Origin of the sequence: Cupriavidus sp. WS, from assembly GCF_000395345.1 — a bacterium.
In the GTDB taxonomy this organism is placed as follows: Bacteria; Pseudomonadota; Gammaproteobacteria; order Burkholderiales; family Burkholderiaceae; genus Cupriavidus; species Cupriavidus basilensis_B.
Window position 1 is genome coordinate 1 of record NZ_AQPL01000090.1, and the last position, 40,589, is coordinate 40,589.

The window sequence follows — 40,589 nt, forward strand, 5'->3', positions numbered from 1 at the left end:
GCGCGCCGGCGGCGGCCGGCCTCAGCGGTTCGCCGGCGGCGCCGGCAGCGCGGCGAGGCCGTCGAGCAGCGCCTTGTGGAAGGCCTGCGGGTCCTGCATCTGCGGCGCGTGGCCCATCTCGGGGAATTCCACCAGCTTCGCGTTGGGCAGCGCCGCGAGCGTCTGCCGGGCCAGCTCGGGGTAGTTGCCGACCCTGGCGCGCACGTCGGGCGGCGCGACGTCCTTGGCGATGGCGGTGGTGTCCTTGTCGCCGATCAGCAGCAGCGTCGGCGTCTTCAGCGCGCCCAGCTCGTAGACCACCGGCTGGGTGAAGATCATGTCGTAGATCAGCGCCGAATTCCACGCCACCTGCTGCTTGCCCGGGCCGCGGTTCAGGCCGGCCAGCATCTGCACCCACGGCTCGTAGTCCTGGCGCCACGTGCCCGAGTAATAGGTGGCCTGCTCGTAGCTGCGGATCTTGTCGGCGCTGGTGGCCAGCTCGCGCGCATACCACTGGTCGACCGACAGCGAGGGCACGCCCTTGGCCTTCCAGTCTTCCAGCCCGATCGGGTTGACCAGCGCGAGCTGCGCGGTCTGCTGCGGATACATCAGCGCGTAGCGTATCGCCAGCATGCCGCCGGTGGAGTGTCCGATCACCACCGCCTCCTTGACGCCGATCGATTCCAGCAGCGCGTGCGTGTTGCGCGCCAGCTGCTGGAACGTGTACTGGTAGCGCGCCGGCTTGCTGGACTTGCAGAAGCCGATCTGGTCCGGCGCCACCACGCGGTAGCCCGCGGCGCCGAGCGCCTTGATGCTGCCCTCCCAGGTCGCCGCGCAGAAGTTCTTGCCGTGCAGCAGCACCGCGGTGCGCCCGTTGGGATGCGCCGGCCGGATGTCCATGTAGGCCATGTGCATGGCCTCGCCCTGCGAGGTGAAGTCGTATTGCCGGACCGGCGCGGGGTAGTCGAAGCCCTGCAGCTCGGGGCCGTAGGCCGGGCCTTCGTCGGCGGCGAGCGCGGGCGCGGCGGCGGCGATAGCCGCCGTGCCCAGCAGGGGAAGCAGGAATTGGCGTGACAGACGCATGACAGGAAATCCTGGCGAAGAAAGGGGGAAAAAACGGGCAGGCAGCGGACGGGCGGTGCGGCTACCGGATCGGGCCGCGCCGCCGCGGCAACGGCATCGTAGCGGAAAGCCGCCGCGGCTGCAGCGCGGCCGGTGGCGGCTCCGCCACCTTGGAGCCGCTACTGCCCGCGGGGTTCCCGAGCGCCCGCGCGCGCGCATGGCGCGGCATTCCCCGCTGCGGTGCTTCGCGGCGGCCGTCAGCCGCGCCCGGGACGGGCCTCGCCGCGCGCGTCGGGCGGCGGCGCCGGGAACCAGCTGCGCACGGTGTCGTAGGGATAGCGCGTGAGGCCGGCGTGGCGCGCCTGCGGCGCCAGCAGGTGCACCGACAGCGGCTCGGCCCAGCCCCAGAAATCGGCGCGCAGCGCGGGCGGGAAACCGGCATCGTCGAAGGCGTGCCAGAGCTGCACCAGCCACAGCTCGCGCCCTTCCTCGTCGAGCAGCAGCGGCAGGCCGGCGCCGGCCTGCAGGTGCGCGTGGTGCTGGCTGTAGTACAGCGGCCCGCCGCACGACTCGACCACGAAGTCGGCCACGCGCGAGGCCACGCACTCGAAGCAGTTGCCGGCGCGCGCGAACAGCGGCGTGAGCCGCAGCCGCCGCATGTGATGCATCACCAGCTCGCGCAGGCCGCTTTCCTCGCAGATCGCCAGCAGGCGGTGCGGCGGCTGCGGCAGGACCGGCAGGCAGCCCGCCGGCGCCTCGCGCCGGCCCGGCTGCGCCTCGGAGACCGGCCAGTGCAGCGTCAGGTAGCAGGCCCGCGTGCACGGCACCCAGCGGGCGCCGGACGGCGATGATGTCGATGACGGCAATGTCGGCGATGTCGGCGATGTCGGGGAAGGCGATGCGGGCGCGGCGCGGTGGTGCGGATCCATGAGCGTGTCGGGATTGTGGTCCGGTTTGTCGGCTATGGTGCTGGCTCTTGTGTCGGTTATGGCTGGTTATATATTGCCGTATATAACGGTAGACATGCCAACGCAATTTCCATGCCGTGGCCAGAAAAACGACGGCCTGCGCGCGCGCAAGCGTCGCCATCGCGGCGTGACAGGTCGGGTGAGCCGCGTCCGCTACTCGGCTCCGAAGCACATGGCGTAATCGGAACACACGCCGCAGCTCGGCGCCTTGCACAGGAAGATCTCCTCCTGCTCGCACAATTGCTTGTAGAAGAACTTCTTCCACTTCATGTCGTGCGTGTTCTTCGCCGCGAGCCGCGGGAACCAGCGGCCGATCAGCGCGGACAGCTCGCGCCGCGACGGCAGCAGCAGGTCCTGCCACAGGTGGTTATCGCCGAGGCTGGCGCAGGCCAGCGCATGGGCCACCTGGTTGGCTTCCTCGGCGGGCCCGGCGGCGGGATCGGCGTGCGCGTTGAGCAGCGCCACCAGGTCGTCGAACTCGTCCAGGCGCGCCCCGGCGCGGCTGGCGCCGGCCAGCGCGTCCCAGGCCAGCCCCAGCGCCAGGTCCGCGCCCGGAAACCAGCGCGCCAGCAGCCGGCGCGTCTGGCCGGCATCGAGCCCCGGCAGCGGCAGCAGGCCGGTGCCGCCGCGCGCGAAGCCGGCCGACAGCACGCCGGCCAGCGCCAGCGCGGTGGGATCGTCCCGGTCCGCCGCGCATGCCATCAACACCGCCCGATAGTCCATGACCGGCTCCTCGCTCACAACGCGGCGGCGGCGGCGTGCGTGTAGCACTTCTTCGGGCAGATCTTCGCGCACGCCGTGCAGCCGATGCACAGCTCCTTGTGCGCGATGGTCATGACTTTCTTCTCGTACTCGTCGTCCTCGTCGTCGTCGCCGGCCAGCGCGATGTGCTCGCCGTCCTCGTCCAGGCCGACCAGCTCGAGCACGCCGCGCGGACAGACCCGGAAGCAGCGGCCGCAGCCGATGCATTTTTCCTCGTCGAGCGCGGCGACGAAGGTCGGCGTCCAGATGGCGCCGCTGGGCAGGGTGACGCTGAACATGTCGCTCATGGCGGTTCTCCGTTCTCCGTTCTCCGTGGGCGGGCGCGTGGCTCAGGCCGCCGCCGCCGCGGCCTTGCGCGCCGCCATCAGCGCGGCGTGGGCGTCGTGGCAGCGCTGCGCCACGGCGAGGATCTGCTCCCAGTTGGTGGGCAGCTCCTCGGACAGGTCGTGCAGGTCCATCTTGGCCTGCGTGGCCTGCGCGTTGAGTTTCTTCAGGCGCGCCTTGAGTTCGTCGGCTTCGGTGCTCATGGTGGTCTCGTTCCTCTCGTTCCTTTCGTTCCGCCTTCAGGCGCCGTAGCGGGCCACGGCCGGATAGGCCTCGATCATGCCGATCGCCTCGTCGAGGAACCTGCCGCCGGCGTCGGCCAGCTTCTCCAGCGACGGGAAACCGAAGCGGTGCACGTCGCGCAACTGCTTGTTGACCACCACCAGCCGGCCAGCCAGCAGCACCAGGCGGCCGAAGCCCTCGTGGCTCATCTTCATCATCGGCGAGACCATCTGGCCGGTCTGGCGCTCGATGGCCACGGCGATGGCGCTGTAGAAGATTTCCAGCCGCCACAGCGTCTCGGGGTCGGGGTCGCCCATCAGCGGAATCGCGCGGCGCTCCTCGGGGGTCAGGATGTAGGGCTTGAGCAACTGCATGTCGCTCTTGCCGTCCCACGCGCCGTGGGTGTCCTGCGCGCGCAGCTGCTTGACCAGCTGCTGCACGAACGGCGTGGCGAGCAGCGCCGCGTCGGCGGTGGCGGCAGGATTGGCGGTGGGCGCTTCGATGCTGGCGTCAGCCATGAGATACCTCGTCGTCTTCGAAATCGTGGGCACGCTCGCCGTCCTTGGCCAGCGCCTTGCGCAGCCACGGCGGCGGCGTGCCCTTGAGCACCTGCTGCAGCCGGCCGAGGATGTCCTCGATGCCCTCGGGCTGCGGCACCTTGATCGGGTGGATCTTCAGCGCCACCACGCGCGCCGCGCCGGAGCCGCCGATGGCGGCCACGTAGAGGATGGCGCAGTCCTTGATGGCGTCCAGCTTTGGCGCGAGCTTGTCCTCGTCGCCGTCTTCCTCCAGCTTGCCGCCGAAGTCGAACGACTCGACGAAGCGGTAGCCGTGCGGCGTGACGTCGTAGGTGACGATGCTCTTGGCCCAGCCGAAGTGCGCATCGACGTACTGCTTGTCCTGGGTGGCGAACGCTATCTTCATGCTCAGTGCTCCTTGGTGTGGATCGGGTAGCCGTTCAGGGATCCGCTCGGGTATCCACTCACGCGCCGGCGGCGACGACCGGAATGTCCACCGCGCGCGCCGGGTCGCGCGCGGCGAGGTCGAGCGCCGCCTGCGGCAGCGGCCAGTCGCCCGGGTGATGGTGCGCGATCTGCTCGATCATCAGGTTGGCGACCTCGAAGATCAGGTTCATGGTGCCGCGGTAGCCGACCTGGCGGCGATGCGCGTTGCCGACGCGGTCGAACAGCGGAAAGCCCGCGCGCAGCAGCGGCTTGCCCAGGCGCGCGGCCATCTGCCGGCCGTGCGAATGCGTGATGAGCAGGTCGCAGCCGGCGGCGGCGCGCTCCATGTCCTCCAGGTCGCCGAGCACCACCTGCTGCGCCGGCAGCAGCGCGTGCGCCGCCGACTGCGTGGTGCTGACGCAGCAGCACAGCTCGGCGCCCATCTCGTGCAGCAGGCCGCCGAGCGCCAGCAGCAGGTCGGGCTCGGCGCCGATGGCGACCTTGATGCCGCCGGTGTAGAAATGGCCGTCGAGCATGGCGTCGAGCAACTGGCTGCGCTGGCGCCGGTACCTGGCCGGCACCGGCCGCCCCGAGAGTTGCGCGAGCCGCTCCAGCAGGCGGTCGTTGGCCTCCAGCCCGGTCAGCCGCGGGAAGATCTCGAACCCGGTGCCCGCGATCGATTGCAGCGCCTCGGCCGCCTCGCGGGTCTGCTCGCCCACGCCGATGGTGAAGGCCGAGGCGCCGGCCGCGCGGATCTGCGCGAGCGTGGTGCCGCCCAGCGTGGTGCCGCGCCAGTCGGGCGCGATGTGCCCGTCCAGCGAGCCGGAGATGTCGGGCAGCACGATGGCCTCCAGGCCGAACGCCTCGACGATCTCGCGCAGCTCGTCGATGTCGCCCGGCGACAAATGGCTGCCCGGCAGCAGCGTGACCTGCCCGGCCGCGACCGGCAGCGGCCTGACCAGCGCGCGCACCACCGCGGTGACGGCGTGCTTGTAGCCATCCTCGAACGCGCCCACGTAGTCGGGCGTGGAGACGTAGACGATCTCGGTGTCGGCCAGCTCCGGCTTGCGCTGGCGCGCCGTGACCAGGTAGCCCTCCACATCGTCGCCCTTGGTCTCGGTCAGGCCCGTGGAGCAGATGGCGATGATGCGCGGCGCGGCGCGCTTGCGGATGTTGAGCAGCGCCGCCTCGATGTTCTCGTAGCCGCCCAGGATGGTGGTGACTTCGTTCATCGCCGTGGTCTGCAGCGGGATCGCCTCCTTGAAATGGCGCACCAGCAGCACCAGCCCGAACGAGGTGCAGCCCTGCGAGCCGTGCATCACCGGCATGCAGGCATCGAGCCCGAGGAAGGCGAAGCTCGCCCCGAGCGGCTGGCTCATCTTGAGCGGATTGACCGCGCAGGCTTTGCGGGATTCGACGACTTGGGCCATGCTGGCTCCTGGCGGTGGCGGCGCGGCCTTCAGGCCGGCACGGCGGCGGGTTGTGGAGCAAATTGCGGGGCAGATTGCGGGACCGGTCGAGCGCCGGGCAGCGCGCCCAGGGTCTCGCCGTCGTCGCCCCACGGCGCCGGGATGCGCACCTGCTGCCACACCGGGTTGTGGATCGCGCGGTCGATCTCGTGCACCAGCTCGACGATGCCCTCGTAGCCGGCGTACGGATGGTGGCGCTCCTGGTTGATGTCCAGCCACGGCATGCGCGCCTTGAGCGCGACGAACTGCGAGCGCCCGCCCGAGAGCATGATGTCGGCGCGCGCCTCGCGGAGCATGTTGTACATCTCGCGCGGCGTCATGTCGTCGATCATGTGCGCGTCGTCGCCCATGATCTCCTTGATCTTCTGCTTGTCCTCGGCGGTGCTCTTCTTGATGCTGGTGCCGACGATCTCCAGCCCCGCCTCCTGCAGCGCCGCCACCACCGACCACGACTTCACGCCGCCGGTGATGAGCAGCACGCGCTTGCCGGCCAGGCGCTCCCGGTACCGCGCGATGCGCTGCCAGGCGCGCGCCTCCTCCGACGCGATCAGCCGCTCGGTGCGCGCCAGCAGGTCGTCGGGCGCGCCCTGGCGCACCAGCAGCGCGGCGATCTGCCGCAGCGTGTCGCTCATGTCGCCGATGCCGTAGAACGAGCCCTCGAAGTAAGGGATGCCGTAGCGCTGCTGCATCTTGGTGGCGATGTTGATCATCGACTTCGAGCACACCATCATGTTGACCCTGGCGCGGTGCGCGCCGGCGATCTCGCTGTAGCGGCCGTCACCCGAGATGCACGACAGGATGCGGATGCCCAGCGCGTCGAGCAGCGGCTTGGTCTGCCACAGCTCGCCGGACAGGTTGTACTCGCCGATGATGTTGATGTCGTAGGGCGTGGTGTAGTCGGGCTCGCGCGTGCCGATCACGTAGTCCAGGATGGCCTCGCCGCCAAGCTTGTTGCCGAGGTTCTTGGGCCCGGCGAAGCCCGGCGCGTTGACCGGGATCACCGGCTTGCCGAACTTCTCGCTGGCGCGCTTGCACACCGCCTCGATGTCGTCGCCGATCAGCGCGGTGACGCAGGTCTGGTAGACGAACACCGCCGGCGGGTCGTATTTCTCGATGATCTCGCGCACGCTGCGGAACAGGCGCTTCTCGCCGCCGTAGATCACGTCGAGCTCGTTGATGTCGGTGGTGAAGCCGGTGCGGTAGAGCTGCGAGCCGGACGACGCCGCGTGGCGGTTGTCCCAGGCGTTGCCCTCGCAGGCGATCGGCCCGTGCACGAGGTGGGCCACGTCCACCACCGGCTGCAGCGCGATCTTGGCGCCGTCGAACGCGCAGCCGCCCGCGGCCGCGCCGGGCGAGAGCTGCTTGGTGCAGCCCTTCTTGCGCTCTTTCTCGCTCTTGCCCTGGTTCTTGTCGCAACCGGGCTCGTCGAACACTTCGGCGATCTTGGCTTTCAGCGAAACTGACATGACGGGCTCCTTGCCGGTACGTACCCTTGCACTGGCAATTTCCGTACCACGCGCAAAGCGCCACAAAACCGACGCAGCGGCCACATGACAGTCAGGAAGACACGCGCCGGCACTGGTGTCTTGGCGCGTTTGAATGGATTGCGACAAAGCATTCGCGACACAGCGCCGGCGGCGCGCGCTCAGCGCCGGTCCGCGTTTTCGGCGCCAGTGCCCGTGCCGACCCCGGCACCAATCCCCGCCTGCGCGATGGCCCGCGCGCGCGCTTCCAGCAGCGCGTCCGGCTGTGCGGGCTCGCGCACGGCGAGATAGGCGGCCAGCGCGCGGCGCAGGCTCGGCGCGCGCTGGTAGACGGCTTCGGCGTGGCCCGGGTAGGCGGCGTAGTCGCAGCAGCACACGGCCAGCAGCTGCTCGAAGCGCTCGGGCCGCGCCTCGGCCTCCACGCGCTCGAGCAGCGCGGCGATGGCGCCGGCGCGCAGGTCGCACGCGCGATGCACGCGGTCGCACTCGGCCACCGCCAGCAGCGTCAGGTCGAGCGCGTCGGCGGGCAGCGCGATGCGCCGCGCCAGCGCGGCCAGCAGGATCATGCCGCGCGCGCCGTGCCCGGGATGGCTCGGCCACACCGCCGGCGGCGTGCGGCCCATGCCGATCTTGTGCAGCAGCGCCGCCAGGCGCACCGCCAGCGGCGCGTTGCGGCGCGCGGCCTGGGCCAGCGCGCGCAACTGGTGCTCGCCGACGTCGAGCGGCTCCGGCCCGTCGGCGCCGTGCGGCACGCCGAACAGCGCGTCGAGCTCGGGCAGCAGGCGCTTGAGCCCGGCGCAGCCGCGCATGGCCGCGAAGAAGCCCAGCGGATACGGCGCCATCAGCGCGCGCGCGAGCACCTGGCCGCGCTGCGCGGGCGTGAGCCGCTCGATGGCGTCCATCTGCACCGCGCTCACCATCAGCGCCTGCTCCGCCACGCCGAGCGTGGCGGCCTCGCTCTGCGCCGCCAGCAGCGCCAGCCGGATCAGGTCCTGCGCGGTGATGGTGGCCACGGCGCGCGCTCAGTTGTCGTCGGCCAGCACGTCGAGCGCCACCAGTTGCGCGTGCAGCGCGCGCCGCGCGCGCCAGTTCGGCGCGCCGGCCAGGCGCGGGTCGGCGCCCTCGAAGGCGCCGACCGCGTCGCGCTCGTTCCAGTAGATGCAGGCGCCGCCGCGCGCGTCCAGCGCCGCCGCCAGCGCCGCGCGCTCGCTCACCGGCTCGCGCCGGAACACGCCGCGCCCGAGCAGGTGGTCGGCGCGATAGAGCGGCGTGTCCCAGCCATGCTCGGCGCCGAGCGCGCTGATCGCCGGGTATTGCGCGCGCGCCGGCTCGCCGGGCTGGTGGCCCAGCAGCGCGAGCAGCGCGCGCGCCGTGGTCTGGTCATGGATTTCCCGGCGCGACAACGGATCGGACGCCGCCACCTTGCGGGCGAAGTCCTCGTCGTCGTAGGCAAACCAGGCCCGCGGCACGCCGCCGGCCGGCAGTTCGACCACATAGATCACGGCACGCTCCCAATGCTGTTTACCCTGCCCCGCCCTACTCCACCCCTTCGGCCGCGGTCTTGGTCCAGATCGCGCGGCGGATGCGCTGCGCGATGCCGGACGGGCTGGCGTCGAACGCGCGCTGCGCGGCCGCCAGCGCGCCCTGCGCGATGGCGGCTTCCGCGTGCGTCAGCGGCACGCGGCCGGCCATGTGCGTGGCGCCCGGCACCGCGCGGGCGATGCCCTGCCGGTTCGGGTGCTCGAGCACCGGCACCAGGCGGTCGGCCTCGCGCGCGCCGGCCAGGCAGACCCAGCCGTCGATCACCTCGACCTTGCGGCCGTCCTGCGTGAGCTTGACCAGCACCGTGTCTGCCATGACGGCCTCCCTGCCTCAGCGAATGATGTCGTAGCTGTAGTCGGTCTGCGCGGCGACGATGGTGTTGGCATCGAGCGTCTCGAAGAACTCGTCGAGCAGCGTGACCAGGATCCGCAGCGCGCCGTCGTAGCCCCAGGTGGGGTAGCGGTGGTAGTGGTGGCGGTCGAAGATCGGGAACACCATGCGCACCAGCGGCGTCTTGGTGTCGCGCTCGAGGTACTTGCCGTAGGTGTTGCCGATCAGGAAATCCACCGGCTCGGTAAACAGCAGCGAGCGCAGGTGCCACAGGTCGCGCTTGGGGTAGGCCTTGCAGCCGGCGCCATAGGGCGAGGCGTCGAACAGCGCCTGCACCTTGGCGGCCCAGGCCTCGTTGCCGTTGGTCGCCAGCACGTGGGCCGGCTCGGCGCCGAGCTCCAGCAGGAACTGCGTGTAGCCCAGCATCTGGTCGGGGTCGCCGTACAGCGCGAAGCGCTTGCCGTGCAGGTGGGCCTGGCTGTCGGCCATCGCGTCGACCAGCTGGCCGCGCTCCTTTTCCAGTTGCGCCGGGATCGGCTTGCCGGTCACGCGCGCGATCTCCATCAGGAAATGGTCGGTGCCGGCCACGCCGACCGGCGCGTTCAGCACCACCACTTCCTGGCCGTGCTCGGCGATGAACTTGCTGGTCTTCTCGCAGCAGTATTCCTGGAACACGAAGGTGGCCTTGGCGTGCAGCGCGCGCTCGACCTCTTCCTTGGTGGTGCCGCCTTCGTACATGCGGAACTCGCCGTCGGTCGGGGTGTTCCAGGTCTCCGACGGGTCGCAGATCACGTTGACCTGCACGCCGAACAGTTCGAAGATGCGGCGGATCTCCTTCATGTTGCCGACCACGTAGCCGTCGAAGCCGCCGATGAAGTTGACGCTCTCGTCGGGCACGCGCGCGAGCGGCGCGGTGGTGCCGGCCTTGCCGTCCCAGAAATGCTTGAGGATGCCGAGCAGCGCGTTGTCGTAGCCGGTGACGTGGCTGCCGACGAAGGCCGGCGTATGCGCGAACGGCACGTCGTAGTCCTCCGGCACGCTGCCCTTCTGCTTGCTGTTCTTGATGAAGGCGTCGAGGTCGTCGCCGATCACCTCGGCCATGCAGGTGGTGGAGACCGCGATCATCTCGGGCTTGTACAGGCTGTAGGCGTTGGCCAGGCCGTCGATCATGTTGTTCATGCCGCCGAACACGGCGGCGTCCTCGGTCATCGAGGAGCTCACGCACGAGGTGGGCTCCTTGAAATGGCGCGAGAAATGCGAGCGGTAGTAGGCCACGCAGCCCTGCGAGCCGTGCACGAAGCTCAGCGTCTTGTGAAAGCCGTTGGCCACGTAGACCGCGCCGAGCGGCTGGCAGGCCTTGGCGGGATTGACGGTGAGCGAGTCGCGCGCGAAATTCTTCTGCTTGTAGTCCTCGGTCTTGGTCCACTCGACGATCTGCTTGACGGTCTCGTCGGCGTGGTTGAACTCGAAGTTTTCCTTCTTGGTGCGGAAGATCTCCTGGTATTCCGGCTCGCGGAACAGCAGTTCGTGGTCGAGGATCTTGTCTGCGGATTGCGGCATGGGGTACTCCTGATATGCGGTTGCTGTGGATGCGGCGCGCGCGGCCGGCGGGCGCCGGCCGCGCAGGCTCAGGCGGCTTTTTTCCAGGGCGCCTTGGCCAGGCCCCACACCGGGCTGGAGATCGCCATGTCCATGTCGCGCGCGAAGATGGCGAAGCCGTCGTAGCCGTGGTACGGGCCCGAGTAGTCCCAGCTGTGCATCTGGCGGAACGGCACGCCCATCTTCTGGAACACGTACTTTTCCTTGATGCCCGAGCCGACCAGGTCGGGCTGGACCTGCTCGACGAACTTTTCGAACTCGTAGCCGGTCACGTCGTCGTAGATCAGCGTGCCGTCCTTCACGTAGTGCGTGGTGCGCTGGTAGTCGTCGTTGTGGCCGAACTCGTAGCCGGTGCCGACCACCTCCATGCCGAGGTCCTCGTAGGCCCCGATCACGTGGCGCGGGCGCAGCCCGCCGACGAACAGCATCACCTTCTTGCCCTGCAGGCGCGGCTTGAACTTGGCGAGCACCGCGTCCATCAGCGGCCGGTACTTGGCGATCACCTTCTCGGCGTTGGCCTTGATGGTGTCGTCGAAGTGGCTGGCGATCTCGCGCAGGCTCTTCTCGATCATGGTCGGGCCGAAGAAGTTGTATTCCACCCAGGGAATGCCGTACTTCTCCTCCATGTGCCGGCTGATGTAGTTCATCGAGCGGTAGCAGTGCAGCACGTTGAGCTTGGCCCGCGGCGTGTTCTCCAGCTCGGCGATCGAGCCGTCGCCCGACCACTGCGCGATCACGCGCAGGCCGATCTCCTCGAGCAGGATGCGGCTGGACCAGGCGTCGCCGCCGATGTTGTAGTCGCCGATGATGGCCACGTCGTAGGGTGTGGAGACGAAGTCCGGGCGCTTGTCGGGGTCGGCCTTGTCGAACACCCAGTCGCGGATGGCGTCGTTGGCCAGGTGGTGGCCCAGCGACTGGCTCACGCCGCGGAAGCCCTCGCAGCGCACCGGCACGATGGTGTGGCCTTCATACTGCTTGCTCTTGCGCTTGGAGACCGCCTCGATGTCGTCGCCGATCAGGCCGATCGGGCATTCGCTCTGGATCGAGATGCCCTTGTTCAGCGGGAACAGTTCCTGGATCTCGTCGATGATCTTGTCGAGCTTCTTGTCGCCGCCGAAGACGATGTCCTTTTCCTGGAAGTCGGAGGTGAACTGCATCGTCACGAAGGTGTCGATGCCGGTGGTGCCGATGTAGTAGTTGCGGCGCGCGGCCCACGAATACTGGCCGCAGCCCACCGGGCCGTGGCTGATGTGGATCATGTCCTTGATCGGGCCCCACACCACACCCTTGGAGCCGGCATAGGCGCAGCCGCGGATGGTCATCACGCCGGGCAGCGACTTGATGTTGGATTTGACGCCACAGTCGGGCTTGCCGTCCTCGAAGGTGCCCAAATGCTTGGCGCGCCGCTTGGCCATCTTTTCGGGATAGGCCTTCAGCACTTCGTCGATCAGGGCCTTGTTCGCGGCCTTGCGCTCTTCAACGGTGGCGCTCATGGAAATACTCCGTAAGTAGATTGAGATTGCCGGGCGGGCCGCCTGCGCGGCCCGCCGCGCGGGTCGTTACGCGACCAGTTCCTGGGCCGACTTGCCGACCTGCGATTCGTCGACGGCCTTCATGATCCCGTGCTCCATCAGCAGGTCTTCGAGCTGGTCCATCGTGATCGGGGTCGGGATGGTGCCGTTGCCGGCGTTGTTGTGGATCTTGGTGGCGAGCTGGCGGTACTCGCCGGCCTGCTTGGAGTCCGGCGCGAACTCGAGCACCGTCATGCGGCGCAGCTCGGCGTGCTGCACGATGTTGTCGCGCGGCACGAAGTGGATCAGCCTGGAGCCCAGCATCTTCGCCAGCGCCTCGGCCAGCTCGAGCTCCTTGTCGGTCTGGCGCTCGTTGCACACCAGCCCGCCCAGGCGCACGCCGCCGCTGTTGGCGTACTTCAGGATGCCCTTCGAGATATTGTTGGCCGCGTACATGGCCATCATCTCGCCCGACATCACGATGTAGATCTCCTGCGCCTTGTTCTCGCGGATCGGCATGGCGAAGCCGCCGCACACCACGTCGCCGAGCACGTCGTACGAGACGTAGTCCACGCCGTCGTAGGCGCCGTTCTCCTCGAGGAAGTTGATCGAGGTGATGACGCCGCGCCCGGCGCAGCCGACGCCCGGCTCCGGACCGCCGGACTCCACGCAGCGGATGTCCTTGTAGCCGATCTTCATCACGTCCTCGAGTTCGAGGTCTTCCACCGAGCCGGCCTCGGCGGCCAGCGAGAGGATGGTGTCCTGCGCCTTCGCGTGCAGGATCAGGCGGGTCGAGTCCGCCTTGGGATCGCAGCCGACGATCAGGATCTTCTGGCCGAGATCGGTCAGCGCCGCCAGCGTGTTCTGCGAGGTGGTCGACTTGCCGATGCCGCCTTTGCCGTAGAAGGCGATTTGCCGAAGTTGAGACATTGCAGTTCTCCAATCAGGAAGAAGGATTGATACCAAGGTTGCGTAGCCGCGACCATGTCAGCCTGTCGTGCCTGTATGGGTCTTATTCTGTCGAGTCACGCCCCGGCCGGACCAGTGTCCGCGCAAGCCCTCAACAGCAGCTTCCATGCCATGCGCGCGCGGCGCCCCGCCGGATGCGTCCCGAATGTCCGCGAACGGCGCGGCAGCGCGGCTTTGCGGGATGCCGCGCGCGGCCGGCGCCGGCGCGCGCGGGCTTGTCGGGAACCCGACAAAGCGTGCGAACTTCGTCGCGAACGGCACTGCCCGGACGCGCCGCGCGCGCGGCCCCATGCGCCAATGCGTGCCGCATGCGCGGTTTCCCGGGCTGGTACGGTTATTGCGGAAATGCCGTGCCATGAACACACCAGCAACCCGACCCGATCCCGCCGCGCAGCCCGCGCAACCGACGCCGGCCACGCAGCCGACGCAGCCCGCGGCGCAACGCGCGCGGCCGACGCACTACGAGCGCCTCGGCGGCGACGCCGCGGTCGCGCGGCTGGTCGACGCCTTCTACCGCCACATGGACACGCGCGCCGACGCGCGCGGCATCCGCGCCATGCACGAGCCCGACCTGTCGCCGACCAAGGCGGTGCTGGTGAGCTACCTGTGCGAATGGCTCGGCGGCCCGCCGCGCTATTCCACCCAGCACGGCCATCCGCGCCTGCGCATGCGCCACGCCGGCTTCGCCATCGGCGCGGCCGAGCGCGACGCATGGCTGGCCTGCATGCGCGCCGCGCTCGACGAGACCGGCGCCGATGCCGCGCTGCGCGACGAACTGATGCCCGCCTTCTTCAAGATCGCGGACTGGATGCGCAACCCCCGAACCTGATTCCGCCCCGACCCGAGCCACCCGCCCATCACGCTTTCCACCGACAAGGACCCGCCATGCCCGCCACGCTTGCCCGCAAGGAGATCGACGACACCGCGTTCGCCCGTCTCGAACACGAAGGCCGCCTGCTCAACCCGCTGCTCAAGGCCCCCACCGGCAAGTCCGGCCGCTTCGGTTTTCGCGGCGAGCTCGCGCTGCGCTTCGCGCCCAGGCTCGCCGACGAGGCCCGCCCGCCCGAGCTGACCTGCGACCAGGTGATGGCCGTGGCCACCATCGGCGAGAAGCAGCTGCCGTTCTTCGCCGGCTACCTGCTGAGCTTCGAATACCTGAAGGACGTGGCCGAGGTGCTCGGCGACACGCTGACGGCCGGCGGCAAGTACTTCCTGTTCTGCGACAACATCGACCTGAGCAGGAAATACCAGGTGCCGTACAAGGGCGCGATGTTCTACGTGCTGCCCATCTTCGAGTCCACCGTCTACAACGAGATGCTCGAACTGCTGTACCTGGAGAAGAACGACCTGAAGAAGCGCGACACCGCCGGCAAGCTCGACGCGGTGGCCGACGCCGCGCTCCGCTTCGACGTGACCTTCGACACCATCACCTACGCCGAAGGGCTGGAGCTGATGGGCCCGGTGCGCAACCCCAACGAGAACCGCCCGGTCTGATCCCCCGCGGGCGCCGGCCGCCTTGGCCCGGCGGCGCCTTCCGACCCACGCCAGACAGCGAGACGCCACCATGATCCCGTCCACCGACACCGCGCTGGCCGTCGCCGGCCGCGTCATCGAGGCCACCGCCGAAGCGGCCGGCGCCGGCGTGCCGCCGGTCATCCCCGCGGCGCTCGCCACGTGGCTGGCCTATCACGACTTCCCGGACCTGCACGCGCGCGCCGCCAACGGCGACACGCCGCTGATGCGCGCGGCCTGGCGTGGCGAGGACGCGGTGGCCGCGGCGCTGCTGGCCTACGGGGCCGCGCCCGGCGCGGTCAACGACGACGGCAACGGCGCGCTCTGGTTCGCCTGCCTGCACGGCAACCCCGTGACCATCGTGCGCCTGATCCAGGCCGGCGCGCCGATCGACCACGCCAACGACGACGACATCACCTGCCTGATGCAGGCCGCGGCCAGCGGCCGGCTGGAGGTGCTGCAGATCCTGCTGGCGCACGGCGCCTCGGCCAACCTGTACGCGCCCGACGGCCGCAGCGCGCTCGACATGGCCGCCGAGCGCGGCCTGCAGCTGCTGCGCGCGGCGCGCCGCATGGCCATGCCCGCGCTCGACGCCGCGCTGCGGGAAGCCTGAGCGAAACCGCCCATGAGCCATATCGTCTTCTATGGAAAACCCGGCTGCGGCGGCAACGCGCGGCAAAAGGCGCTGCTGCGCGCGGCCGGCCACACGCTGGAAGTGCGCGACCTGCTGCGCTGGCCCTGGACCGGCGAGGCGCTGCTGGCCTACCTGGCGCCGCTGCCGGTCGGCGCGTGGTTCAACCGCGCGGCGCCGCGCGTCAAGTCCGGCGAGGTGGTGCCCGAGAAACTCGACGCCGGCGCCGCGCTGGCCCTGCTGCTGGCCGAGCCGCTGCTGATCCGGCGCCCGCTGATGGCGCACGGCGAGCGGCGCATGGCGGGCTTCGACGTCGCCGCCGTGCACGCATGGGTCGGGCTCGGCGCCGACGCCCCCGCCGCGGACCGGCCGCTGGAGGGCTGCGCGGCGGCCGTGGGCCACTGCGCCGCGCTGACCGATGCCGGACCGAAGCGACCCGAATGAATCGCATGAATCCCATGAATCGCGTTGAACGGAGTTGACGATGCCGCTGTACGACTATCTTTGCCAGGCCTGCGGGCACCGCTTCGAGACGCTGGTGCGCGCCGGCGCCACGCCAGCCTGCCCGCAATGCGGCGGCACCGCGCTGGACAAGCAGGTCAGCGCGCCGGCCGCGCCCGGCAAGAGCAAGGCCATCGTCGCCGCCGCGCGCCGGCAGGCCGCGCGCGAAGGCCACTTCAGCCAGTACAGCGCGGCCGAGCGCAACAAGCTGCTGCGCTAGGCCGGCCGCCGTGCGATCTCCGCGTGGCTGCCCGGCCCGTCGCTGCCCGGCCGCGCGCCGGCCGCCAGCAGCCGCGCGTTCAGCGCCAGCGCGAACTCGCGCCACGCCGCCGCCAGGTCGAGCACGATGGCGCGCTGCAAGGCCGCGTCCGGCCGATGCTCCTCGGGAAAACCGGACAGCGCGCACGCGCTGCCGTTGAAGGCCAGCGCCGCGTCCATGAGCTGCCGGTTCCAGCCGTCGAAGACGGCCAGCAGCACCGGCGTCAGTGCATGCCGGCCGGCCTGCGCCGGACCCGCGCGGCCGGCGCCGAGCCCGGGCAGCAGCGTGTCGAGCGCGTCCAGCGCCTCGCTGTAGACCTGCTCCGCGGTGGCCAGCAGCGCGCGCTGCGTCGGCTGCTGCGGCTGCTGGCTCGACAGCAGCCGCTCCAGGTGCTGGCGGTAGCGCGAGGGCGCCTGCTCGCGGCGCGCCGACACGCAGGCGGCGAACGCCGCGCGCGCCTCGGCCGCACTGTCCTCATTGCCGTCATTGCCCGCATCGTCGCCGGCGCCGTCCGCCGCCGGCGCCAGCGCCCGCGCGATGCGCGCCGCCGCTTCCAGCGCGCCTTCGAGGTGGCCGGCACCATGCGCGGCGCTCTCGCTGCCGCCGAAATGCAGCCGTCCCGACCAGTGCGCCAGGCGCAGCCCGGGATCGGCCTGGGGCAGCGCCGCCGGGCCGGCGCGGTCGGCGCGGCTGCAGGTCCACGGCTCGTCGGCCCAGTCGAGCAGATGCTGGCGGCCGCCGTGCTGCGCCTCGGCGCCGTACAGCTGGGCCAGCTGGCTCTCCACCAGCAGCGCGGTGCCGCGCCGGAACTCGGCGCGCTGCGCCGCGCCGAGCGCGACGAAGCCGCCCAGCGCGCCGGCCTCGGTGGCGTCGTCGCTGGCATCGAACACCTCGCCCAGCATGGCCTGGGCATGGCGCACGAAGGCATTGCCCGAATGCCCCGCCTGGCGCCAGAACGGGCGGGCGTAGGTGGTCACCACCTTGGCCTGCGCCGCCATCCAGGTCGGCGTGGCGGCGAGCATGCCGGCCAGCGCCGCGGGCAGCGGCGGCTCGAAGGCGACGCGCTCGTGCGCCAGGCGCGGCGGCAAGGCCAGCACCACGTGGCGCGCGCGCAGCAGGCGCGTGCCGCCGCCTTCTCCACCTTCGGGCCCCAGTTCGAGTTCCAGTTCGACGTGGGTGCCGCGGTCGCGCAGCCGGCGCAGCGCGCTGCCGGTGCGCAGGCTGCCCGCCGGCAGCGCGTCGGCCAGCGCCGCCACCAGGCGCTGCGCGCCGCCGGCGATGCGGCGCGCGCCGGCATGCACGCCGCCGGGCGCCATGCGCCGCTCGGGCGCGCGGTCCGGGTCGGTGAGCCAGAGCGCGTCGCCGGGGTCGTGCTGGGGCCGGCTGGCCAGCCCGAGCTCGTCGAGCAGCGCGGCGACGCGCGGCTCGGTCTCGGGCCAGAACCACGCCGGGCCGAGGTCCAGCATCTGTCCGGTGGCTTCGCAGCGCCGCGACAGCGCGCGGCCGCCGAGCCGCGCGCGCGCCTCGACCAGCACCAGCGAGCGCCCCCGCGCGTGCAGCGCGCGCGCCAGCGCGAGGCCGCACACCCCGGCGCCGACGATGGCCACGTCGGCCAGCAGCGCTTCGACCCCGGCCACGGCGCGGCTCAGACGAAGCTCAGCAGCTCGACCGTCACCGGCTCTTCGCCCAGCACCGCCTGGCAGGCCAGGCGCGACTTGGCGCCGACGCCGACGATGGTGTCCAGCTTCTCGTTCTCGCCGCGCTGGATCTTCGACAGGCTCTTGCGCCCCTCCTGCACGAAGACGTGGCAGGCGCCGCATTCGGCCTTGCCGTCGCACTTGTGCGCGATGGGCTCGCCGCTGGCGAGCAGCGCCTGCAGCAGCGTGGCGCCGGCGGCCACATCATAGGTCTTGCCGGCGGGCAGTACGGTCAGTGCGGTCATGATTTCGGTTTCTCCGGTTGGTTTGCGATGCATGAAAAAGCGCCGGGCGCCGCTACGCGGCCAGGGCGGGCCGCAGCGCGGCCACCAGCGCGTCGGCGAACGCCGGCAGCGGCATGGCGATGCGGGCGATGCCCTGCTCTTCCAGGAAGCGCGCCTCCATGCGCGTGGGCGCGTCGGGCAGCACCGCCCAGTGCGCGCCGGACGAGCGCTTCATGATCTGGCGCGCGAAGCTGCGCGTGAGCTGGTCGTCGAAGCGGCAGCCCAGGAACAGGAAGCCGCGCCCGCCGCGCCAGGCCTGCACGGCCGGCGGGATCGGGGTCTGGATGTCGATCTCGGTCAGCACCTCGACGTAGTCGCTGTCGGACACCAGGTAGTTGGCGGCCGGCGCGTGGCCGCCGATCGGCTTGTACAACAGCGCGCCGGCGGCGGGCACGTCCGGCAGCGGCTCGCCGTGCGGGCCGTAGGCGCCGAACCACGTGCCGAAATGCTCGGCCTGCGACAGGCCCTGCACCTGCGCCCAGCCGCCGCGCGGGCGCGCTTGCGCCAGCGCGGCGGCGAAGGTGTCGTCGTACCAGGTGTCGACCCACAGCCCCGCGCCGCTGGCGGCCAGCGCCAGGTGCAGCGGCGACGGCGACGGCGTGGCGGCGAAAGCCTCGTTCAGCAGGTTGACCACCGACTTGCGGTGCTTGAAGTTCTCGATGAACTGCGCGGCCTGGGTGAGCCGCTTGCGGATCTTGTGCGGCACGCTGATGCGCGCGGTCAGAAGCTCCGCCAGCGCCACCGGCGTGGCCGGCACGGCCGCGTCGGCGCACAGCGCCAGCAGCCCCGGACCGAGGTAGGGAATGATGGCGCCGGCGTTCAGGTGGCGGGCGATCTGATCGATGTCGGTTGGGTCAATGTCGGCGGGCATGTCCGGACCTCAGAGATAGATGGCGGCGCCGGCACCGACGTTGGTCGCGGTGTCCTTGAGCGTCTTGACGATGTACTTGACCTGGCTGGCGTCGAGCTGCGCGTGCAGCGGCAGCGCCAGCGCGCGGTCGCCGATGCGCTCGGTGTCGGGCAGCAGGCCGCGCTTGTGCGCGGCCGCGTCGCCGGTGTTCATGTAGTGGAACTGCTGGTGCAGCGGATGGCTGTAGGGCGCGGTCTCGATGCCGCAGGACCGCATGTCGTCGATCATCTGCGCGCGCGCGCTCTGCGTGAAGCGCTTGCCCAGGTGCACCACGTAGAGCATCCAGTGGACTTCCTCCACGTCCTCGGCGAGGTACGGCGGCTTGATGCCCTCGAAGCTCTGCATCTGCTCCTGGTACCAGGCCTCGACCTGCTTGCGCCGCGCCAGCCGCTCGTCGAGCCCGGCGAGCTGCGCCAGCCCGAGCGCCGCGGTCAGCTCGCTCATGGCGCCCTGCAGCGGCACCCGCGCGCCGACCGAGACCGAGGCGCGGTCGGCCACCCGGCGCTGGCGCAGGTAGCGCAGCTCGTGCGCGAGCCGCTCGTCGTCCGTGACCAGCATGCCGCCCTCGCCGGTGCACAGCGCCGACGGCGCGGAGAAATCGAACACCGCCACGTCGCCGAAGGCGCCCACGCCGCGCCCCCTGTAGCGCGAGCCGAGCGCCTCGGTGCTGTCCTCGATCAGCGCCACGCCGTGCGCGTCGGCCAACTCGCGCAGCGGGCCCCAGGCGGCCGGATGGCCGTTGGTGTTGCCGGCCAGGATGGCGCGCGTGCGCGGGCCGATCCTGCGCGCGGCCTTCTCGGCGCTGAGGCAGCCGCTCCAGTAGTCGATGTCGGCGAACACCGGCGCGGCGCCGGCCAGCGTGACGGCATGCGCGACCTGATGCCAGGTGTGCGCGGCGCACACCACTTCGTCGCCGGGGCCGATGCCCAGCGCGCGCAGCGCGATCCAGGTGCCGGCGGTGCCGCTCGCCACCGCCACCGCGTGGGCGCGGCCGGTCCAGCCGGCGAAGGCGCGCTCGAACGATTCGCGCATGGGCCCGTCGCTCCAGCGCGCGGATTGCAGCACCGCGCCGACCAGCTCGGCTTCGCGCGCGCTGCAGTCGGGCTCGCTGAGGGAAATGGCGTCGATTTCCATGTGCGGCCTAGTCCTGCGTCAGGATCAGCGCGTCGGCCTCGTCGGGCCGCTGCGTGACGGACCAGCAGTGCCCGTTCGACGCCGCCAGGTAGACGCTGCGCGCGCCCAGGCGCAGCGCGGCGGTCTCGTCGCGCATGTCGAGCGCGTCGACCAGCAGCGCGCGCACGCCGGGATGGCGCGCGCGCCACTGGGCGGCGGCGTCGCGCAGCGTGGGCGCCGCGCCCACCAGCTCGGCGGCGGCGCGCAGTTGTTCGGTGCTCAGGCCCATCTCATTCCTCCTTGCCGGCGATGCGCCTGGCCTCGACGGTGATCGGCAGCGGCGTGTCGGCCGCCATGACCGGCAGCTCGAGCTGCCAGCCGTTGGCCAGCGTGACCAGGCCGCCCCACATGCCGGGCTGCGCCATCGCCACGATGGGCTCCTCCAGGTCCTTCTTCGGCACGTAGGCGCTGAGCGCGCCTTTGCTGTCCTTGCGGATCATCACTTTCATGGTCAGGGCTCCAGCGTTGCGTCATGGGTTCGGTGGGCGGGCATGTCGTCTTCGAGCAGCGGCGCCAGCAGCGGCGGCAGCCCGGCCACCACGTGCCCGATGTTCTGCGCCGTGGTGGTCTCGCCGAGCGACAGGCGCACGGCCGCCAGCGCCTCGTCGCGCGGCACGCCCATCGCCGCCAGCACGTGCGACGGCTCGCTGCCGCCGGACGAGCAGGCGGCGCCCGAGGAAGCGGCCACGCCCAGCTGCCCGAGCCGCTGCAGCACCACCTCGGCCGGCAGCCGGCCGAAGCGCAGGTAGCTGGTGCCGGGCAGGCGCGGCGCCTGCGCCGAGAACACGTGCACGGCCGGCAGCGCGCGCCGCAGGCCCTGCTCCAGCATGTCGCGCAGCGCGGCCTGCCGCGCCGCCTCGCGCGCCAGGTCGTGCTGCGCATCGCCCAGGCGCGCCAGCGCCGCGGCGAAGCCGGCGATGGCGGGCAGGTTCTCGGTGCCACCGCGGCGGTGCCGCTCCTGGCTGCCGAACAACTGCGGCACGATCGCGCAGCCCTGGCGCAGCAGCAGCGCGCCGGCGCCCTTGGGCCCGCGCAGCTTGTGCGCGGAAAGCGAGACCGCGTCGACGCCGAGCGCGGTGAAATCGAAGGGCAGCTTGCCGGCCAGTTGCGTGGCGTCGACGTGCATGCGCGCGCCGGCGGCGCGGGCCAGCTCGCGCACCGCGGCCACCGGCATCAGCACGCCGGTTTCGTTGTTGGCGGCCATCAGCGAGACCAGCGCCACGCCGGGGCCGATCAGCCGGGCCGCGCTGTCGAGGTCGAGCGTGCCGTCGGCGTGCACGGCGATGAAGTCCACCGCGATGCCGCGCGCGGCCAGCGCGTGCGCCAGGCGCAGCTGGCCGGCGTGCTCCACCGCGCCGAACACCAGCCGCCCGCGCCCGCCGGCGGCCGCGTGCAGCCCCAGCACGGCGAGGTGGCCGGCCTCGGTGGCGCCGCTGGTGAAGATCAGCTCGGCCGGCTTGCAGCCGAGCGCGCGCGCGGCGGTGGCGCGCGCCGCCGCCAGCGCGCGCCGGGCCTCCTCGCCGGGCGCGTGCTGCGACGACGGGTTGGCCCAGGCGCCGCTCAGCGCGGACAGCATGGCCTGCGCCACGGCAGGCGCCGGCGGCGTGGTCGCGTTGTGGTCGAGGTAGATCATCGGGCTCCGCCTGTTTCGCGTTTTTCGCTGCTTGCGCGTCTTGCGCTGCTTGCGCTTTCCGCGCTCGTTCCGTTCCGTGCGCCGGTTCCGTGCCGCCGGCGGTGGCCGCTGCGCCGTTTCATGGCCAGTACACGCGCTCGGCATCGACGCACAGCGCGTCCAGCAGCGGGGCCAGCTCGGCGCTACGCTGGCGCAGCACCCAGCACCGCGCCGCGTGGTCGCGCGCGTGCAGGCACCACTGCCCCTCGCCATCGCGCGCCAGCCAGGCGATGTCGATCAGCCCGCCCGCGGCATCCACGTTGCGCGAGCAGCACGGGCTTTCGATGCGCAGGCCCTGCGCCTCGCGCAGCACGCGCGGCCGCACGTAGCGGTAGCGCGCGCGCTGGCGCAGGGCGCGCTCGACGCGGTAGCGGGTCAGGTCCAGCACGCCGCCCTCGCCGCTGTCACTGCCGACGCCGCGGCCTCCCGCGTCGGCGTCCCGCGGCGCGCGCCCGGCGGACGTCATGCCGCCGCTCCGCCCTGGGGCAGCAGCCCGGCGGGCGCGGGCGCGATCTCGTCCTCGGTGCAGCCGACCACGCAGCCGCCGAACTCCACCAGGTAGACCGGCTCGCCGCTTTCCACCACCTGCCCGACGTTGACGATCTCGCCCACGCTGCCGGCCTCGGCCAGGCATTCGCCATCGGCGCGGCCCGGGTAGCTGCCGTCGTTGCGGAGGTCGTCGAGCGCGATCACGCGCATGCCCCATGAGTAGGCCGCGGGGGCCGCCAGCATATTCATGATGTCCGCTCCCGCGCCGCGCCGGCGCCCTCGCCGGTATCCGCGCCCATCGCGCGCAGCGCCCCGGCGCGCTCGCCCAGGCGCGCCAGCACGTCCTCGGGCAGGTTGTCGAGCGTGCACAGTTCCTTGGCGCGCATGCCGACGCGATGGCCGCTCTCGACGAAGTCCACCGCGTAGATGTAGAACTGCTGCAGGAAGGTGTTGATGGCGGTGACGTAGCCGATCTCGCCGCGCGCCACCAGCACCTCGCCGATGTCCTTGCCGTTGTAGGTGCCGTCGTTGCGGATCACCGAGCGCGCGATCACGCGCTCGCCGTAGTGGAAGCGCGGCGGGAAGGCGACCTCGATCAGGTCGTCGTCGCGGTTGATGTCAGACATGGAGCGCTCCTTGCCGGCTGCCGGCGGTGGGAACGGACGCCGGGACGGACGCGGGCGCCGCCATGCGGCGCTCCCGCACCGCGCGGCGCACCTCGGGATCGGGATCGTCGGCCAGCGCCGCGAGCGCGGCGCGTTCGGCGCGCTGCGCCACTTCCCAGCGCACGCGCCAGTCGGCGTCGCCCGCCATGCCGGCCAGCAGCGCCGGCGGCAGGCGCTGCACCACGATGCGCCTGACCTCGGCTTCCGGGTCGCGCGCCAGGCGCCACAGCGCCGGCATTTCCAGGCGCTGGGCCACGCGCATGCGCACGCTGCGCTCGGCGTCGGCGGCCATCGTCGGCAGCAGGGCCGGCGGCAGGCGCCGCGCCACCAGCTCGCGCACGCCGTAGTCGGGGTCGTAGCGCAGCGCCGCGAGGTCGGGCGGCGCCAGGCGCAGCGCCACGCGCATGCGCACCTCGCGGTGCGGGTCCGCGGCGAGCCGGCGCAGCTGCGCCAGCGGCAGCCGCAGCGCCGCCTGCAGGCGCACGGTCTCGTCGGGATCGGCGGCCAGCGCCGGCAGGCGGAAGACGTCGGCGTGGCGCGCGGCGATGGCGCGCACCTCGAAGTACGGGTGCGCGAGCTGCGCGTTGCCCTGCTCGGGATGCCAGCGGAAGAAGCGGTCGATGCGGCGCGCGTAGGCGTCCTGCATGCAGGCGTGGCCCGGCTCGCAGCCGCGCTGGTCCGGCAGGCCGCGCAGCGCGGCGTATTCGCAGCCGGCGCAGTCCACCGGGCCGCCCCGCCAGTGCCGCGCGGGAATGTCCCCGGCGGGCGGGCGCACCGCATCGATGGCATCCATGTCCGCGCTCCGCGTTCAGGACGCCCGCGGCGGTGCCGGCGGCCGGCCGCGGCCGATCGCGCCGACCTCGATGCGCGCCACGCCGGGCTCCGCCGCCGCCGAGCTGCCGCAGCCGCACGCGCCCTGCGCGGGATTGAAGAAGGTCAGCCCCGACTGCGTGGGCGTGTCGGCGAAGTCGATGGTCACGCCGTCGAGCATCAGCCGGCTGGCCGCCGGCAGGAACAGGCGCAGGCCGTCGGCCTCGAGCACCTGCTCGCCGGGCTGCGGCGCCGGCTCCGCGCTGAATTCCGCGTTGTAGCCCGAGCAGCCGCCCGCGCTCACGAGCAGGCGGAAGCCGGCGCCGGCCGGCAGCCCCGAGAAACGCACGATGCGGCGCATGAACTTGTCCGCGGCGGGGGTGATGGTGAGGTTGGGCAGCATGGTTCGGCTTCTCTCCTGGGTAGTGGGCGGCCCGGCTTCAGGCCGGGACGATGCAGCCGTCCACCGGGCACACCGCGACGCATTGCGGATCGTCGTAGTGCCCCTCGCATTCGGTGCATTTCTTGGGGTCGATGACAAAGATGCCGCCCTTCTCGCGGATGGCGACGTTGGGGCATTCGGGCTCGCAGGCCGAGCAGCCGGTGCAGGTCGAAGCGATGATCTTGAGGGACATGATGACTCTCTTCTGTGTTTTCTCTTGTGTGGGGAATGGCTGGCGGCGTCAGGCCACCTCGGCAGCGCCCGCGGTGTAGGCGCCCTGCCGGATCGCGGCGTCGCCGCGGTCCCGGTGCGCGACCGCGCCGCTGGCCACGCGGCCGCGGTAGTCGTCGAACCAGGCCAGCGCCGCCTTCTCGATGAACTCGCCGACGTACTGGTCCACCGGCTCGATGCCGGCCTGGGCCAGCTCGTCCTTCGGGCAGGCGCCGATCTTGGCCACCAGCACCGCGTGGCAGTCGTTGATGGCGCGCACCACCGAGGGCAGCTGCTCGTCGTCGCCGTAGCCGCCCTGGCAGTACAGGTCCACGCGCCGGTGGCCGACGAACAGCGCCTCGCTGGCCGACACCTCGAAGATCTGGAATTCCGTGACGTGGCCGAAATGCTCGTTGACGCGGCCGCCGCCCTTGGTGGCCACCGCCACCAGCACCTTGAGCGGATCGGCGGCATCGAGCGCCCGCGCCGCGGCCAGCGCCTCTTCCTTGGCGGCGTGCTGGGCCTGGCGCTCGGCCTCGACCCGGCTCTGGTACTCGCGCCGGCGGTCGAGGTCGTAGACCACTTCCATCTGCTCGATCTTGTCGAGCGTGAATTCCTCGCTACGGTCCTCGCCCAGCAGGCCGACCGCGTCGGCGCGGCACTGGCGGCAGTGGCGCATCAGGTTGGCGCCGCCCATGCAGGCGTCCTGCACCGCCTTGAGCTCCTGCGCGCTCGGCCCGCGCTGGCCGTTGAGGCCGAAGTAGGTGCCGTGCTCGGGCTCGGAGATCAGCGGCATGATGTTGTGCAGGAACGCGCCGCGCTTCTTGACCTCGCGGTTCACCTCGATCAGGTGCTCGTCGTTGATGCCGGGGATCAGCACCGAGTTGATCTTGGTCAGCACGCCGCGCGCGGTCAGCATCTCGAGGCCCTTCATCTGCTGCTCGTGCAGGATGCGGGCCGCCTCGTAGCCGGTGACGCGCTTGTGCTCCCAGAAGATCCACGGGTAGATCTTCTCGCCCACGGCGGGATCGACCATGTTGATGGTGATGGTGACGTGGTCGATGTTGTACGTGCAGATCTCGTCCACCAGCTCGGGCAGCGCCAGGCCGTTGGTGGAGATGCACAGCTTGATGTCGGGCGCCTGCTCCTGCAGCATGCGGAAGGTGTCGAAGGTCTTCTTCGGGTTGGCCAGCGAGTCGCCGGGGCCGGCGATGCCGAGCACCGTCATCTGCGGGATCTCGCTCGCCACCGCGACCACCTTCTTGACGGCCTGCTCGGGCGTGAGCTTCTGCGAGACCACGCCCGGGCGCGATTCGTTGGAGCAGTCGTACTTGCGGTTGCAGTAGTTGCACTGGATGTTGCAGGCGGGCGCCACCGCGACGTGCATGCGCGCGTAGTGGTGATGCGCTTCCTCGGAGTAGCACGGGTGGTTCTTCACCTTTTCCCAGATCTCCGCCGGCATGTCGTCGGGGCCGCCCGAGGAACCGCAACTGGCCTTGCCCTCGCCGCCCTGCGTGCCGCAGCCGCCGCCGGCGGCGGGCACGTCGCCCTTGGCGCCGAGGGGGCGGATCTGGCCGATGCCGATGTAGGTGGTGGCGGGCATGGCGCCGGCATTCGAGCTCGCTTGCATGGAAATCTCTCCTCGCCACCGACCACGGTCGCGTGCAAGCGTTAAAGCCAAATCCATGCCACCCGGCAAGATGCTTTCCGATCAAGGACTTAGCGGCATCCGCGGGGATTTTGTCGCAACCCCGCGGGCGCCGCGCACCGACAGTCCGGCCCGATTCTGTCGGTCTTGCGACAAAGCGCACACGGCGACGCCGGCCATTGTGGTGGCGTCGATGGTGGCGCAAGCGGGGAAGAAGAGAAGGGGGAGGACGGAACGCGGGGAAGCGGAAAAAAACGGGAGAGCGGCGCGCCGCGCGCGCGCCGCCCTGGTCAGAACCTGCGCACCTCGATGCCGTATTTCTGCAGCGCGTAGCCCATCTGCCGCGGCGTGATCTTGAGCAGCCGCGCGGCCTTGGCCTGCACCCAGCCGCAGCGTTCCATCGCCCACATCAGCCGCTCGCGCTCGCCTTCCGGCTTGCCGTCGCAGGGCGCCGCCGCCTGCGGGTCGGGCGGGCTCTCGCCGGGCACGCCGGGCACGCCGGCGGGCCAGCCCGGCGGCATGGCGGCGCCGTCGGCGCCCGCGTGCTGCGGCTCCGCCATCGGCACCTCGGTGATGGGGATGCCGGCCAGGCTGCCGGGGCGCACCGCGTCCTCGCGCTCGAGGTGATGCAGCACCTTGGTCAGGCAGCGGTCCTCCTGGCACAGGAACGCCAGGCGGTTGATCACGCCGTCGTGCGTCATGGTGGCGGTGCGCTCGACGCAGTTCTCCAGCTCGCGCACGTTGCCGGGCCAGTAGCAGCTGGTCAGCACGCGCATGGCCTCGGCGCTGAAGCGGATCGCGCGCCCGTTGTCGCGGTTGAAGCGGTCGAGGAAGTGCTGCGCCATCGCCGGGATGTCCTCGCGGCGCTCGCGCAGCGGCGGCAACTGGATGCTGACCACGTTGATGCGGTAATAGAGATCGGCGCGGAACTCGCCGGACTTGACCATGCGCTCGAGGTTGCGGTTGGTGGCGAGGATCAGGCGCACGTCGACCTTCACCGCGGTGCCGCCGCCGACGCGCTCGAACTCGCGCTCCTGCAGCACGCGCAGCAGCTTGGCCTGGAACGAGGCCGAGATGTCGCCGATCTCGTCGAGGAACAGCGTGCCGCCGTGCGCCAGTTCGAACCGTCCCTTGCGCTGTCCCTGCGCGCCGGTGAACGCCCCCTTCTCGTGGCCGAACAGCTCGCTCTCCAGCAGCGACTCGGTCAGCGCGGCGCAGTTCACGCAGACGAAGGCCTCGCCGCTGCGCGGCGACAGGTTGTGGATGGCGCGCGCGATGACTTCCTTGCCGGTGCCGCTCTCCCCGCGCAGCAGCACCGTGGTGCGCGCCGGCGCCACCTGCCGCACCTGGCCGAACACCTCCTGCATCGGCGCCGACACGCCCACCACCTGGTCGAGCTGGTGGCGCGGCTTGATGACCTTCTGCATGCGCCGCACCTCGGCCTGCATGTTGTCGTGCGCCGCGCTCACGCTGCGGTGGAGCAGTAGCGCCTGTCCCATCAGCGTGGCGACGATCTTCATCAGGTGGAGGTCGTCGGTGAAGGTGCGCAGGCCGCCGGGATTGAGGCAGTCGACGGCGAGCACGCCGAGCATGCGCCGGTCGGCCTGGATCGGCATCGCCAGCATGGCGATGCAGGCGCCCGGCATCAGGTCGGCGCCGCCGGTGCGGTTGAGGAACAGCGGCTCGTCGCGCACATCGCGCACGATGGCCGGCACGCCGCTGCCGTAGACCCGCCCGACGATGCCCTCGCCCACCTTGAAGCGCAGGCGCTGCTGCTCGTCGTAGGACATGCCGGCGGCGCACAGGCCGCGCAGCTGCCCTTCGGGCTCGCCAAGCACCACGAAGGCGCGCCGCCAGTCCACCGCGTGCAAAAGATAATTCAGCGCCTCGCGGAAGGTCTTGGTGACGTCCAGCGACGAAACCAGCGTCTTGCTGACCTCGTAGACGGCATCCAGCTCGCGGCGAGCTTCTGTTGCCTGTGTTTTCAGCATGGTTCCCCCCGTTGCGGGCGATGCCACGCTCGTTCGAGCCTGCGGCACAGCGTGAGGACGGACTATTGGAATGAGAAAAATCACGCAAGATTCATGCCGCGATTCCGTCCCCAACACGGAGCACGCGCGCCCCGCGCGCCACCCGCACAAATCCGACAAACGGGACAACCGCCGCCGCGCGGCAGCGGCCGCGCTCCGACAAAAACAACAGCCGCCGCCGCCGGGCCGGCCCATGCGGCGCAAAAAAGCCAGTGGCATGGAAGTTGCGGAAATGCCGCTGCCTGGCAGCCACTGCCACCCCCACACATTCCAGGAGCCAGCCATGCCGGACCTCCACCGCGACCGCGCCTTCCCCCGTCATGGCCGGCCCGTCTATCTCGACTACGCGGCCACCACGCCGGTGGACCCGCGCGTGGCGCGGCGCATGATCCCGTACCTGACCGAGCTGTACGGCAACGCCGCCAGCCGCTCGCACGCCTACGGGTGGGCGGCGGAGGAAGCGGTGGAGCTGGCGCGCGAGCAGGTGTGCGCGCTGATCAATGCCGATCCGCGCGAGATCGCCTGGACTTCCGGCGCCACCGAATCCAACAACCTCGCCATCAAGGGCGCGGCGCGCTTCCACCGCGCCCGCGGCAACCACCTGGTGACGCTGGCCACCGAGCACAAGGCGGTGCTCGACACCATGCGCGAACTCGAGCGCGAGGGCTTCGCGGTCACGGTGCTGCCGGTGCTGGCGAGCGGCCTGGTGGACCCGGACGTGTTCGCGGCCGCGCTCACGCACGGCACCGTGCTGGCGTCCGTGATGCTGGTCAACAACGAGACCGGCGTCATCCAGGACATCGCCGCGCTGGGCGCGCTGTGCCGCGCGCGCGGCGTGCTGCTCCACGTCGACGCGGCGCAGGCGGCGGGCAAGGTGCCGATCGACCTGGCCGAGCTGCCGGTCGACCTGATGTCGCTGTCGGCGCACAAGCTGTACGGGCCGAAGGGCATCGGCGCGCTGTACGTGCGGCGCCGCCCGCGCGTGCGCATCGAATGCCAGATGCACGGCGGCGGCCACGAGCGCGGCCTGCGCTCCGGCACGCTGCCCACGCACCAGATCGTGGGCATGGGCGAGGCGTTCTGGCTGGCGCGCGAGAGCATGGCGTCCGACAACGCGCGCATCCGCGCGCTGCGCGAGCGGCTGTGGGCCGGCCTGTCGCGCATGGAGGCGGTGGCGCTCAACGGCGACGCCGAACGGCGCGCGCCGCACTATCTCAACGCCAGCTTCAGCTACGTCGAGGGCGAGTCGCTGCTGATGGGCATCAAGGACGTGGCGGTCTCGTCGGGATCGGCCTGCACCTCGGCCAGCCTGGAGCCCAGCTACGTGCTGCGCGCGATGGGCCGCAGCGACGAGCTGGCGCACAGCTCGGTGCGCTTCTCGCTCGGGCGCTTCACCACCGCCGAGGAGATCGACTTCACCATCGCGCGCATCGCGCAGGTGGTGGCCCGGCTGCGCGACATGAGCCCGCTGTGGGACATGGCGCGCGCCGGCGTGGACCTGAGCACGATCCAGTGGGCCGCGCACTGATTTCCCGGCCTTCCCGGCTTTCCCCATCCTTCACCAACCACGCGGAGCACCTCATGGCATACGGCGACAAGGTCATGGACCACTACGAGAATCCCCGCAACGTCGGCGCCTTCGACGCCGATGCCGAAGGCGTCGGCACCGGCATGGTCGGCGCGCCGGCCTGCGGCGACGTGATGCGGCTGCAGATCCGCGTCAACAGCGCGGGCGTCATCGAGGACGCGAAGTTCAAGACCTACGGCTGCGGCTCGGCGATCGCCTCGAGCTCGCTCGTGACCGAATGGGTGCGCGGGCGCACGCTGGACGAGGCGCTGGCCATCAAGAACACGCAGATCGCCGAGGAACTGGCGCTGCCGCCGGTCAAGATCCACTGCTCGATCCTGGCCGAGGACGCCATCAAGGCGGCGGTGGCGGACTTCCGCGCGCGCCACGCCGCGGCCGACCCCGCCTGAATCCCCGAATCCCCGAATCGCTGAACTCCCCGCCCCCCTGAACCCGCGCTTCGCCCCGGCCGGCACGCAACCGACTCCGGCAAAGAAACTGGAAATGGAAACCGACATGGAAACGCAAACCTCGACCCACGCACTCCCCGGCGCGCCCGCTGCGCCCGAAGCACCCAACGCGATGCCCGGCCTGCTGGACTTCACCCCGCAGGCGGCCGCCAAGGTGGCCGCGCTGATCGAGGAGGAAGGCAATCCCGGCCTCAAGCTGCGGCTGTACGTCACCGGCGGCGGCTGCTCGGGCTTCCAGTACGGCTTCGCCTTCGACGACCAGGTCGGCGACGACGACACGCAGATCGTCACCGCGGGCGTGGCGCTGCTGGTCGACGCGATGAGCCAGCAATACCTGCTCGGCGCGCGCGTCGACTACGAGGACGGGCTGGAAGGCTCGCGCTTCGTCATCCACAACCCCAACGCCCAGAGCACCTGCGGCTGCGGCAGCTCGTTCTCGGTGTGAGGCGGCCATGACGATCTCGCTCACCCCCGCCGCCGCCCGCCACGTCGAGAAGTCGCTGCGCAAGCGCGGCAGCGGCATCGGGCTGCGCCTCGCGGTCAAGACCAGCGGCTGCTCGGGCTTCGCCTACGCGCTGGAGTTCGTCGATGCCGCCAATGCCGAGGACCAGTGCTTCGAGAGCCTCGGCGTGACGGTGGTGGTCGACCCGCGCAGCCTGGTCATGCTGGACGGCACCGAGCTCGACTTCGTGCGCGAGGGCCTCAACGAGGGCTTCAAGTTCCACAACCCGAACGCCACCGCGAACTGCGGCTGCGGCGAGAGCTTCGCGGTCTGACGCGAAGCGGCGCCAAGGCTCACTGGACAAGGAATACCGGCTCATGGCTCTACTGCAGATCGCCGAACCCGGCCAGAGCACGGCGCCCCACCAGCGCCGGCTCGCCGCGGGCATCGACCTGGGCACCACCAACTCGCTGGTGGCCACGGTGCGCAGCGCGCAGGCGCAGGTGCTGCCGGACGAGCACGGCGAATGCCTGCTGCCGTCGGTGGCGCGCTACCTGCCGGACGGCGGCGTGGAGGTCGGCCGGCAGGCGCAGGCGCGCGCGGCCGACGACCCGCTCAACACCATCGTCTCGGTCAAGCGCTTCATGGGCCGCTGCCTGGCGGACCTCGGGGATGCCGCCGCGCTGCCGTTCCGGCTGGTCGACCAGCCCGGCATGGTGGGGCTGGCCACCGCGGCCGGCGAGCGCTCGCCGGTGCAGGTCAGCGCCGACATCCTGCGCGTGCTGCGCGGGCGCGCCGAGCAGTCGCTGGGCGGCGAGCTCGCCGGCGTGGTGATCACCGTGCCGGCCTACTTCGACGACGCGCAGCGCCAGGCCACCAAGGACGCCGCGCGCATCGCCGGCCTGCCGGTGCTGCGGCTGCTCAACGAGCCGACCGCGGCGGCCATCGCCTACGGGCTGGACCGCGCGGCCGAGGGCACCTTCGCGGTCTACGACCTCGGCGGCGGCACCTTCGACATTTCCGTGCTGCGCCTGTCGCGGGGCGTGTTCGAGGTGCTGGCCACCGGCGGCGACGCCGCGCTCGGCGGCGACGACTACGACGCCGCGCTGACCGGCTGGTTCCTGCGCAAGACCGGCCGCGCGGCGCAGTCCGCGGCGGACAAGGCCGCGCTGCGGCGCGCCGCGCGCGCCTGCAAGGAAGCGCTGTCGGCGCGCGCCGCCGCACCGTTCCGGGTCAGCCTGGGCGGCGCGGAGCTGCATCTCGACGTCGACCGCGGCGACTTCGAGGCGGCCACCGCCGCGCTGACCGCGCGCACCGTCGCCGCCGCGCGGCGCGCGCTGCGCGACGCCGGGCTGGCGGCGCAGGACGTCGATGGCGTCGTGCTGGTCGGCGGCTCGACCCGCATGCCGCAGATCCGCGCGGCCGTGACCGCGTTCTTCGGCCGCGAGCCGCTCACCGACCTCGACCCCGACCAGGTGGTGGCGCTCGGCGCGGCGATGCAGGCCGACGTGCTGGCCGGCAACGGCGGCGCCGACGAGTGGCTGCTGCTCGACGTCTGCCCGCTGTCGCTCGGCATCGAGACCGTGGGCGGGCTGGTCGAGAAGATCATCCCGCGCAACTCCACGCTGCCCACCGCGCGCGCGCAGGAGTTCACCACCTTCAAGGACGGCCAGACCGCGATGTCGATCCACGTGGTGCAGGGCGAGCGCGAGACCATCGCCGACTGCCGCTCGCTGGCGCGCTTCGAGCTGCGCGGCATCCCGCCGGCGGTGGCCGGCGCCGCGCGCATCCGCGTCGGCTTCCAGATCGACGCCGACGGCCTGCTGGCGGTGACGGCGCGCGAGCAGGCCAGCGGCGTGCAGGCGCACGTCGAGATCAAGCCGTCGTACGGGCTCACCGACCTGCAGGTCGCCGACATGCTGCGCGAAGCCATCGGCAGCGCGCAGGCGGACATGCAGCTGCGCATGCTGCGCGAGGCGCAGGTCGACGCGCGGCGCGTGCTGGACGCCACCGAGTCGGCCCTCAAGGCCGATGGCGCGCTGCTGTCGCCGGCCGAGCACGGCGAGGTCAGGCGCGCGCTGTTCGCGGTCGCGGAGGCGCTCGAAACGCAGGCGCCGGCCGCGGACCTCAAGCGCCTCGCCGCCGCGCTCGGCACCGCCACCGAAGCGTTCGCCGCGCGCCGCATGAACGCCTCGATCCGCAAGGCGCTCGCCGGGCGCACCGTGGACAGTCTGGACTGAACAGGTGGCGCCCATGCCCCGCGTGCACGTACTGCCTCATCCCGAACTCTGCCCCGACGGGCTGGACATCCAGGCCCGGCGCGGCGCCTCGCTGTGCGAAAGCCTGCTGGCCTCGGGCATCGCGCTCGAGCATGCCTGCGAGATGGTGGGCGCGTGCGCCACCTGCCACGTCCACGTGCGCGCCGGCGGCGCCGGCCTGCCACCGCCCGACGACGAGGAGAGCGACCAGCTCGACCACGCCTGGGGCCTGGACGCGCAGTCGCGCCTGGCCTGCTGCGTGAAACTGCGCGACGCGGACCTGACCGTGGAACTGCCGCTGCATACGCGCAATCACGCGCGGGAGCGCTGACGGATCCGAACGATCAGTGGTTTGCTCCCCTCTCCCATGCAATGGGAGAGGGGAGCAAACCGCCGGCCATTGAGATGCCACGGCAAACCGAGCTCCCGCGCCAGCCTCCCCAACCACCCCGCTGTCAGAAACGGAACATTCGCGACACGCGCCGCGCGTGCCGCGCCGCCGGCTGGCCGGCAACGTTCGCCAGCACCGTTTTTTTGTCGCGTTTGCGCATGGCACACCCCTTGCAAAGAAGAGCGGGAACGGACCAAGGACCCCTGCCATGTCGAACCCCATCATCAACGACACCACGCTGCGCGACGGCGAGCAGACCGCCGGCGTGGCCTTCACGGTTGACGAGAAATGCGCGATCGCCGCGGCGCTGTCGCGAGCCGGCGTGCCCGAGATGGAGATCGGCATCCCGGCGATGGGCGAGGAGGAGATCGCCTGCATCCAGGCCATCACCGACCTGCAGCTCGATGCCGAGCTGATGGTCTGGGGCCGCCTGACCGACACCGACCTCGCGGCGGCGCTGCGCTGCCGGCCCGACATCGTCCACCTGTCGATCCCGGTCTCCGACATCCACCTGCAGTACAAGCTGCGCCAGCCGCGCGCGTGGGTGCTGGCGCAGATCACGCGCGTGCTCGGCGCGGCGGTGAAAAGCGGGCGCAAGGTGTCGCTGGGCGCGGAGGACGCGTCGCGCGCCGACCCGGCCTTCCTCGCCGACGTGGCGCGCCACGCGCAGCAGTGCGGCGCGCAGCGCATCCGCTTCGCCGACACGCTGGGCGTGCTCGATCCCTTCTCCACCTACGAGGCCATCGCGCGGCTGCGCGACGCGGTCGACATGGAAATCGAGATCCACGCGCACAACGACCTCGGCATGGCCACCGCCAACACGCTGTCCGCGCTGCGCGCCGGCGCGACCCACGCGAACACCACCGTCAACGGCCTGGGCGAGCGCGCCGGCAATGCCGCGCTGGAGGAAGTGGTGATGGCGGTGCGCCATCTGCACGGCCGCGACACCGGCGTGGACACCACCGCGCTGCTGGGCATCTCCCGGCTGGTGGCGCTGGCCTCGGGCCGACCGGTGGCGCTCAACAAGAGCATCGTCGGCGGCGGGGTGTTTACGCACGAGTCCGGCATCCACACCGACGGGCTGGCCAAGAACGCCTCCACCTACGAGAGCTTCGACCCCGCCGAGCTCGGCCGCCAGCGCAGCGTGGTGCTGGGCAAGCATTCGGGCTCGCAGGGCGTGCGCCAGGCCTACGAGGCGCTCGGCGTGGTGCTCGACGACGCGCTGGTCGGCCCGCTGCTGACCCGCATCCGCAACCACGCGATGCAGTACAAGCAGACCCCCAGCGCCGCCGACCTGCGCCGCTTCCTGTTCGAGGCGGTCGAGACCGCGGGGGAGCTGCCGTGAGCGGCGGGGACTGCGCCGTGGCCATCGCGCCGGACGCCGCCGTGCCCCCGCCGCCGTGGCACCGGCTGCTGCGCGCCGACGCGCGCTGCGTGCTGGAGCGCGACCCGGCCGCGCGCAGCCTGGTGGAGGTCTGGACCATCTACCCCGGCGTGCAGGCGCTCGCGCTGCACCGCGTGGCGCACGCGCTGTGGCGGCGCGGCTGGCGCTACCTGCCGCGCTGGCTGTCGTTCGTGGCGCGCCTGTTCACGCATATCGACATCCATCCGGCGGCGCGCATCGGCGAGCGCTTCTTCATCGACCACGGCGTGGGCGTGGTGATCGGCGAGACCGCGGAGATCGGCAACGACGTCACGCTTTATCACGGCGTCACGCTGGGCGGCACGAGCTGGCACCCGGGCAAGCGCCACCCGACCCTGGGCGACCACGTGGTGGTCGGCGCCGGCGCCTCGGTGCTGGGGCCGATCACGGTCGGCAGCCATGCGCGCATCGCGGCCAACTCGGTGGTGATCGACGCGGTGCCGGAGCACGCCACGGTGGTCGGCATTCCCGGGCGCGTGGTGGCGCGGCGGCGCCAGCGCGCCGCCCACGGCTTCGACCTCGACCACCACCTGATTCCCGATCCGGTGGGCAAGGCCATCGCCTGCCTGCTGGAGCGCGTCGCGGTGCTGGAGCAGCAGGCCGGCGCGGCGCCGCGGGCGGACCCCGGCAAGGGCTGCGAGGCCTGCGAAGACCGCTGTGCCGAACCGGCGTTCGACCAGCCCCGTTCCGAAACCCTCAACTGAGGATGCGCATCATGGAAAACCTGACCCAGCAGCTCAAGGCCCTGTCCTCGGCCGAAGACTTCCTGCAGTTCTTCGGAGTGTCGTTCGACCAGAAGATCGTCAACGTCAGCCGGCTTCACATCCTGAAGCGGTTCTTCCAGTACATCCGCCAGCAGACCGAGCTGCCCGCCGACGACGAGCTGGCGCTGTTCACCTCGTACCGCGCGCTGCTGGAAAAGGCCTACGGCGACTTCGTGGTCTCCACGCCGGCGCGCGAAAAGGTGTTCAAGGTGTTCCAGGACGTCGACGGGCAGCAGCACGTCTCGCTCGACAGCGTGCGCGCCGCGCTGCCCGCGCGCGCCGTGGCCTGACGCGAAGGAGCATCGCCATGCATATCGTCGTCTGTATCAAGCAGGTGCCGGACTCCGCGCAGATCCGCGTCCACCCCGTCACCAACACCATCATGCGCCAGGGCGTGCCGGCCATCGTCAACCCGTACGACCTGTTCTCGCTGGAAGAGGCGCTGCGGCTCAAGGACCGCTTCGGCGGCAAGGTGACCATGCTGTGCATGGGCCCGCCGCAGGCCGAGGACGCGCTGCGCAAGTGCATCGGCTACGGCGCGGACGATGCCGTGCTGGTCACCGACCGCGCCTTCGCCGGCGCCGACACGCTGGCCACCTCCTACGCGCTGGCCGCCGGCGTGCGGCAGATCGCGCGCGAGCAGGCGGTGGACATCGTCTTCACCGGCAAGCAGACCATCGACGGCGACACCGCGCAGGTCGGCCCCGGCATCGCCAAGCGCATGGGGCTGCAGTTGCTGACCTACGTGTCGCGCATCGTCGAGACCGACCTGGAGCAGCGCACCATCACCGTCGAGCGGCGCGCCGAGGGCGGCGTGCAGGTGCTCAAGACCGCGCTGCCGTGCCTGATCACCATGCTGGAGAACACCAACGAGCTGCGCTTCGCCACGCTGCCGGCGATGATCCACGCGGCCGGCTATCCGGTGCGCAAGTGGAACAAGGAGCAGGCCGGCATCGAGGACCTGGGCAAGATCGGCCTGAAGGGCTCGCCCACGGTGGTCAGCAAGGTGTTCGGCCCGACCCCGCGCAGCGAGAAGGCCGAGATGCTGGCGCTGGAAACCTCCAGCCTGCGCGACGTGTCGCTCAACCTGCTGCAGAAGATCTTCACCCGCCATCCGACCCTGGAGGCGGACCTGCTGATGAAGGAGGCACCATGAACGCCCCGACTCCCGCCGCCACCCCCGCTACTCCCGCTACTCCCGCCGTGAAGAAGCCGGCCGGCCGCGCCGGCCGCAACCTGGAGCTGCCCGAGCACCTGAAGGCCTACAAGGGCGTGTGGGTCTTCCTCGAGCACGAGCGCGGACAGGTGCACACGGTCTCGTGGGAACTGCTGGGCGAGGCGCGCAAGCTGGCCGACACGCTCGGCAGCGCGGTCAGCGTGGTGGTGCTCGGCGGCCCCGCCGAGCCGCTCGAGCAGTTCGCCGCGCAGGCCTTCACCTACGGCGCCGACAAGGCCTACGTGGTGCACGACGCGGTGCTGCAGGGCTACCGCAACGAGCCCTTCACCAAGGGCCTGACCGACCTCGTCAACAAGTACCAGCCCGAGATCCTGCTGCTGGGCGCGACCTCGATGGGCCGCGACCTCGCGGGCTCGGTGGCCACCACGCTGCTCACCGGGCTGACCGCGGACTGCACCGAGCTCAACATCGATCCGGTCTCGCGCGCGCTGGCGGCGACGCGGCCGACCTTCGGCGGCTCGCTGCTGTGCACGATCATGACGCTGGCCTACCGCCCGCAGATGGCGACCGTGCGCCCGCGCGTGATGGCGATGCCGCAGGCCCAGGCCGGGCGCGGCGGCGAGATCGTGCAGGAAACGCTGGGCATGGTGGAGAGCGCCATCGTCACCAAGCTGCTCGACTTCATCGCCGACGCCAGCAGCAACAAGATCAACCTGCCCTACGCCGACGTCATCGTCAGCGGCGGCAAGGGCCTGAAAAACCCGGAGAACTTCAAGCTGGTGTTCGAGCTGGCGCGCGTGCTGGGCGGCGAGGTGGGCGCGACGCGGCCCTGCGTGCAGGCCGGCTGGGTCGAGGCCGAGCGCCAGGTCGGGCAGACCGGCAAGACGGTGCGGCCCAAGCTCTACATCGCCGCCGGCATCTCCGGCGCCATCCAGCACCGCGTGGGCATGGAGAGCGCGGACGTGATCGTGGCGATCAACACCGACCCCAACGCGCCGATCTTCGACTTCGCCCACTACGGCATCGTCGGCAACGCGCTGCAGGTGCTGCCGGCGCTGACGCAGGCGTTCGCCGAGCACCTGTCGCGCGGCGGCCGGCACGCCGCCTGAGGAGAGACATCATGAAGAAACCGTCCCAGTTCGACGCCATCGTGGTCGGCGCCGGGCCTTCCGGCAACGCCGCCGCCTACCTGATGGCCAAGGCCGGCCTGAAGGTTCTGCAGATCGAGCGCGGCGAATATCCGGGCAGCAAGAACGTGCAGGGCGCGATCCTCTACGCCCAGGCGCTGGAAGAGATCATTCCCGACTTCCGCGAGGACGCGCCGCTGGAGCGCCACATCATCGAGCAGCGGCTGTGGATGCTCGACGACAGCTCGTTCGTCGGCACCCACGTGCGCAGCGAGGACTACAACAAGCCGCCCTACAACCGCTACACCATCATCCGCGCGCAGTTCGACAAGTGGTTCAGCGGCAAGGTGCGCGAAGCCGGCGCGCTGCTGATCTGCGAGACCACGGTCAGGCACCTGATCCTGGACGGCGACCAGGTGGTCGGCGTGCAGTGCGACCGCGAGCAGGGCGACGTCTACGCCGACGTGGTGATCCTGGCCGACGGCGTGAACTCCACGCTCGCGCGCAAGGCCGGCTTCCACGGCGAGATCGAGGCCGGCAACGTGGCGCTGGCGGTCAAGGAAATCCTGTTCATGCCGGAGGAGACCATCCGCCAGCGCTTCAACGTCGGCGAGGAGGAAGGCGTGGTCATCGAGATGGTGGGCAAGATCACCGACGGCATGATGGGCACGGGCTTTCTCTACACCAACAAGGAGTCGCTCACCATCGGCGTGGGCTGCATGCTCGGCGACTTCAAGGCCAACCCGAACCGCACCAGCCCCTACGTGCTGCTCGAGCAGATGAAGCGCCACCCGTCGATCGCGCCGCTGATCGCCGGCGGCGAGATGAAGGAATACTGCGCGCACCTGATCCCGGAGGGCGGCTTCCATGCCATCCCGCAGGTCTACGGCCACGGCTGGATGATCGTGGGCGACTCGGGCGGCTTCGTCAACGCCGCGCACCGCGAAGGCTCGAACCTCGCCATGACCACCGGCCGCCTGGCCGCGCAGACGGTGATCCGGGCCAAGGCCGCGGGCAGCGGCTACCGCGCCGGCGCGCTGCGGGCCTACAAGGCGGCGCTGGACGACAGCTTCGTCATGAAGGACCTGCGCAAGTACCGCGACATGCCGCGCGTGCTGCACCAGAACCCGCAGTTCTTCACCACCTACCCCGAGCTGCTGGGGCGCGCCGCGCGCACCATGATCACGGTCGACGGCGTGGACAAGAAAACCAAGGAGCGCGAGATCCTGTCGAGCTTTCGCCGCACCCGTTCCCTCACCGGCCTGGTGGGCGACGCCTACAAACTCTGGAGGGCCTTCCGATGAGCGCAATCCCCGTCAACGTCGAGGAAAAACTGTTCCAGAACCGCTACCGCGTGGATGCGGGGCGGCCGCACATCCGCATCAAGGACGCGGACGTGTGCCTGAACGAGTGCGGCAGCAAGAGCTGCACCTTCGTCTGCCCCGCGTCCTGCTACAAGGCCGAGGGCAACGGCGCGGTGACGCTGATCACCGACGGCTGCCTCGAATGCGGCAGCTGCCGCATCCTCTGCACCGACCACCAGAACATCGAGTGGGACTACCCGCGCGGCGGCCACGGCATCCTGTTCAAGTTCGGCTGAAGGCGCGCGCACCATGCCCCGGCGCGCCGCCGTCGCGTCGCTGGCCGACGAGCACGCCGCGGCCGGCGGGGTGGCGGCGGTCGACCGCGCGCTGTGCCTGCTGTCGGCCTTCGGCGCCGACACGCCGGCGCTGACGCTGAGCGCGCTCGCGCAGCGCACGCGCCTGTACAAGAGCACCGCCCTGCGGCTGCTGGCCTCGCTGGAGCACGCGCAGCTCGTCACGCGGCTGGCCGACGGCCGCTACGCGCTGGGGCCCGGCGTGGCCAGGCTGCACACGGTCTACACGCAATCGTTCTCCTACGAGCCGCTGGTGATGCCGGTGCTGCGCCAGCTGGGCGCGGCAACGCGGGAAAGCGCGGCCTTCCACGTGCGCCAGGGGATGTACCGGCTGTGCCTGCACCGCGTCGACTCGCCGCAGCCGGTGCGGGACCATATCCGCGTGGGAGACCTGCTGCCGCTGGACCGCGGCGCGGGCGGGCGCGTGCTGCAGGCCTACGGCGGCGAGGACAGCGAGAACGACGCTGCGCTCGGCCGGTGCATCCGCCAGCGGCGGGTCGTCGTGCTCTGCGGCGACCGCGAGCCGGAACTCGCCGGCATCGCCGCGCCCGTCTTCGGCCCCGCCGGGCAGCTTGCCGGCACCATCACGCTGACCATGCCGCGCGAGCGGCTGCGCCCGGCCTGGGCGCTGGCGGTCAGGAGCGCGGCGCGCGCGCTCACCGGGCGGCTTGGCGGCAGGTTTCCGGCGCCGGGCGCCACCGCCGCGGGAAACGCGCTTGTGGACAGCGGCCGCGGCGTTTAAATTGGCAGGCGCGGGCCCGCGGGCGGCCATGACGGCCGGACCGCGCCGAAGCCAACGCTGCAAACCGAGGAGACCAACGTGCTGCTGAACGCCGAAGATTCCGTGCTGGTGCTGGTGGACCTGCAGGCGCGGCTGATGCCGGCCATCCATGACGGCGAGCGCGTGCTGCGGGAATGCGCGCGGCTCGCCCGCATCGCCGGCATGCTCGGCGTGCCGGTGATCGGCACCGAGCAGAGCCCGGCCAGCCTGGGCCAGAATCTCGCGGAGATCCGGCAACTGTGCGGGCTGACCGTGGCCAAGGATCATTTCGACGGCTGCGAGGACGGCCTCGCCGAGGCCCTGCCCGCCGGGCGCAAGACCGTGGCGATCGCCGGCTGCGAAGCCCATGTGTGCGTGCTGCAGACCGCGATGGGCCTGCTGCGGCGCGGCTACGGCGTGAGCCTCGTCACCGACGCGGCCGGCTCGCGCCAGCC

General features: G+C 71.2%; 51 protein-coding genes. 21 read left to right on the forward strand and 30 right to left on the reverse strand.

Going from position 1 to position 40,589, the window contains the following annotated elements; all coding sequences use genetic code 11:
- Nucleotides 1–21: 21 nt before the first annotated feature.
- Both K206_RS0108965 and K206_RS44275 read right to left on the reverse strand, forming a co-directional pair.
- Nucleotides 22–1,062 carry an alpha/beta fold hydrolase gene (locus K206_RS0108965; RefSeq protein WP_020202077.1) on the reverse strand — a complete coding sequence of 347 codons (1,041 nt, stop codon included), beginning with the start codon at nt 1,060–1,062 and terminating at the stop codon, nt 22–24.
- Nucleotides 1,063–1,298: 236 nt separating this feature from the next.
- On the reverse strand, nt 1,299–1,868 hold the full coding sequence (locus K206_RS44275; RefSeq protein ID WP_020202078.1) for a hypothetical protein: 570 nt from the start codon (nt 1,866–1,868) through the stop codon (nt 1,299–1,301).
- Here K206_RS44275 and K206_RS42740 point away from each other — a divergent pair.
- Nucleotides 1,858–2,190 carry a hypothetical protein gene (locus K206_RS42740; RefSeq protein WP_155888008.1) on the forward strand — a complete coding sequence of 111 codons (333 nt, stop codon included), beginning with the start codon at nt 1,858–1,860 and terminating at the stop codon, nt 2,188–2,190. The genes K206_RS44275 and K206_RS42740 overlap by 11 nt on opposite strands.
- On the opposite strand, the gene K206_RS0108975 is transcribed toward K206_RS42740, so the two are convergent.
- The 13 genes from K206_RS0108975 to nifH all read right to left on the reverse strand — a co-directional run bounded on the left by K206_RS0108975 (nt 2,163) and on the right by nifH (nt 13,126).
- On the reverse strand, nt 2,163–2,732 hold the full coding sequence (locus K206_RS0108975; protein WP_020202079.1) for a nitrogen fixation protein NifQ: 570 nt from the start codon (nt 2,730–2,732) through the stop codon (nt 2,163–2,165). The two genes, K206_RS42740 and K206_RS0108975, sit on opposite strands and share 28 nt — an antisense overlap.
- Before the next feature lie 14 nt (nt 2,733–2,746).
- The gene (gene fdxB, locus K206_RS0108980; protein ID WP_020202080.1) at nt 2,747–3,058 is read right to left on the reverse strand and encodes a ferredoxin III, nif-specific; all 312 of its coding nucleotides are present in this window, start codon (nt 3,056–3,058) and stop codon (nt 2,747–2,749) included.
- A gap of 42 nt (nt 3,059–3,100) precedes the next feature.
- Complete coding sequence (locus K206_RS0108985; RefSeq protein WP_020202081.1) at nt 3,101–3,298, reverse strand: CCE_0567 family metalloprotein; 198 nt, start codon at nt 3,296–3,298, stop codon at nt 3,101–3,103.
- A gap of 36 nt (nt 3,299–3,334) precedes the next feature.
- Nucleotides 3,335–3,835: a NifX-associated nitrogen fixation protein gene (locus tag K206_RS0108990; RefSeq protein ID WP_020202082.1), complete on the reverse strand. Its 501-nt coding sequence runs from the start codon at nt 3,833–3,835 to the stop codon at nt 3,335–3,337.
- Nucleotides 3,828–4,241, reverse strand: coding sequence for a nitrogen fixation protein NifX (nifX, locus tag K206_RS0108995; RefSeq protein ID WP_020202083.1), 414 nt, complete (start codon nt 4,239–4,241; stop codon nt 3,828–3,830). The genes K206_RS0108990 and nifX overlap by 8 nt, the downstream gene beginning before the upstream one ends.
- Before the next feature lie 58 nt (nt 4,242–4,299).
- A complete protein-coding gene (nifN, locus tag K206_RS0109000) occupies nt 4,300–5,691 on the reverse strand; it encodes a nitrogenase iron-molybdenum cofactor biosynthesis protein NifN (RefSeq protein WP_020202084.1) in 1,392 nt (463 codons plus the stop codon).
- 29 nt (nt 5,692–5,720) lie between these two features.
- On the reverse strand, nt 5,721–7,196 hold the full coding sequence (gene nifE, locus K206_RS0109005; protein ID WP_020202085.1) for a nitrogenase iron-molybdenum cofactor biosynthesis protein NifE: 1,476 nt from the start codon (nt 7,194–7,196) through the stop codon (nt 5,721–5,723).
- A 179-nt stretch (nt 7,197–7,375) separates the two neighbouring features.
- Nucleotides 7,376–8,227: a hypothetical protein gene (locus K206_RS37845; protein ID WP_020202086.1), complete on the reverse strand. Its 852-nt coding sequence runs from the start codon at nt 8,225–8,227 to the stop codon at nt 7,376–7,378.
- Nucleotides 8,228–8,236: 9 nt separating this feature from the next.
- Nucleotides 8,237–8,716 (reverse strand): hypothetical protein, encoded by a 480-nt coding sequence (locus tag K206_RS0109015; protein ID WP_020202087.1) that lies wholly within the window; start codon nt 8,714–8,716, stop codon nt 8,237–8,239.
- 34 nt (nt 8,717–8,750) lie between these two features.
- Complete coding sequence (locus K206_RS0109020) at nt 8,751–9,071, reverse strand: hypothetical protein (RefSeq protein WP_020202088.1); 321 nt, start codon at nt 9,069–9,071, stop codon at nt 8,751–8,753.
- A 15-nt stretch (nt 9,072–9,086) separates the two neighbouring features.
- Nucleotides 9,087–10,646, reverse strand: a complete 1,560-nt coding sequence (nifK, locus tag K206_RS0109025) for a nitrogenase molybdenum-iron protein subunit beta (protein WP_020202089.1) — start codon at nt 10,644–10,646, stop codon at nt 9,087–9,089.
- 68 nt (nt 10,647–10,714) lie between these two features.
- Complete coding sequence (gene nifD, locus K206_RS0109030) at nt 10,715–12,178, reverse strand: nitrogenase molybdenum-iron protein alpha chain (protein WP_020202090.1); 1,464 nt, start codon at nt 12,176–12,178, stop codon at nt 10,715–10,717.
- Nucleotides 12,179–12,244: 66 nt separating this feature from the next.
- Nucleotides 12,245–13,126 carry a nitrogenase iron protein gene (gene nifH, locus K206_RS0109035; RefSeq protein WP_020202091.1) on the reverse strand — a complete coding sequence of 294 codons (882 nt, stop codon included), beginning with the start codon at nt 13,124–13,126 and terminating at the stop codon, nt 12,245–12,247.
- Between the two features lie 394 nt (nt 13,127–13,520).
- Here nifH and K206_RS0109040 point away from each other — a divergent pair, with 394 nt between their 5' ends.
- The 5 genes from K206_RS0109040 (at nt 13,521) to K206_RS0109060 (ending at nt 16,029) form a co-directional block, all read left to right on the forward strand.
- Nucleotides 13,521–13,994 (forward strand): group II truncated hemoglobin, encoded by a 474-nt coding sequence (locus K206_RS0109040; protein WP_020202092.1) that lies wholly within the window; start codon nt 13,521–13,523, stop codon nt 13,992–13,994.
- 56 nt (nt 13,995–14,050) lie between these two features.
- On the forward strand, nt 14,051–14,659 hold the full coding sequence (locus tag K206_RS0109045) for a hypothetical protein (protein ID WP_020202093.1): 609 nt from the start codon (nt 14,051–14,053) through the stop codon (nt 14,657–14,659).
- A 70-nt stretch (nt 14,660–14,729) separates the two neighbouring features.
- Nucleotides 14,730–15,290 (forward strand): ankyrin repeat domain-containing protein, encoded by a 561-nt coding sequence (locus K206_RS0109050; RefSeq protein WP_020202094.1) that lies wholly within the window; start codon nt 14,730–14,732, stop codon nt 15,288–15,290.
- Nucleotides 15,291–15,302: 12 nt separating this feature from the next.
- Nucleotides 15,303–15,752: an ArsC/Spx/MgsR family protein gene (locus K206_RS0109055; protein WP_020202095.1), complete on the forward strand. Its 450-nt coding sequence runs from the start codon at nt 15,303–15,305 to the stop codon at nt 15,750–15,752.
- Nucleotides 15,753–15,792: 40 nt separating this feature from the next.
- Nucleotides 15,793–16,029: a zinc ribbon domain-containing protein gene (locus tag K206_RS0109060; RefSeq protein ID WP_020202096.1), complete on the forward strand. Its 237-nt coding sequence runs from the start codon at nt 15,793–15,795 to the stop codon at nt 16,027–16,029.
- On the opposite strand, the gene K206_RS0109065 is transcribed toward K206_RS0109060, so the two are convergent.
- From K206_RS0109065 to nifA, 15 genes are all read right to left on the reverse strand, one after another.
- Nucleotides 16,026–17,705 carry an FAD-dependent oxidoreductase gene (locus tag K206_RS0109065; RefSeq protein WP_020202097.1) on the reverse strand — a complete coding sequence of 560 codons (1,680 nt, stop codon included), beginning with the start codon at nt 17,703–17,705 and terminating at the stop codon, nt 16,026–16,028. The genes K206_RS0109060 and K206_RS0109065 overlap by 4 nt on opposite strands.
- 8 nt (nt 17,706–17,713) lie before the next feature.
- Nucleotides 17,714–18,010: a 2Fe-2S iron-sulfur cluster-binding protein gene (locus K206_RS0109070; RefSeq protein ID WP_020202098.1), complete on the reverse strand. Its 297-nt coding sequence runs from the start codon at nt 18,008–18,010 to the stop codon at nt 17,714–17,716.
- A gap of 52 nt (nt 18,011–18,062) precedes the next feature.
- On the reverse strand, nt 18,063–18,920 hold the full coding sequence (locus tag K206_RS0109075; RefSeq protein WP_020202099.1) for an SIR2 family protein: 858 nt from the start codon (nt 18,918–18,920) through the stop codon (nt 18,063–18,065).
- 9 nt (nt 18,921–18,929) lie between these two features.
- Nucleotides 18,930–20,093, reverse strand: coding sequence for a DegT/DnrJ/EryC1/StrS aminotransferase family protein (locus tag K206_RS0109080; protein WP_020202100.1), 1,164 nt, complete (start codon nt 20,091–20,093; stop codon nt 18,930–18,932).
- Nucleotides 20,094–20,100: 7 nt separating this feature from the next.
- Complete coding sequence (locus tag K206_RS0109085) at nt 20,101–20,361, reverse strand: hypothetical protein (RefSeq protein ID WP_020202101.1); 261 nt, start codon at nt 20,359–20,361, stop codon at nt 20,101–20,103.
- 1 nt (nt 20,362) lies between these two features.
- The gene (gene nifT / locus K206_RS0109090) at nt 20,363–20,581 is read right to left on the reverse strand and encodes a putative nitrogen fixation protein NifT (RefSeq protein ID WP_020202102.1); all 219 of its coding nucleotides are present in this window, start codon (nt 20,579–20,581) and stop codon (nt 20,363–20,365) included.
- Between the two features lie 2 nt (nt 20,582–20,583).
- Complete coding sequence (locus tag K206_RS0109095) at nt 20,584–21,765, reverse strand: cysteine desulfurase family protein (protein ID WP_020202103.1); 1,182 nt, start codon at nt 21,763–21,765, stop codon at nt 20,584–20,586.
- 118 nt (nt 21,766–21,883) lie between these two features.
- Complete coding sequence (locus K206_RS0109100) at nt 21,884–22,270, reverse strand: hypothetical protein (protein WP_020202104.1); 387 nt, start codon at nt 22,268–22,270, stop codon at nt 21,884–21,886.
- A complete protein-coding gene (locus tag K206_RS0109105) occupies nt 22,267–22,542 on the reverse strand; it encodes a nitrogen fixation protein NifZ (RefSeq protein ID WP_020423720.1) in 276 nt (91 codons plus the stop codon). Before K206_RS0109105 ends, K206_RS0109100 begins: the two co-directional genes overlap by 4 nt.
- Nucleotides 22,539–22,919, reverse strand: coding sequence for a nitrogen fixation protein NifZ (locus K206_RS0109110; RefSeq protein WP_020202106.1), 381 nt, complete (start codon nt 22,917–22,919; stop codon nt 22,539–22,541). The genes K206_RS0109105 and K206_RS0109110 overlap by 4 nt, the downstream gene beginning before the upstream one ends.
- Nucleotides 22,912–23,751: a 4Fe4S-binding leucine-rich repeat protein gene (locus tag K206_RS0109115; RefSeq protein ID WP_020202107.1), complete on the reverse strand. Its 840-nt coding sequence runs from the start codon at nt 23,749–23,751 to the stop codon at nt 22,912–22,914. The genes K206_RS0109110 and K206_RS0109115 overlap by 8 nt, the downstream gene beginning before the upstream one ends.
- Nucleotides 23,752–23,766: 15 nt before the next feature.
- Nucleotides 23,767–24,171 (reverse strand): iron-sulfur cluster assembly accessory protein, encoded by a 405-nt coding sequence (locus tag K206_RS0109120; RefSeq protein WP_020202108.1) that lies wholly within the window; start codon nt 24,169–24,171, stop codon nt 23,767–23,769.
- A gap of 37 nt (nt 24,172–24,208) precedes the next feature.
- Complete coding sequence (locus K206_RS0109125; RefSeq protein ID WP_020202109.1) at nt 24,209–24,403, reverse strand: 4Fe-4S binding protein; 195 nt, start codon at nt 24,401–24,403, stop codon at nt 24,209–24,211.
- A gap of 48 nt (nt 24,404–24,451) precedes the next feature.
- The gene (gene nifB, locus K206_RS0109130; RefSeq protein ID WP_020202110.1) at nt 24,452–26,050 is read right to left on the reverse strand and encodes a nitrogenase cofactor biosynthesis protein NifB; all 1,599 of its coding nucleotides are present in this window, start codon (nt 26,048–26,050) and stop codon (nt 24,452–24,454) included.
- A gap of 308 nt (nt 26,051–26,358) precedes the next feature.
- Complete coding sequence (gene nifA / locus K206_RS0109135) at nt 26,359–28,059, reverse strand: nif-specific transcriptional activator NifA (protein WP_020202111.1); 1,701 nt, start codon at nt 28,057–28,059, stop codon at nt 26,359–26,361.
- Nucleotides 28,060–28,381: 322 nt separating this feature from the next.
- On the opposite strand from nifA, the gene K206_RS0109140 reads away from it, so the two are divergent.
- The 15 genes from K206_RS0109140 to K206_RS0109210 form a co-directional block, all read left to right on the forward strand.
- Nucleotides 28,382–29,626, forward strand: a complete 1,245-nt coding sequence (locus tag K206_RS0109140) for an IscS subfamily cysteine desulfurase (protein ID WP_020202112.1) — start codon at nt 28,382–28,384, stop codon at nt 29,624–29,626.
- 53 nt (nt 29,627–29,679) lie between these two features.
- Nucleotides 29,680–30,075, forward strand: a complete 396-nt coding sequence (gene iscU, locus K206_RS0109145; RefSeq protein ID WP_020202113.1) for a Fe-S cluster assembly scaffold IscU — start codon at nt 29,680–29,682, stop codon at nt 30,073–30,075.
- Between the two features lie 172 nt (nt 30,076–30,247).
- Nucleotides 30,248–30,580 carry an iron-sulfur cluster insertion protein ErpA gene (gene erpA, locus K206_RS0109150; RefSeq protein WP_052165828.1) on the forward strand — a complete coding sequence of 111 codons (333 nt, stop codon included), beginning with the start codon at nt 30,248–30,250 and terminating at the stop codon, nt 30,578–30,580.
- A 7-nt stretch (nt 30,581–30,587) separates the two neighbouring features.
- Complete coding sequence (gene iscA, locus K206_RS0109155; protein WP_020202115.1) at nt 30,588–30,911, forward strand: iron-sulfur cluster assembly protein IscA; 324 nt, start codon at nt 30,588–30,590, stop codon at nt 30,909–30,911.
- Nucleotides 30,912–30,954: 43 nt separating this feature from the next.
- Nucleotides 30,955–32,817 carry a Fe-S protein assembly chaperone HscA gene (hscA, locus tag K206_RS0109160; protein WP_020202116.1) on the forward strand — a complete coding sequence of 621 codons (1,863 nt, stop codon included), beginning with the start codon at nt 30,955–30,957 and terminating at the stop codon, nt 32,815–32,817.
- A 13-nt stretch (nt 32,818–32,830) separates the two neighbouring features.
- Nucleotides 32,831–33,166, forward strand: a complete 336-nt coding sequence (locus K206_RS0109165) for a 2Fe-2S iron-sulfur cluster-binding protein (protein ID WP_020202117.1) — start codon at nt 32,831–32,833, stop codon at nt 33,164–33,166.
- Between the two features lie 268 nt (nt 33,167–33,434).
- On the forward strand, nt 33,435–34,571 hold the full coding sequence (nifV, locus tag K206_RS0109170) for a homocitrate synthase (RefSeq protein WP_020202118.1): 1,137 nt from the start codon (nt 33,435–33,437) through the stop codon (nt 34,569–34,571).
- Nucleotides 34,568–35,353, forward strand: a complete 786-nt coding sequence (gene cysE, locus K206_RS0109175) for a serine O-acetyltransferase (protein ID WP_020202119.1) — start codon at nt 34,568–34,570, stop codon at nt 35,351–35,353. The genes nifV and cysE overlap by 4 nt, the downstream gene beginning before the upstream one ends.
- An 11-nt stretch (nt 35,354–35,364) precedes the next feature.
- The gene (nifW, locus tag K206_RS0109180; protein WP_029043402.1) at nt 35,365–35,703 is read left to right on the forward strand and encodes a nitrogenase stabilizing/protective protein NifW; all 339 of its coding nucleotides are present in this window, start codon (nt 35,365–35,367) and stop codon (nt 35,701–35,703) included.
- Between the two features lie 17 nt (nt 35,704–35,720).
- Nucleotides 35,721–36,569: an electron transfer flavoprotein subunit beta/FixA family protein gene (locus K206_RS0109185; protein ID WP_020202121.1), complete on the forward strand. Its 849-nt coding sequence runs from the start codon at nt 35,721–35,723 to the stop codon at nt 36,567–36,569.
- Nucleotides 36,566–37,699 carry an electron transfer flavoprotein subunit alpha/FixB family protein gene (locus K206_RS0109190; RefSeq protein WP_029043403.1) on the forward strand — a complete coding sequence of 378 codons (1,134 nt, stop codon included), beginning with the start codon at nt 36,566–36,568 and terminating at the stop codon, nt 37,697–37,699. The genes K206_RS0109185 and K206_RS0109190 overlap by 4 nt, the downstream gene beginning before the upstream one ends.
- Before the next feature lie 11 nt (nt 37,700–37,710).
- Nucleotides 37,711–39,021 (forward strand): FAD-dependent monooxygenase, encoded by a 1,311-nt coding sequence (locus K206_RS0109195; RefSeq protein ID WP_020202123.1) that lies wholly within the window; start codon nt 37,711–37,713, stop codon nt 39,019–39,021.
- Nucleotides 39,018–39,317 (forward strand): ferredoxin family protein, encoded by a 300-nt coding sequence (locus K206_RS0109200; RefSeq protein WP_020202124.1) that lies wholly within the window; start codon nt 39,018–39,020, stop codon nt 39,315–39,317. The genes K206_RS0109195 and K206_RS0109200 overlap by 4 nt, the downstream gene beginning before the upstream one ends.
- A 13-nt stretch (nt 39,318–39,330) precedes the next feature.
- Entirely contained in the window at nt 39,331–40,116 is a 786-nt protein-coding gene (locus tag K206_RS0109205) for an IclR family transcriptional regulator (RefSeq protein ID WP_020202125.1), read from the forward strand.
- Nucleotides 40,117–40,194: 78 nt separating this feature from the next.
- Nucleotides 40,195–40,589 (forward strand): isochorismatase family protein (locus K206_RS0109210; RefSeq protein ID WP_020202126.1); only part of this gene is annotated, 395 nt, incomplete at its 3' end.

What these genes read in the sequence shown, in the direction of transcription:
- K206_RS0109100 (WP_020202104.1), bottom strand. Translation starts at nt 22,270, where the DNA reads ATGACGTCCGCCGGGCGCGCGCCGCGGGACGCCGACGCGGGAGGCCGC.
- K206_RS0109190 (WP_029043403.1), top strand. Translation starts at nt 36,566, where the DNA reads ATGAACGCCCCGACTCCCGCCGCCACCCCCGCTACTCCCGCTACTCCC.
- nifN (WP_020202084.1), bottom strand. Translation starts at nt 5,691, where the DNA reads ATGGCCCAAGTCGTCGAATCCCGCAAAGCCTGCGCGGTCAATCCGCTC.
- K206_RS0109040 (WP_020202092.1), top strand. Translation starts at nt 13,521, where the DNA reads ATGAACACACCAGCAACCCGACCCGATCCCGCCGCGCAGCCCGCGCAA.
- K206_RS0109120 (WP_020202108.1), bottom strand. Translation starts at nt 24,171, where the DNA reads ATGCTGCCCAACCTCACCATCACCCCCGCCGCGGACAAGTTCATGCGC.
- K206_RS0108965 (WP_020202077.1), bottom strand. Translation starts at nt 1,062, where the DNA reads ATGCGTCTGTCACGCCAATTCCTGCTTCCCCTGCTGGGCACGGCGGCT.
- nifV (WP_020202118.1), top strand. Translation starts at nt 33,435, where the DNA reads ATGTCGAACCCCATCATCAACGACACCACGCTGCGCGACGGCGAGCAG.
- K206_RS0109060 (WP_020202096.1), top strand. Translation starts at nt 15,793, where the DNA reads ATGCCGCTGTACGACTATCTTTGCCAGGCCTGCGGGCACCGCTTCGAG.
- K206_RS0109185 (WP_020202121.1), top strand. Translation starts at nt 35,721, where the DNA reads ATGCATATCGTCGTCTGTATCAAGCAGGTGCCGGACTCCGCGCAGATC.
- K206_RS0109200 (WP_020202124.1), top strand. Translation starts at nt 39,018, where the DNA reads ATGAGCGCAATCCCCGTCAACGTCGAGGAAAAACTGTTCCAGAACCGC.
- K206_RS0109070 (WP_020202098.1), bottom strand. Translation starts at nt 18,010, where the DNA reads ATGACCGCACTGACCGTACTGCCCGCCGGCAAGACCTATGATGTGGCC.
- K206_RS0108990 (WP_020202082.1), bottom strand. Translation starts at nt 3,835, where the DNA reads ATGGCTGACGCCAGCATCGAAGCGCCCACCGCCAATCCTGCCGCCACC.
- K206_RS0109020 (WP_020202088.1), bottom strand. Translation starts at nt 9,071, where the DNA reads ATGGCAGACACGGTGCTGGTCAAGCTCACGCAGGACGGCCGCAAGGTC.
- K206_RS0109195 (WP_020202123.1), top strand. Translation starts at nt 37,711, where the DNA reads ATGAAGAAACCGTCCCAGTTCGACGCCATCGTGGTCGGCGCCGGGCCT.
- K206_RS0109075 (WP_020202099.1), bottom strand. Translation starts at nt 18,920, where the DNA reads ATGCCCGCCGACATTGACCCAACCGACATCGATCAGATCGCCCGCCAC.
- nifW (WP_029043402.1), top strand. Translation starts at nt 35,365, where the DNA reads ATGGAAAACCTGACCCAGCAGCTCAAGGCCCTGTCCTCGGCCGAAGAC.
- K206_RS0109205 (WP_020202125.1), top strand. Translation starts at nt 39,331, where the DNA reads ATGCCCCGGCGCGCCGCCGTCGCGTCGCTGGCCGACGAGCACGCCGCG.
- K206_RS0109085 (WP_020202101.1), bottom strand. Translation starts at nt 20,361, where the DNA reads ATGGGCCTGAGCACCGAACAACTGCGCGCCGCCGCCGAGCTGGTGGGC.
- K206_RS0109050 (WP_020202094.1), top strand. Translation starts at nt 14,730, where the DNA reads ATGATCCCGTCCACCGACACCGCGCTGGCCGTCGCCGGCCGCGTCATC.
- K206_RS0109095 (WP_020202103.1), bottom strand. Translation starts at nt 21,765, where the DNA reads ATGATCTACCTCGACCACAACGCGACCACGCCGCCGGCGCCTGCCGTG.
- K206_RS0109105 (WP_020423720.1), bottom strand. Translation starts at nt 22,542, where the DNA reads ATGAATATGCTGGCGGCCCCCGCGGCCTACTCATGGGGCATGCGCGTG.
- nifD (WP_020202090.1), bottom strand. Translation starts at nt 12,178, where the DNA reads ATGAGCGCCACCGTTGAAGAGCGCAAGGCCGCGAACAAGGCCCTGATC.
- fdxB (WP_020202080.1), bottom strand. Translation starts at nt 3,058, where the DNA reads ATGAGCGACATGTTCAGCGTCACCCTGCCCAGCGGCGCCATCTGGACG.
- nifT (WP_020202102.1), bottom strand. Translation starts at nt 20,581, where the DNA reads ATGAAAGTGATGATCCGCAAGGACAGCAAAGGCGCGCTCAGCGCCTAC.
- erpA (WP_052165828.1), top strand. Translation starts at nt 30,248, where the DNA reads ATGCCCGGCCTGCTGGACTTCACCCCGCAGGCGGCCGCCAAGGTGGCC.
- K206_RS0109110 (WP_020202106.1), bottom strand. Translation starts at nt 22,919, where the DNA reads ATGTCTGACATCAACCGCGACGACGACCTGATCGAGGTCGCCTTCCCG.
- nifA (WP_020202111.1), bottom strand. Translation starts at nt 28,059, where the DNA reads ATGCTGAAAACACAGGCAACAGAAGCTCGCCGCGAGCTGGATGCCGTC.
- iscU (WP_020202113.1), top strand. Translation starts at nt 29,680, where the DNA reads ATGGCATACGGCGACAAGGTCATGGACCACTACGAGAATCCCCGCAAC.
- nifX (WP_020202083.1), bottom strand. Translation starts at nt 4,241, where the DNA reads ATGAAGATAGCGTTCGCCACCCAGGACAAGCAGTACGTCGATGCGCAC.
- iscA (WP_020202115.1), top strand. Translation starts at nt 30,588, where the DNA reads ATGACGATCTCGCTCACCCCCGCCGCCGCCCGCCACGTCGAGAAGTCG.
- nifK (WP_020202089.1), bottom strand. Translation starts at nt 10,646, where the DNA reads ATGCCGCAATCCGCAGACAAGATCCTCGACCACGAACTGCTGTTCCGC.
- K206_RS0108985 (WP_020202081.1), bottom strand. Translation starts at nt 3,298, where the DNA reads ATGAGCACCGAAGCCGACGAACTCAAGGCGCGCCTGAAGAAACTCAAC.
- K206_RS0109055 (WP_020202095.1), top strand. Translation starts at nt 15,303, where the DNA reads ATGAGCCATATCGTCTTCTATGGAAAACCCGGCTGCGGCGGCAACGCG.
- hscA (WP_020202116.1), top strand. Translation starts at nt 30,955, where the DNA reads ATGGCTCTACTGCAGATCGCCGAACCCGGCCAGAGCACGGCGCCCCAC.
- nifE (WP_020202085.1), bottom strand. Translation starts at nt 7,196, where the DNA reads ATGTCAGTTTCGCTGAAAGCCAAGATCGCCGAAGTGTTCGACGAGCCC.
- K206_RS0109115 (WP_020202107.1), bottom strand. Translation starts at nt 23,751, where the DNA reads ATGGATGCCATCGATGCGGTGCGCCCGCCCGCCGGGGACATTCCCGCG.
- K206_RS0109045 (WP_020202093.1), top strand. Translation starts at nt 14,051, where the DNA reads ATGCCCGCCACGCTTGCCCGCAAGGAGATCGACGACACCGCGTTCGCC.
- K206_RS0109125 (WP_020202109.1), bottom strand. Translation starts at nt 24,403, where the DNA reads ATGTCCCTCAAGATCATCGCTTCGACCTGCACCGGCTGCTCGGCCTGC.
- K206_RS0109080 (WP_020202100.1), bottom strand. Translation starts at nt 20,093, where the DNA reads ATGGAAATCGACGCCATTTCCCTCAGCGAGCCCGACTGCAGCGCGCGC.
- K206_RS0109140 (WP_020202112.1), top strand. Translation starts at nt 28,382, where the DNA reads ATGCCGGACCTCCACCGCGACCGCGCCTTCCCCCGTCATGGCCGGCCC.
- K206_RS0109165 (WP_020202117.1), top strand. Translation starts at nt 32,831, where the DNA reads ATGCCCCGCGTGCACGTACTGCCTCATCCCGAACTCTGCCCCGACGGG.
- nifH (WP_020202091.1), bottom strand. Translation starts at nt 13,126, where the DNA reads ATGTCTCAACTTCGGCAAATCGCCTTCTACGGCAAAGGCGGCATCGGC.
- K206_RS0108975 (WP_020202079.1), bottom strand. Translation starts at nt 2,732, where the DNA reads ATGGACTATCGGGCGGTGTTGATGGCATGCGCGGCGGACCGGGACGAT.
- nifB (WP_020202110.1), bottom strand. Translation starts at nt 26,050, where the DNA reads ATGCAAGCGAGCTCGAATGCCGGCGCCATGCCCGCCACCACCTACATC.